Origin of the sequence: Christiangramia qingdaonensis, from assembly GCF_048381525.1 — a bacterium.
Taxonomy (GTDB): domain Bacteria; phylum Bacteroidota; class Bacteroidia; order Flavobacteriales; family Flavobacteriaceae; genus Christiangramia.
In genome coordinates this window covers 131566-189236 of sequence record NZ_JBLWIM010000018.1, presented here as the reverse complement: position 1 = coordinate 189236, position 57671 = coordinate 131566, and the positions used below count along the sequence as shown (strand labels likewise).

Below are 57671 nucleotides of genomic sequence, written 5' to 3'. Positions count from 1 at the left end.
TTCTATCATAGATTTATATTTTCTCATATACAGAAAGTCAAATGCTATGCTCAGAATAAATAAACAATAAAGCCTTAGTTGTAATAACCAGGTAGTAAGGGTGTTACGCGTGTATTATATTTGGAATCGAATTTTATAAGCGGGGAGAAACGCCCCGGTGGGGGAGAAAAGTACCGTTTGGAGTATGGTCTTTATTTAAGTTTTTTTCGGAGAGTTTTCCTGTCAATTTGAAGAATTTCTGCAGCTTTTGTTTTGTTGTTATCTACGCTAGCCATGATTTTTAAAATATGCTCTTTTTCAACCTGCTGCAATGATTTTGAATTAGATTCGAAGTTTGGGGTAGGATACTTGAGATAATCAGGAAGCTGTTTTATATCTATACTTTTTTCACTCATTATAAGCGCCCTTTGAATAACATTTTCTAGTTCTCTTACATTTCCTGGCCAATTATGACGTTCAAGTATTTCCATTGCTTTTTCTGTAATTTCAGTCCCAGGTTTGGCATATTCTGTAGCGTATTTTTTTAGGAAATTTTTTGCAAGCAAAGGAATATCTATTTTATGATCTCTTAATGGAGGCGTTTCAATTTGCATTACATTCATGCGGTAATAGAGATCTTCCCTAAAAGTACCCTTTTTTATCATTTGCTTAAGATCGCTGTTAGTAGCGGCAATAACTCTGACTTCAATCTTCTGTGCTTTTTGCTCACCAATACGTCGTACTTCTTTTTCCTGAAGCACCCTTAATAATCTGGTTTGTACCGAAAGGGGAGCGGTACCAATTTCATCTAGAAAGATAGTGCCACCAGCAGCGGCCTGAAAAAATCCTTGTCGGTTATCATTAGCTCCTGTAAAGGCCCCTTTTTTATATCCGAAAAGTTCAGATTCTAATAGTTCTTCCGGAATAGCTCCACAATTAACCGCGATAAATGGATTAGCGGCAAATGAACCCTTATAATGTATAGCTCGAGCCACCAATTCTTTTCCCGTTCCACTTTCCCCCTGTATAAGTACAGTAGCACGGTTATTTTTCACTCGTTCTATAAGATCAATTAATTGTTCAATTTTTTTAGATTGTCCTACAATCCCAGCATATATATGGGGTTTATTAATAGGCAAAGGATTCTTTTCAGAACTTAGCGATCTCTTAGGAAGTGAATTTTCAACAGCCTTTAGAAGTTCTTCTTTAGTAAATGGCTTTACTAAATAATCAAGTGCGCCAGATTTAATCGAATTCAAAGCACCGTCTATAGAAGGATAACCCGTTATTACCAATTTAGGTACCTTGGGAAAATGTTCTTCTACATATTTAATAAGTTCCATGCCACCAATTCCTGGCATTTGTAAATCTGTAATGAGAAGATCTACTGCGTTAAATTTTAAAATATCTATAGCTTCAACTACAGATGCTGCCTGGTATGAGTGAAAATTCTGCTCATGAAGTTGGCGCTGCACTAATTCTAGCATATCATAATCATCATCTACAATGAGAATATTCGCTTTTTTTAGTGCCATAAGTTATAGCTTTAAGGGTAGTTTTATTTGAAACACCGTCCCATTAGGTTTATTGTCAAAAGTAATGATTTCCCCTCGATGACTTTTAATTATTCCGTGAACTACACTCAAGCCAAGTCCAGAACCTTCGCCTACAGGTTTAGTGCTAAAAAAAGGTTGGAATATTTTCGATTTTAAGTTTTCCGGGATTCCTGGCCCTTCATCCTTTATTTCTAAAATAAAATGATCGGAATAACTTGAAACTTCTATATTTATTATGCTGCCTACGGGTGAAACATAGATTGCATTGATCAAAATATTGAATAAAACCTGAGTTAGTTGGATAGTATCTATTTGTGCTTCTAGAACCGGGTTGTCAATTTTGAAGTTATAGGAGATTCTTGCTTTCTCTAAATTAGGAGTTAATAATTTTAAAGCCTGATCTATGATCGGTTTTATTTGAATTACTTCTTTATGTTGAGGCATCTCGCAAGCGAAAAACATCAGTTTTTTTACAATATCTCTGGAATATATCGCTGCTTTTATAATTTTTTCAGAGTCCTTCTGAGTTTGATTTTCTTTTGAATTGGATTCTATCAATTCGGCAAAACCAAGAATATTTCCCAATGGAGTATTGAGTTCATGAGCTATTCCGGCAGTAATTTCGCCTAATATTGATAGACGGTCATTTCGTTCCGCACTTCTTTTTAATAGTTCTTCCTTTTTTACATTTTCTCGACGCTCAAAGAATTCACTTATCTCGATTGCAATCTTATTTAAAAGTTTCTGTTCTTCTTCTAAAAAATGGGCATTGCTTAATTTATCGGTGTTATAATAAACTTTTATAAAGCCTTTTCTCTCATTGAAGAGTAGAATATTACTTTGTTGAAAAACTGAATTTACTGGAATGGTAGAAGTGAATATATTATAGTCTTCAAATTCTAATTGAACAATGGCATATTCTGGAAATAACCACGCCCTTTTTGTGATGCTGCAAATTTCTTCTAGGGTTTCCGAGACTGAATCAGAATGTTTACGGATCGCAGAAGATACCTCGTAAAGACAGGAAAGTTCTTTAACCCGCTCTTTCAGTTTTTTGGAGATGGAGATTTCATTTGGCATGCAATAATGTTTATAATGTTAAAGGTCTGGAATTTATATCATCTTTCCATTTTCAGATTTACCCAAAACTACCACTTCCTTTGATACTTTATATTCTTCAATTGCGAGTATTAGTTGGCCTAAGATCAGACGCCGAAACTGAAATTTCATTTTCTTTTGGATCAATTTGTGTTTTTTAATCGGCCAAACACTGGCATTTAAGAGTAAACTTTAGTATTAATGGCTGTATTATAATTTTGGATTCCAGCCTAATCCAACAAACATCAGTATTGTCACTTGTTTCTTGCGGTTTAATGTATCTATCGAAATGATCTCGAATTTAAACTTTAGAACTAAAAGAAGATGGCGAAGAATAACAAAGTATTTTGTCCAAACAACTATCAGCATTATAGTACCATTATATAAGTATTTTTAAGAGATAAATGCCGCTAATTGCTTGAATATTTGCATATAATCTTAAAAATGAATTATGGAAATTACATGGAAAGGGGTCATGCCCGCTGTTACCACCAAATTTACGGCAGATGATAATCTAGACTTGGATATGTTCAAAAAGAACATTCACGCCCAGCTGAATGCAGGGGTAAATGGAATTATCCTCGGTGGAACCTTAGGCGAGGCAAGTACACTACTGGCTGAAGAAAAACGGGAGTTAACCAGATTTACAAAAGAAATTGTTGGCGATCGCATTCCTGTAATTATGAATATTGCTGAACAATCTACAAAAGGAGCCATCCAGGCTGCAGAAACTGCTGAACAAGACGGAGCTTCAGGCCTAATGATGCTTCCCCCAATGCGCTATTTAGCAGATGATAGGGAAACTGTAGAATATTACAAGGAAACTGCTAAGAGTACCTCTCTTCCAATTATGGTTTACAATAATCCTGTAGATTATAAAATCGAGGTTAGTCTTGATATGTTCGAAGAACTACTCAAACAAGACAATATTCAGGCTGTAAAAGAATCTACACGAGATACTTCGAATATCAGCAGGATAATTAATCGATTTGGAGATAGGCTTAAGATTTTAAGTGGGGTAGATACTATAGCCTTGGAAAGTTTAGTGATGGGAGCTGATGGTTGGGTGGCTGGATTGGTATGTGCCTTTCCAAAAGAAACGGTCGCTATTTATAATCTCGTTAAAGCTGGTAGGATTGAAGAAGCATTAAAAATATATCGTTGGTTTCTGCCAGTTTTAGAGCTGGATATCAATGCAAAATTGGTTCAGAATATTAAGATGGCTGAAGTAGCCACGGGAATTGGAACCGAGAACGTGCGAGCACCGCGTTTATCTTTAAATGGTAAAGAGCGTGAAAACGTTCAGAATATCATAGATACAGCCATGGCATCTCGGCCAAATGTTGAAGAATATTTATCTGTTTAATAGAAATTATAAGATATGTTAACAGGAAAAAATTATGTGGGCTATGAGCTCTCTGCGGAAAACACTTCCGTATTTGAATCAATTAATCCGGCAACTGAAGAAAAAAATGAAAAATTTCATATTGCTACAAATCAAGAGGTAAATCAGGCGGTTAAAAAAGCCCAAATTTCTTTCTTAGAATATTCAGCTAAAACTGTAGAAGAAAGAGCCGGATTTTTGGAAGCAATTGGTCACGAGATTTTAGAATTAGGTGATGAATTGATTATAACTTATTGCCGGGAAACTGGTTTACCCGAAGCAAGGGCAAAAGGAGAAATGGGCAGGACTATAGGACAATTAAACGCATTTGCTTCTTATATTAAAAATGAGAATTGGAAAAACAGTTTTGAAGATAAGGCAGATCCTAAAAGAATTCCAATGCCAAAACCAGCCTTGCTTCTTACTAGCATTCCAATTGGCCCAATAGCGGTTTTTGGTGCCAGCAATTTCCCACTGGCTTTTTCCACAGCTGGAGGTGATACTGCCAGTGCATTAGCAGCGGGTTGTCCGGTAGTGGTGAAGGGGCATCCTTCGCACCCGGCTACTGGAGAACTGGTAGCTTCAGCAATTATCCGAGCTGCGAAGAAAACTGGAATGCCAGATGGTGTTTTTTCACATTTAAATAGCAATAACATAGAAGTAGGGACATTTTTGGTAAAGCATCCCAAAATTAAAGGGGTTGGTTTTACCGGAAGTTTGAAAGCGGGACGTGCCTTGTATGATCTTGCTGCAAAAAGGGAAGAGCCAATCCCGGTATTTGCTGAAATGGGTAGTGTAAACCCTGTAATAGTTAGTGCAGCAGCGATGGAGAAAAGAGGTAAGGAGATTGCACAGCAACTTGCCGGCTCTTTTAATCTTGGAGCAGGTCAATTTTGTACGAGTCCGGGGATAATTTTTACTGTGGAAAATGATAAGCTAGCCGATTTTGAGAAAGAACTGGTGTCGGCCAATTCCCAGATCGATGAGCAATGTATGTTAAACCAAGGAATTAAACAGGCTTTTATCAAGGTAAAGAATGATTTTATATCTAATTCTAATATTACTGTATTAAGCGAAGCTGGAGATAAGGATGGAAATATGGTAGCAGGAATTATCGTAAAAATAAATGCTAAAAATTTCTTTGAAAACAATAGACTGCAGGAAGAGGTATTTGGCCCGTTCACCATGTTGGTTACATGTGATAATCTGGAAGAATTAAATAAAGCGGTAGAAAGTTTACAGGGGCAACTTACAGCCAGTCTGATCGCTGAGGAAGAAGAATTTAGTGATCTTAAAAAGACGGTACAGTTAATTCAGCATAAAGCAGGTAGGATAATTTTCAATAGTATGCCCACTGGAGTTGAAGTTTCACCGGCAATGACACATGGTGGGCCTTATCCTGCCTCTACCGATAGCAGGTTTACTTCCGTAGGAATTTCAGCGATCAATAGATGGCTGAGACCAATAAGTTTTCAGGACTTTCCAGAAGCATTACTTCCTTAGTTCATTAAATAAGTATTTAGATGATCTATCAAAGTTTTGAATGTATAGATGCCCACACCTGTGGAAATCCTGTACGTCTTATAAAATCAGGTATTCCTCTTTTAGAAGGATCAAATATGAGTGAGAAACGCCAGCATTTTATAAAGGAATATGACTGGATTCGAAAAGGTTTGATGTTCGAACCACGCGGTCATGATATGATGAGTGGTAGTATGATTTATCCGCCTCATGATTCTGATAACGATTTTGCCATTCTTTTTATCGAGACTAGCGGCTGTCTTCCCATGTGTGGGCATGGCACCATTGGAACCATTACTATTGCCATAGAAGAAGGGCTCATTAGCCCAAAGGTTCCTGGTAAAATCAGGATGGAAGCACCCGCCGGTCTGGTAGAGATTGATTATCAGCAAACAGGGAATAAAGTAGATTGGGTAAAATTAACGAATGTAAAAAGTTATTTAGCTTTTAAAGATCTAACGATTAATTGCCCCGGATTGGGCGAATTAAAGTTTGACGTCGCCTATGGAGGGAATTACTATGCAATAGTAGATCCCCAAAAGAACTATCACGGACTTCAGAACTATTCCGCTTCTGAAATAGTGCGTTACAGTCAATATCTGAGACAGAAAATCAACGAGAAATATCCAGATCATTTTATTCATCCTGAGAATGACACCATACGAAATGTAAGTCACCTGTTATGGACGGGAAATGTTATAGACTCTAAATCCCATGGTAGAAACGCGGTATTTTACGGGGATAAAGCTATAGATCGCTCTCCCTGCGGAACCGGAACTTCAGCAAGAATGGCGCAATTATATATGCGTGGTAAATTAAAAGCCGGAGAAGACTTTATTCATGAAAGTTTTATAGGTTCAAAATTTACAGGAAAGATTGAGAAGGAAACAAGCATAGGGAATCATCCCGCAATTATCCCGAGCATAAAGGGTTGGGCAAAGGTCTTCGGACGTAATACTATTACGATTGACGAAAAAGATCCATATGCTTTCGGATTTCAGGTAATCTAAGAAATAAGTATTAATCATGAATAAACAATGCCTAATTATTGGAGGAGGTATAATCGGCCTAAATATCGCTTATTATCTGTATAAGGAGGGCCACGAGGTGACGATTATAGATCGCAATGACTTTTCTTCGGGGGCCAGTTTCATAAATGCCGGCTATATAACCCCTAGCCATTTTATTCCGCTTAGTTCTCCTGGGATAATCACCAAAGGTTTAAAATGGATGCTGAATAAAAACAGTCCTTTTTATGTAAAACCCAGATCGGATATGGATTTTATAAAATGGGCCTGGTCTTTTAAAAGGTCTGCGACTCAGAAAAGAGTAGATCAATCCATTCCTGCAATTTTGAAAATTAATCTTATGAGCAGGGATTTATATCAGGCAATGAAAGAATCTTCAGATTTTGATTTCGAATTTAATCAAAAGGGGCTTTTAATGTGTTATAAACTGGCTGAAACAGGCGATGAGGAATGGGAAGTAGCTGAAATAGCCTTAAAGCGGGGATTAAAGGTGAAGCACCTAAATAAAGAAGAACTTAAATTGTTGGAGCCGAATGTAGATTTTAATGTAAACGGAGCTTATTTTTATGACTCAGATGCGCATATGACTCCTAATGATTTTATGAGGGATATGAAAGCTTTTCTAAAAAAGCAAGGGGTGAATTTTATATTGAATGAGGAAGTGGTGGATTTCAAAATAAATAGTGGTAGAATTAATACTGTAAAAACTGGTCTTAGAGAAATTCCGGCCGATGAGGTAATTATTGCCGCGGGAACCTGGACTTCGAAACTTGCAAAAAAGTTAAAGATTCCACTTTCACTAGAAGCCGGAAAAGGATATAGTTTTAATGTAGAGAAATCCACTGGAATCAGTATTCCCACTATTTTGATAGAGGCTAGGGTAGCAGTAACCCCTATGAACGGTTTCACAAGATTTGCCGGCACTATGGAACTTTCGGGACTTAATGAAAGAATTTCAAAAAATCGTGTAGAAACTATCGCAAATGCTGCGGAAGGATATTATAAAGGTTTAAAAATTGATGAAGAGGATATAAGCAATGCTAAATCTGGATTGAGACCATGTTCTCCAGATGGTTTACCCTATATTGGTAGGAGCAAGGCTGTTAAAAACCTGATTTTTGCTACCGGACACGCCATGATGGGCTGGAGTTTGGGGCCAGCCACAGGCAAATTGGTTTCGGAAATCATTTCAGAGAAAAAATTATCAATGGATATCAATCCTTTTAGCCCAGATCGAAAAATTTAAAATATCAATATGTTGAAAAACGGAATTGGCGGAAGTACAATAGAAAAGGAACTTAATAAGTTAAAACCTATACCTGGCGCGCCAAATCCTGTTGCGCAGGATGGCTTCAACGAACGGCTACAGAAACTTTGCAAACTGATGCAAAAAGAATCAGTAGACATGATTTATATTAATGCCGGGCCAAATCTTTATTATTTTACAGGAACCAGGTGGTCTCCTTCTGAACGTCTGGTTGGCGCCCTGCTTCTTCCAGATGAAACCCTGATATATATAGTTCCAGATTTTGAGATCGGAACTATTAAAGATTTTATGGGAGTACAAGGTGAAATTTTAGCCTGGGAAGAACATGAAAATGTGTTCGAGGTAATTTCCGAAAAGATTGCTATAAAAAATGAATTTAGGTTGGGTATAGACGACACAACTGCTTTCAGGATAAGTGATGGTTTTACCCGGCATATTCAGAATGCCAGACAGTTTTCGGCAGAACAACTATTCATGGAATGCCGAATGTATAAATCTAAAGCTGAAATCAAGAATATCCAATATGCCATGAATATAACCATGGAGGTGCAAAAAGCTGCCGCCCGTATTTTGAGAATTGGCATTTCTACGGCAGAAGTAGTGGATTTTATAGATAAAGCACATAAAAAAATGGGAGCTAAAAATGGCTCTTACTTTTGCATTGTTCTTTTTGGAAAAGATACCAGTTTTCCACACGGAGTAAAGAATCCCAAGGATCTGGAAATGGACGATATTGTTCTAGTGGATACCGGTTGTGAATTTAACGGCTATATTTCAGATATTACACGCACCTATTTTTTTGGGAAACCGAATGACAAACAGCGAAAGATCTGGCAGGTAGAGAGAGATGCACAATTTGCAGCTTTTTCAGCGATACAGGAAAATAGTGCCTGTGGAATAATAGATGATCAAACCAGGAAATTTTTAGAGAAAAACAATTTAGGGCCGCAATACCAATTGCCGGGACTTCCGCATAGAGTTGGGCATGGGATTGGTATAGAGATCCATGAGCATCCGTATATTGTAAAAGATAATTCTATTAAGCTCAAAGAAAGTATGTGTTTTAGTATAGAGCCAATGATTTGTGTTGAAAATGAATTTGGCGTTCGTCTTGAAGACCATGTTTATATTGATGAAAATGGCCCGGTTTGGTTCACCGAGCCAGCCAAAAGTATAGAAGATCCTTTTGGTTATAATGATTGATATTCGGGTATGAAGCCTATTTATTTCAAAATACCAAAAACTGAGAATAAAGCGATCCGTGTCCAGGAAGAAGCCGGAAAGTATTTTTATGGTAAACTGCATTACCACCCGGAATATCAGATTACACTTATTGAAAAGGGAACCGGTTTATTTTATGGAGGAACGAATGTTGTCAAGTTTGAAGAAGGAGATTTATATTTTATAGGTCAGGATGTACCACATTTAATAAAGAGTTCAGCAAAATATTATGAATCCGATTCCCCTGGAATAAAAGGTCTTTCAATTTTCTTTAGTTATAATAGCTTTGGAGAATCTTTTTTTGAAGTCCCTGAATTGAGGAAAATACGAAACCTATTGCTAAATGCAAAAAGAGTAATAAAGCTACGTCGAAATTCTGAATTTAATCTGGAACAAATGATGCTCGATATGCGCTCAGCAACAAATGAGGGAAGAGTGATTCAATTGTTGAAAATATTGAGTCAGTTTAATGATGAAAATTACGAATTCTTAAATGCTACTGGCCTATCACCAACCTTGAATGAAAAAGGATATGATCGTCTCAATAAAGTGATCAATTATACCTTTTCAAACTATGCAACGAATATTTTGGTTGAAAATGTAGCCGAAAAGGCAAATCTGAGTAAATCCCAGTTTAGCCGATATTTTAAGGAAAGGACCGGGAAAACGTATGTTCAGTTTCTAAATGAGGTACGAATTGAAAATGCCTGTGTTTTACTGATAAAGGAAGATTTGAACATTGAACAAATTGGTTACGATGTAGGATTTCAGAATTTATCTAATTTTAACCGGCAGTTTAAAAAAGTTAAAAACAGCACCCCTTCGCAATTTCGTACACAGTTTCAAAATGAGAGAACTATTTTATAATAGATAAATTGGTTATCAGCGGGTTGTTTTTAGGCTCTTAACCTGAGTTTTTCCTTCAAAGGAATTTAATAGTAACCTAGATAGTTTTTCTTACAAAAAAACGTTGTAATCCAATCGTCTGTGAATTATTTATGGTGGTAATAATGCATTTAATTAGTCAATTATATCTAAAGCTAAAGAGCATTCGCCTTTGTTTCTTTAATTTTTTTTCTCAGCTACTTCTTATAATTTATATGGATAATTATATATCCTTAATGTATGTCAAAGTAATAGAAGAATAGATCCTATTTCTCCAATAAGCGTTTATTAAATTCTTATAAAAGCCCGTAAACACTATGTTTCCGGGCTTTTTAATTTATCATCCTATCTATTAAAATCAATAGAAAGGAGTTAAATTCTTAGCTGCTTTGAAAAATAAAAACGGTATAGAAGTATTATAAAGTTCTATTTTGGATGCTTGAGATCTGGGATTTCAATCATTTTTCCATTCTTGAATCTCCCTAGAATTAACACATCTTTTATTTTTTTATATTCTTCAATGGCCAGCTGGAGTTGCTCTTTGGTGTCTCTTCTAATCTTGACGCCATTTTTTTTATTTTTATTTCGAACCTCAATGTAATATCCGTCCCTTAAATCTTTCGGTTTTGTCGATGGTCGGCCCATAATTAATTTTTGTTTTAAATATCGCAAGGCTAATTCCTATTAAAGTTTAAAAAGAATAATATAATTCTAAACATCAATAAAATTGTAGCCCATCAAATATGCGTAATGAGTATTTTTATTATTTCAGGTTTGGTTGAATAATAAAACTATATGAATAGGGATTCGGCTTAATAGTATACTCCGGATGAACTAGTCTCCCCCAGGAAGTATCACCTCCCACACCCATTTGCAAATAATCTATATTCCATTGTAAAGTTTCCCCCAATTTTATATCAGCTCCATGTTTTTTAGTTACAGGTACTAGTCCGGAAGCAGATGCGGCTTTTTCATTTTCTTCTAAATCAATTTCTGCCATTTTAAATGGCCATATACTTGAATTTAATAAAGAGTTCGTCGCATATACTGAAAGAGAAAGGTTCTCAGATTCCAGCCTTATCCATCTAACATCGGTTTTGTTTCCGGTTTCCTGAGGTCTTAGGTACCTATGAAATTGATCTTCAATTCTACCTGAATAAATACCGGTTTGTTGACCCGTTTTGCGATCCCAATAAGATTCTTCTGGTCCTTTTCCATACCAACTTAGGTCTTTAAAATCGTTTGGTAAAATCATATACATTCCAATTCTTGGAATATTTGGTAGCTCTTTTTTGAGCGGTTCAAATTTATAGTTGATTTTAAGATCACCATCTGAATTTACTTCGTAAGCTACATTTACCTTCGCAATATTTTCAGGAAGCGCATAAGCCACCTCAAAAGCAACTCTTTTATCGTTAAGCACTGGTTGTTTAATTAGTTTTGAAGTGTAATTATACGTAGCCGTTTTCCATATTTTAGCCCATTTATCCATTCCGTTTCCTAGGTCATTATCTGTTGGGGCACGCCAAAAATTTAATTGTATGGGCTCATTGGTAATCAATTGATTATTATATTTCCATTCCTTGATTTCCCCGGAAACTTTATCCAAATTCAGTTGGAAATTTTTTCCTTTAATTATAAAGTTGTCTGATTGGGAAATAATATTTACTCCATCGTTGTTTACAAGTTTGAAACCTGATCCTTTAAATGCTGATATTACAAATTCCTCAAAAGCCAATAGGTGATTTGCCGGTAATAGTTCTTCGTCTGAACTTGTTTTTAGGAATACCTGTAATATAAGTTCAATTTTTGAAGAGGTTTTATCGAATTTTAATTGAAAATCCTGCTTTGTTCTAGGCTTAAGGTTATTTATAGAAATCTTTCCTGAATCTATACTTTTTCCATTTTCAAGAAGTTTCCATGTAATTTTTTCATCATTTAATGTTTTAAAGAAATTTTTATTAAAAACCTTTATTGTAGTAGAAGCTTTATCAAATTTAAATTCAACCGGCTGGTAAACCTTTTTTACTTCAGATAAATGAGGGTGTGGATTACGATAAGGATCAACTAAACCGTTATTTAAAAAATTTCCATCTGTAGGTAAATCGGGATGATAATCATAACCGTACGCCAAATAAGGTTTACCTTCAGGATATTTATATTCCAGGGCTTGATCTACCCAATCCCAGATAAATCCTCCCTGTAGAACTTCATAATTCTCAATGAGGTCCCAGTAATCCTGTAAATTCCCTACAGAATTTCCCATCGCATGGGCATATTCTATCATTATTGCCGGTTTTTGAGGATTGTTTTTAGCGTAGTCTTCCAAATGCTCCGGTGAAGGATACATTGGGCAGTAGATGTCAGTATAATCCGCTGTTTTTGCTGGTTCATATTGAACAGGTCTGGAATCGTGATCTTTCAACCATTTATAGGTTGTCTCAAATACCTTTCCGTGGCCAGCCTCGTTGCCCAATGACCAGATGATAATAGAAGGATGGTTCCTATCTCTGTAGAACATTCTTTTTGTCCTCTCCAAATGTGCTGGGATCCAATTTTCCTCGTTTCCTATTTGTGTTTTTTCATCAATCGCCAGCGGATGACTTTCTATATTGGCTTCATCTAATACATAGAGTCCGTATTTATCGGTAAGATCATACCAATAAGGATCGTTGGGGTAGTGGCTGCTCCGTACAGCATTAATGTTATTTTGTTTCATCAAGCGAATATCCTTTTCCATACTTTCACGGCTTACCACATGCCCGGTGAAGGGATCGGTTTCGTGACGGTCCACGCCTTTAATGTAAATAGCCTTTCCGTTTACCAATAATTGGTTTTCTTTTATTTCCACGGATCGAAATCCAATCTTTTTTAATATAAAGGAAGGAGAAACATTTTTGTTTGGTTGCAATCTAATTTCCAATGTATATAGGTTTGGAATTTCAGCCGACCATTTTTCTATATTTTCAATTTCTTCTGAAAAAATTCTCTCTACAGAATCATTTTTTCTAACAAGGATTTCTTCCGAAGCTGAATAAACAATTTCTCCTTTTGGATCTTTGAGTTTTATCCAAAGTTTTGCTTTTTGGTTTTTTTTCGAAGAATTTTTGATGAAAAAGCTGCCCTCAAAAGCACCATCCTCAAAATTGTTTGCCAGATTTGCTTTAATTCCAAAATCCTGAACATGGACTTTAGGAGTATTATAAAGGTAAACTTCCCGTTCTATGCCGCTCATCCTAAGCATATCCTGACTTTCCAAATAACTGGCGTCACTCCACCGAACCATTTGCAAGGCAAGCAGGTTTCTGCCATTTTTCACAAAATGGGTGACATCAAATTCTGCAGGGGTTTTTGAACCTTCAGAATACCCCACGAATTCACCATTCAAATACACTTCAATGGCTTTTGCAGCGGCAAAATGTAGGGTAACTCTATTGTTTTCAATAAAATCTTCTGAAATTTCAATGGTTTTTCGATAAGTGCCAACGGGATTATATTCGTAAGGAATATCTGGCCAGGTTTCATCAAAGGGATATCGTTCGTCCAGGTAAATAGGATGTCCGTAACCCTGAGTTTCCCAATTCCCCGGTACCTTTATCTTACCCCATCCTTCTGAATTAACTTCAGGATTATAATAATTTTCAGGACGGTCATTTAAGGATTTTACCCACTTAAAATCCCATTCACCGTTCAGAGAAATAAATCTATTAGAAAGTTCCTTTTCATTTTTTTTGGCTAAATCTTCGGTTTCGAAGGCGAAAAAGTCGGCTCTTGGATCAAGTTTGTTAATTTGAAAAACTGTATGATCTTCGTATGGTTTTTTACCCTGAGCGAATAGGTTTGTTCCTATTAATAATATGGATAAAAAGAAATATAATTGATTTTTCATTAATGGAGGTATATTAAATTTAAGAAGCATTTAAATTACTTGTTTGAAGTACGATACTAAGATGATGGAGAAAGTAGTCTATCTGATCTCGGTTTATTATTATAGGAGGTTTCAATTTCAGTACATTATTATCTGGTCCATCTGTGCTCATTAATACTCCTCTTTCCTTCATTCTGTTGACCAGTGAGTCGGCAGCATGGGGTAGGGGATTCTTTTTCTTGTCATTAAGTTCAAAGCCAAGAAATAATCCTTTACCCCTAACATCACCGATAATTGGGAATTGTTTTTGAAGTACTTTCAGTTGTGCTTTCAGATAACTTCCCATTTCGCTTGCATTTTGCTGTAGGTTCTCGTTTTCAATTACCTCAAGTACTTTTTTTCCTATTGCACATGAAACGGGATTCCCTCCAAACGTGTTAAAATATTCCATTCCATTGGCAAATGCATTAGCGATTTCCGCGGTACAAACCACGGCTGCTAGGGGATGGCCGTTGCCCAATGGCTTTCCTATGGTTACAATATCGGGTACTACGTTATGTTCTTGAAAACCCCAAAAATGTGTGCCTATTCTTCCGCAACCTACCTGTACTTCATCTGCAATACATACACCTCCAGCATCACGGGTATATTTATAAGCCAATTTTAGATAACCTTTGGGTAACTCTATCTGCCCTCCACAGCTAATGATACTTTCACAAATAAATGCTGCGGGTTTTCTATTTTTTTCATGGATGTTTTCAATAGCTTCTTTAATATGGGCAGCATATTGCGAACCAGTATGCTCCCCACGGTATTTTCCTCTGAATAAATCAGGTAATGGAACTATTTGGGTATGTTCAGGTGCGCCTTTTCCTCCTTTGCCATCAAATTTATATGAGCTAATATCTATACAGGCATTAGTATTTCCATGATACCCGACTTCTACAGCAATAAAATCTTTTTGGGCAGTATAAGATTTTGCCATTCTAATGGCCAGTTCATTGGCTTCACTCCCTGAATTTACAAAATGAACTACCGAGAGTTCTTTAGGAAAAGTTTCTAAAAGCTTTTTCGCAAAAGTGACAATATTCTCATGAAGATAACGGGAATTAGTATTGAGCATTTCCATTTGCTTTTTTCCCGCTTTTACAATTTCTGGATGCTCGTGCCCTACATGAGCCACATTATTAACCATATCCAAATATTTGCGCCCCTTATCATCTATAAGATAGGCTCCATCTCCTCTAACAATCTTTAAGGGTTCTTCATAACTTAGACTAAGACTTTTGCCTAAATATGCTTTTCGTTCTGAGAAAAGGGCTTCGTTATCTAATCCTGGGTCCTGGATTTTATGCTGTTTAAATAAAAATATAGGATCAGGAAAAATTTGATTAAATACTCTTTTTTCCCGGTCTAAACAATGTGTAATCGGATGTACTTCGTTAGGATGATGAAGACTTAGCTGAAGTATAAATGCCTCTTTCTCTTTGGATTTATGCTTTCCGATAATATCTCCCTTCTCAATTTCCCCATGAATAACTAAGGAAGGTTCAAACATAAGATTCCGGTAAATGGTATAAAATTTACCATTCTTACCAAAGGAATGTTCTATTATGCAAATTTTCCTGGTTTCATTCAGCTCTACAATTTTCCCAGGAATTAATGCACAAACGTTGAATTTTCTAAAGTACCAAAATTGCACCCCTAGTAATAGATTAGACCAAAAGTCACCCCTTAAAGTTTTAATTCGATTTTCCTCTCTTATCAATTCAGGCCGAACCTCATTATAACCTCCATAAATTATATTCTCAGCATTTTCTTTCCAGTGCTCCTTAAGTCTTTTAACTATTTTTCTTTTATCCTTTGCATCTTGGAGACTGCTAATTGAATCTGTTGAAATATCTATATTCAAGTACTTAAATGAAGTGCTTCTTTTATTCTCAAAAAGATCTGAAAGCTCCAAATTCGTTGAATTACAGAATTTTTGAAATCGTAAATATTTTTTACTTGTCCTATAGCCACATGCGTCTTTAAATAGTTCACCTGCCAGATAGGGTTTTATATGGTACCAATTTTCAATTAATTCCCAGGCAGCTGCAGTACTTACCTGGTGATATTTGTTTTCAGGTTCAGATTTAGCGTTAATTTCAGATTTAGTAAGGCTAATGACCAATCTTGCACCTACCAGCCAGTAAAGCAATTCTAACTCATTTTCTTTTAAGGGGAAGGAAGCGTGATAGCCTTTTATTACTTCTAAAGCGGCTTCAAGCAGCTGCTCTTTTTGCATTATGGCATATGTCACACAAATTGCCAGATCATTAATAGTCGCAGTATAAGTAGCGTCTCCAAAATCTATAAAACCAATTACCTTTTCGTTGTTGGGTTGGATTATAATATTGTTATCATTAATATCATTATGTACTATACTTTTGCGACAATTGGCTAATTGAGATTCTATAGATTTAAAGCCCTTGTAAAAGTGATCTATATAATTTTTCTTTTGTGATTTAAAAAGGTTTTGATGCGGTTTAGTCCAGGAAGTTTGTGAAACATCCCAGTCGAATTTTCTCTTTATTGGAAATGGATCTTCAAAATTATTTAAAAGGCCTGTAAGATAACCGGCTTTTTTTCCAAGGTCCTTCAAGAGTCCCGGGGTATGTACTTTAGCATCACTCCAAAGTTCACCGGGAAGCCAGGTTAATAACCTTACATAATAATTGTTTCCTTCGATTTTCAGTTCATTTATTTGTTTACCATCGATGCCTAGAATTATTTCGGGTAACAAAAGGGTAGGATCACCACCTTCTAAATGATTGAGAATATTATTCTGAAAATTCAGGAATTCGATTGCACATTTTTCTTTTGAAGCTATTTTGAGAATATAATCCCTAGAATCTGTCTTAATTAAAAAATTAAGGTCTAATTCCCCTGGAAGTGATTTCACAGCTCCAGTTTTATTATAAAGCTTTCTTGCAATTTCGTTGATGGTATCCTGGTCAAAGTCCAGCTTCAGATTACTCATAATTGTTCATTTAAAAGTAGAAGTAAATAATGTGCCGCAGACCAGCTAAAATTGTATGCCTCAAGGCCTTTGCCGGATATTGGATTATAGTTTTCGCGAATAGCCTTTCCTTTTTGGGTTACCCCTTCAGCATTGTGTATTAATTTTCTGGTCAATTCATTCGCTTCACTCTCATAGCCATATTTTTTTAATCCTTTTATTCCGAAATACGATTGATCTATCCAGGTTGGCCCGCGCCAATATCCTCCATCCGGCTTGAATTTTTCTGAACTGGCATCCAAGGTTTGTAAAGGAACGGATGTATTGAATTGTGTGCTATCCATCATTATTTTCAAAAGATTATTGGCTTTAGATTTAGAAGCAATGCCTGCCCAAAGTGGAATCCATCCTTCGCTACCCTTTATTTTAATAAATGAATTACCATCCAAGGACGTATCATAGTACCAGCCATCCTCCTCGTTATAGAATTGGTGGTTAATTTGTTCTCTTAAGATATCCGCCTGATTTTCAAAAAGGTCTTCATCCTTTTTAATTTTCAGGATTTTCGCCAGTTTCTTTAAATAAAGCTTTTCCGCATACAAGAAAGAGTTTAGGTCCACACTTTCCTGATCCATAGAGAAGGCATTTTTGGAGTTTGGCAATAGTTTGGTATCGTCAAATCGCACTGCATTGTCCATACCACTCTCCCATTTTGCTGCGATTAAAGTTCCATCTGTAGATCCATATTCGCAAATTCCATCTTTATCATGATCACGATACAGGTACCACCATTCATGTTGTTTTTTAATTTTTGGGTAAATTTTTTTAATGAAATCTCTATCGCCATCCTGTTTGAAAATGGTCCAAGCGGCCCAGGCAGAAAGTGGAGGTTTAGTGTTACGGTAATTGTTTTCTTCAATTACATTATCACGGTATACACAATCTGGTATAAAACCGTTTTCGGTTTGGTAATCATACATTGCCAGCACTTGAGATTTGGCTAGATCTGGATCGTAATAGGCTACCGCCACTGCATGCTTCCAGCTATCCCAAGCCCAAAAGCCATAAAACCATTTATAATGATAACTAGGAAAAAATCCATCATATTTTAATCCGCCAGAGGCTGCTCGCCAATTGTTTTGAAGGGTAAGCAAGGATTTTTGTGCTAATTGGTAATAAGTAGAATCCTTCCATTGATCTTGCATTAGGTTTTGGATGGATCCTATTAAGGCAAGCTTTTCTTGTTGGATTTTTTTGTGTTCCTGGTAAAAATTGCCTTGGATAGTATTTATTAAGTCAAGTTCATTTTTATCAAATTCAGTCGCAAATGTGAAAGAATAAATGAATTCGTGGGTTGCTCCCGAGGCAACTTCAATTGGATTTAGATCGGCAGAGTAAGATGTGTCAGAAATAACAATAGAAGACAGCTTAACTTCTGTGGGTAGGTTAAGCAATCCGTAAAAATTATTGGTTTTACTTTTTACTTTAATTAGCTTTTTTTCTTGTTCTAGACTAAAACCGGCTTCAAATATCTTCCCTTCTATAACGGGCTGGATAGAAATTAGTTTATCATCAAAATTTTTAATTTGAAATTTAAATACAGCAGTTTTTGCTGAAGCAAAAAACATCGAATGTGATATCTGCCAGTTTTTAGTTTCTTTCTTAAAATTTAATCCAGAAAGTCTTCCTTCGTATGAGTTTCTAATTAAAGTTTTCTGGTTGGCTTCCATTAAACTTTTTATACGAATATTAACTAATGAAGGACTTAACCAAGTACCATTATTTTGTGACATGATAAAAGGACCTGAAAAGCCATCTTGATAAATAGCACTAGGTGTAGAAAATCCAAACCACGAACCTTTATCTGAGAAGATGAGAAAAGATTTATCTTCTGGAGAATCTGGGGTTCCTCTGTAGTCTAATAAGTTATAAATTTCTTTTTTAGCCGAACGATTATGGTTTTTTTGAGCAACCATAAAAAAAGTGCTAATAAAGAGGTAAAAGCATAGCAATAGATATCTATTCATTTTTATAAAAGCTTTAATCTGAAAAACTCAGAAAAGGTTACTTAAATAGAAATGAATTAAATGGAAATAAAATCTTGTTTTGAAAAATGAGAATGTGTGGACGCATGCAAATTACAAAAAATTAGTAAATGCCAAATAAATAGCTTAAAATTTTTCAAGATTTGATAAATCAGTGTTTAAATGAAATAAGATTAACAAAATGTTAAAACTTCAATTCAAAATATTGTGTAGCTCGGTTAAAATATCTTGTTTTGTTTAAACCTTACTAACGAGTGGAATTAAATCTTATTCTGGAGAGATTAAAGAAAAAGGATAGGAAAGCTTTTCAAAAAGTTTTTGAGGCTTTCTATGCTCGTTTAGTATCTTACTCTTATAAATTCACACTCGATCAGGTGGCCAGTGAAGACTTGGTTCAGGAATCCTTTATTTACTTATGGGAAAATATCTCTAACCTGAATATTGAAAAGTCCTTTCAGGCGTATTTATTTACTATGGTAAGGAACCGTAGTTTAAATCATCTAAAAAAAATTAAGGTCTCCGATTCATATTATTTTATAGATATCTCAATATCCCTAACAGAAGAACTTCAAGTAGAGGTTTTTAATGAGAAAGAAATGTTGGAACTAGTTAAGAAGGCTGAAGGGATCCTGGAAAATTTACCAACGAAAATGCAGCAAATCTTTAAGCTAAAAGTAATGTATGGCTTAAGTTATAACGAAATTTCGGAAGAAATGGGGATCTCCGTAAATACCGTAAAAACCCAGTTAAAACGTGCTAAATTTAAAATTGAATCAGCTCTCATAGTCGTTTCTATATTCTGTTTTTTTAACTGATTTAGAAAAAAAATCCAAAAATTGTCACCCAAATCATAAAATAATTTGTCTCTAATATAAAGGGGGCATCATACCTAATTTATAATGGAGTATAGTTTATTAATAAAAAGAATTAAAAGGGGATTAACTCCAGAGGAAGAAAAACAATTTCAGGATTGGTATTCTTCTTCAGAGGAGCATCGCCAGTATTATTTTAAACTAAAAAATTATAATCAAAAAAATACAACGATTCAGGTTAATACTTCTTTCGCATGGAAAAAGTTTGAATCTAAAATTGTAAAAAGCGATACTTCTTCTTGGAAATATACCGTTGCAGCGATTTTGGTTATTAGTTTAATAAGTTTTCCACTTTATTTTTTCCTGAATAGTCCTTTTGATCAGGAAAATCAGGTGGTGAATATTCAGGAAACAGAAAACAAATCTGACGAAATAATTTTTAAAGATCAGAATGGTAACACCATAAGCTTTGGAAAAAAAGATTCTTTTGTTGCAGGAGGGTATTACCAAGCGAATAAGGATAAACTTAAAATCGATAAAACTCAAGGAAGGTCTGGTACTAATACTATCATCGTTCCTGCAGGTAAGCAATTCACTGTTGAATTGAGTGACGGTACTAGAGTAACTTTAAATGCAAAATCTAAACTTGAATTTCCTACCAGTTTTGAGCAAAGTAAAAAGCGAGAAGTGGTTTTGGTCTATGGAGAAGCCTATTTTCAGGTTACATCAGCTCTAGAAAATAATGGTAAGAAGTTCATTGTTAAAAATTCGAATCAGAATATTGAGGTAATTGGAACCTCGTTCAATATAGAGAATTATAGCGAGCAAAAAATTGTGACTACGCTGGTTGAAGGTAAAGTAAACCTATTATATGGTAAAAATGTTATTGCCTTAATTCCTGGTCAGCAATCGATTATTGAAGGCAATGCCTTAAAAGAAATAAAAGAAGTAGACGTATACGATTATATAGCCTGGAAGGACGGAATGTTTTTATTTAAGGATGAATCTTTAAAAGGCATTTTCGAGGTTTTATCAAGATGGTATAATATAGTAGCAGATTTTCAGGAGAAGGAATTAGAAGAAATGAAATTTAATGGCAGGTTCAAGAAAGATCAAAATCTTGAAAGTATCCTTCGCATTATTGAAAATACTAAACGAGCACGATTTGAATTAAATGGAAATAAAATCAAAGTAATGCAATACCAAGAATGAAAAGGAATGGGGTTTATATCTGGACAATCTAAACCCTCATTCCAATTAATCAAGTAATTAACTAACTACAAATTTATGAAAACTAAATTGAATGGTAAACTATTGCCTTTGCCGAAGGGAATAATAATCTTTATTATGAGAGTCTTTATCTTATTCTTTTGCATTAGCAGCTTTGGATTTAACTCTGATAAGCTGTTTTCCCAGAATGCTAAAATAAAAATTGATAAGTCTGCCAATATTAGTGTCGAAGATGCTTTTCAACTAATTAAAGAGCAGACAGATTACACTTTTATTTACCCAAGTAACCTTTTCCATGAAGCGCCTAGTCTTAGATTGAATGCTGGTATTATTTCAGCAGAAGATTTATTAAATCGCTGTCTATCCTTAGTAGATTATACCTATGAGTTTACTGAAGAACATGTAATTCTATTAAAAGAAAAAGAAGTTTTTTATGATACGGATACGCAAACGATTTCGGAACAATCAACAATAACAGGAACAGTTACAGATTCCAAAGGAATGCCTTTACTATCAGTAAATATTTCTGTGAAGGGAACAAATAGAGGAACTCAAACCGATTTTGATGGAAAATATTCCATTGAGGTTTCCCAAGGTGAAGAATTAAGCTTTCAATATATAGGATTTAAAACGAAAACTATTGAAGTAGGGAATCAGCAAATAATTGACGTTACTTTAGAAGATGACCTTGAAAGTCTAAATGAAGTAGTTGTCGTAGGTTATGGTACTCAAAAAAGGAGTGATGTAACTGGAGCGATTAGCTCAGTTAAAAGTGAAGAACTTAATAAAGTTATAACTACAAATCCACTTGATGCTTTACAAGGTCGAGTTTCGGGAGTTACAGTTACAAATTCAACCGGAAGTCCGGGATCTGCACCTGAGATTTCGATTCGTGGAATTGGAACTTTCGGAAACAATGAGCCTCTTTATATTGTGGACGGAGTTCAGGCCGATCCTTATTTTATCAATACCAACAATATTGAAAGTATCGAAATTCTTAAAGATGCAGCCTCTGGGGCAATTTATGGAACCAGAGCAGCAAATGGGGTTGTAATCATTACGACCAAAAAAGGAGAGGAAGGAAAACCTAGAATTGAGATTGAATCTTCTTTAAGTATAAATACACCTAGGGAAGAAATGGAGCTATTAAATGCTCAAGAATATATTGCCGTTCACCGTCAAATGTATGAGAATGCAGGCGCAGAACTTCCACAATATGTGGTAAATCCATCCACATATGATACAGACTGGATTAATGAAACCCACAGGACAGGATATCTTTCTAATCATAATATTAGAATTAGTGGCGGTAGTAAAAATATAAATTATAGTGTTGGAGGTAATTACGCTGAGGAAACGGGCTTATTAATTGGTTCCGGATTCACTAAAAAAGGTGTCAATTCTCAGATTAATTTAGAAAAAGGGAAATTAAATGTTTCCACGAATTTAAATTATAGTGAAACCTATAGAGAAGAACATAAATTTTCTATCAGGGAGACCTATTTTATTTCGCCTTTAATTCCGGTATTAGATGAAGACCGTGAATCAGGATTTGGATATAGGTCAGGGGATCTTCCAGATCATAGAAATCCAGTAGGAGAAGATCATTTTCTAGAATCCTATACTAAACAGAAATATTTTCTTGGTAATGTAAATTTTGATTTTGAAGCATTTGAGAATTTCCATATTGGAGCAGGTTTTAGCCTTGCTGACCGCCAAAATTACACATACAATTTTCACCAGCCATTTCGAGTAAGAGATGTACAAGATATTGCTGAACGTGAATTTTCTTTTTTATCTGAATACCATTCAGAATTCAGAAGATTAAATGAAGAATATACACTAAGGTATAACTTTGATTTAAGTAAACATAGAGTGGGACTATTGGCAGGATACCAAAGAATTAGGGAACCATTTAAAAGTACCTATGCTCAGGCTGAGGGTTATAAGATCGATGATGACGGGAATAAGGTGCCAGCTACTATATTAGATCCCGATTTCAATACACTGGATGCGTTTAGCGATGGCACCTATTCAGCTAGTGGAACGAACGCTGAATATGCTTTAGTTTCCCAGTTTGGAAGAATAAATTATGCTTTTGATGAGAAATACCTCGTTCAGGCTAGTTTAAGACGTGATGGGAGTTCCAAATTTGGAAAAAATAACCAGTATGGTGTTTTTCCCTCTTTTGCTTTAGGGTGGAAAATTACCGAAGAAAACTTCATGGAAAATCAGGAAGTGCTCAATTTTCTAAAATTACGATATAGTTGGGGACAGGCGGGAAATGATAGTGCCTTAGGTTATTATGATTATGTTGCATTGATATCACAAGGTAAAAGTCAAAATGATGGGGGCTACGTTTATGGTAATCCGCAGAACTCATATTTAGGTAGTATAGCGCGCGACCTCCAAAATGATGATTTACAGTGGGAAACTAATACTTCCGCTAACTTCGGATTGGATTTTGGAATATTTGATAATAAACTCCAAGGTTCAATAAACTATTATAATAGTAAAACCGAAGATTTATTAATAACAAGAGAAGTGTCCCCTTCCGCAGGAATTAACAATCCTATTGTAAATGTTGGCGCATTCGAAAATAAAGGATTCGAATTTGAAGCTAATTATCGCAACAGGGATAATGATTTTAAATATTCTGTCGGAGGAACTTTTACGACTATTAATAGTGAAGTCACTAAATTAAGTAATGAAGACCAGGTATTGTATGGTATCGGTTTATTATTTGGATCTGACCATTTTGTAAATCAGACAAAGATTGGTTATGAACCGGGAGCCTTTTTTCTCCCTGTTGCAGATGGAATTTTCCAGAATGAGCAAGAAGTACAGTCTCATAGTGTGAATGGAAATCTTATTCAACCCAACGCAGAGCCCGGCGATATAAGGTTTAAAGATCAAAATGGTGATGGGGTGATAAATGAAGATGATGAAGTATATGCAGGAACCGCAATACCAAAGTATGAATATAGTTTAAACCTGACTGGAGAATACAAGAATTTTGATCTTACCATATTCTTCCAGGGTGTAGGAGGAAATAAAATTTATAATGGAAATGATTTCAGGCTTTTAAGTTTGGATACCGGAAGAAATTATCGAACAGCTGCCCTTGATGCATGGACACCGGCTAATACTAATACAGAGGTGCCTCGAGCAGTTTTAAATGATCCAAATCGCAATAACCGTGCTTCCACTAGATTTCTAGAGGATGGAGATTACCTAAGGTTGAGAACTTTACAACTAGGATATACTTTTTCTCCAGATGTGATCAAAAAGACATTTGTAGATCGTGCAAGAATATTTATAACAGGTCAGAACCTCTTTACGGTAACGAATTATTCAGGCCTTGATCCAGAAGTTGGTGGAAGTGTACTTTCCAGAGGGATCGATGTAAACCTTTACCCAAAATATAAATCACTAATAACTGGAGTTCAACTTAGTTTCTAAAGAAGTATTAAAATGAAAAAATATATAATAAAATCCGTTTTTCTATTAAGTATTTTACTGACTATAGGATGTTCTGATGATGAATATCTAGATAAGCAACCCCCGGATCAGCTTACTTCGGAAAATTTTTGGCGTAATGCCGAAGATGCAAGATCTGGTTTAACGGCAGCTTATTCAGAATTAGAAGCCAGAAGTAATTTCTGGGATGGCTGGCAAGAAGGTCGTTCTGTGGTGGAATATTTTCGATCAGATTATGTTTTACCTGGCCCTGATGCCACGAATTATTCGCACTGGATGTCGATTTATAATTTCAATTATACTAATGGACATATTTTCCTGGATGTGCTTTGGAGTACTAATTATAAAGGAATTAATTTTTCGAATCAGGTTATAAAAAATGTTTCTGAAATGACCGAAGATCAAATCTCTGATAGTGAAAAGGAACAAATTTTAGGGGAAGCCTATTTCCTTAGGGGATATTATCATTTCAAGTTACTCACTTTATTTGAACAAATTATCATAAGGGACGATATCGTAACTTCAAGTACTTTAGATAAAGCTTTGGCAACGAGAACTGAAGTATGGGATTTTGTTTTGCAGGATTTTAAAACAGCGGCAGATAAGTTGAGTTTTGAAATACAGCCTCAGAACTATGGTCGTGCAAATAAAGGTGCTGCCCTGGGGTATTTAGGAAAAGCATATATGTACAAAGCAGGAGATGCTTCTTCTAGTACCGGGAATGACTATCAGAATGCAGCTGAAGCCTTTTTTAAAGTTATTGAAAGCGGGCAGTATGCTTTAGTTGATGACTTCAAGAGCTTGTTTAATGGTGAAAACGAGAATAATAAGGAATCTATATTTGAATTGCAGTTTAAAAGTGGTGATGCGACTTCCTGGAATACGACACGTTTACATTCGTTTGTAGCCGATTGGGCCATAGGGGGATGGGGCGGTATTTTAGCTGATGATCGCTTAGTAGCCGAAATGAAAGAAGAGGGAATGATTGCAGAGAACGGTCTTTATGACAATAGATTATATGCAACCCTTTACTTTGATGATCCATATTTCAATGACGAATCTGCCAGAAGGATGGAAGGGAGTACCTGGAATGATTTAATTGAATCTACCTACGGTGATCCCGATGCGAAAGATGATGTGGCATTTTTCAGAAAATGGCTGCCCGAACCTGTAGAAGGAAATGGATATATAGGCCTTAATGTAACTCTACTTAGATATGCCGATGTGCTATTGATGCATGCAGAAGCTTTGAATGAAACCGGAAATACTGAAAAGGCTGCGGAATTAATCAATGAAGTGAGAGAAGCGCATGGAAATGTTCCTGCCGTTACTTTAAATTCCAAAGAGGCTGTATTTGAACAAATTGTACATGAAAGAGTGATGGAACTAACACTCGAAAGTACTAGATTTTTTGACCTAAGAAGATGGGGAATGCTTGATGCGGCAATGAATGCTGCCGGTAGAGTTGATTTTGACGCGCAGCAACATTCATATCTGCCTGTACCTTTATCAGAGATACAGACCAATACTGAAATTAATTAAAAAGAAATTTGAGTTAGCCATTAGTGAATTCGACCTATCTAGGTCGAATTCACTTTTTAAAATAATTAGAGAATTATGAAATTCAGTACAGAAAATGATTTGAATGAATTATTAAACTCTTTAATAATTCCATATAAAGAAAGGGTTCCAGACGTATATAGAATAATAAATGGAATGCTTGAAAAAGGAATGATTTCCAAGGAAGAAGATATAATTAATGACCATATAGCCTTTCGTACACTGGGGTTACCGTACCTAGGAATAACTTCACTTGAAAAAATTTTCCTTCATTATGGCTATGAAAAACGAGACTATTATTTTTTTCCCGAGAAAAAATTAAACGCTTTTTGGTATTCGCATCCAGAAAATAAATATCCACGGATCTTTATCAGTGAGTTAAGGGTTTCAGATTTAAGTCAGAATGCCCAGAAAATTATCCAGAAATACACTAAAAATATAAATTCAGACCCAGTGGATTACATAGATTTTAAAAATGTAAGCGAGGTTTCTGACTTTTTTACTTCCGCATTATGGGAATTACCAACTTTGGATGATTATCAAAGCCTACTTGAAGAAAGTGAATATGCGGCCTGGGTAATTTATAATCGCTATTATTTAAATCATTTTACTATAAGTATCCATGATTTACCTGAAGACTATAACCGACTTGAAAAATTTAATGACTTTTTAAAATCCATAGAAATAAAATTAAATAATTCAGGAGGAGAAATAAAGGAAAGTCGAGATGGACTTTTAAAGCAAAGCAGTTCGGTAGCCGGTAAAGTGAGAGCTAATTTTCTAGGTTCAGAAGTTATCGAAATACCAGGCAGTTATGTTGAATTTGCTCAACGACTGGTATTGCCGGAATTTTCCGATTTACCCCTATCCAAAATAAAGAAGGATCACCGTCGTGATGGTTTTGAAACCGGAAATGCAGATAAAATTTTTGAATCTACCTATGAATCACAACAGTTGAAATAATGAGAAAATCACCCATAGAAATATTAAATAAACTAAAAATTGAAAGTCCTTTTTATAGTTACAGTACAGGATTGGAAAATAGGTATTGTGAAGAAACTAAAGGTAGAAGAATAATTTCTCCAGTAGATAACAGGCAGATAGGTGAAATAAGTTTTCTTTCCAGTGAAGGATATGAAAATGTAATAAATACAGCTGAGCATGCATTCCTAGAATGGAGAAAAATACCAGCGCCAGGACGCGGAAATATTGTAAGACAATTAGGTGAGGAGTTAAGAAAAGAAAAGGAGGCCTTAGGAACTTTGATTAGTTATGAAATGGGTAAATCTCTGCAGGAAGGGTATGGCGAGGTTCAGGAAATGATCGATATCTGCGAATTCGCAACGGGTTTGTCACGACAATTATATGGTCTTCAAATACAATCTGAAAGACCTGCTCACCGGTTATTTGAACAATGGCATCCCTTAGGAATTGTAGGTGTTATTTCGGCTTTTAATTTTCCTGTAGCGGTTTGGGCCTGGAATACAGCTATTGCATTAGTTTGCGGAAATGTTTGTATATGGAAACCTTCAGAAAAAACACCGTTTTCCTCGATTGCTTGTCAGGAGATTTTTTCCAGGGTTTTAAAAAGTAATAATTTACCGGAGGGTATTTCTTCTTTAATAATGGGAGATTTAGAAATAGGAAAGAAAATGGCTGAGGATAGTCGTATTTCCTTAATTTCAGCCACAGGTAGTACTGCTATGGGAAGAGATGTTGCTCAGCGAGTAGGAAAAAGATTAGGTAAATCTATTCTCGAACTTGGAGGGAATAACGCAATAATACTTTCCGAACATGCAGATATTGAAAAAGCATTGCCAGCATTGGTTTTTGGGGCTATAGGTACAGCAGGTCAACGTTGTACTTCTACACGACGATTAATAGTGCACGAAAATATTTACAATAAATTTCTAAGACAATTAAAAAATGCATTTGAACAAATAAAAATTGGCGATCCATTGAATGAAGAGAATCATATGGGGCCATTAATAGATGAAGATGCGGTGAATAATTACTATTTAACTATTGAATTAGCTAAAAAACAAGGGGCAAAGATAATTTCGGGTGGAAAAATGGTTTTAGTTGGAGATAACTGTTCACAATGTTACGTAGCTCCTACGATTATAGAAGCAGATCTAAATCTGGAGATTATGAAAACAGAAACCTTTGCCCCAATAGTATATATTGTTAAGTATAAATCAATAGAAGAGGCTATTAAATTAAATAATAATGTTCCTCAAGGGTTGTCTTCTGCACTGTTTAGTTTGAATCTACGAGAAGTTGAAGAATTTCTTTCTTTTGAGGGTTCAGATTGTGGGATCGCCAATATTAATATAGGAACGTCTGGAGCCGAAATCGGAGGAGCATTTGGTGGTGAAAAAGAAACAGGTGGAGGAAGAGAAAGTGGTTCTGATGCCTGGAAATCCTACATGAGGAGGCAAACCTGCACTGTAAATTATGGTACTGATTTACCTTTAGCTCAGGGTATTAAATTTAACTTATAGAATTGATAAAGTATTCTTTTAATAAATTTAATAGGCCTGGATTAATAAAGTCCAGGCCTTTTTTTAGATTTTTACAAACACCCTAGACTATTAACTAATGCTTTACAATAATTTATATTATTGAATTAGCGTGAAAGACCTCTGTTAAATCTCTTTTCTTGTTCTTTGTATGATAACAAGTTCTTAATACCTGGTAATGACAGTTTTCGATCTATTGCTGAACCCTTAAAATAAGCACCTTTTTTATCTGTAAATGATATTCCTCTACCAATACTGGTTTTGATTCCTTGATTTTCCAATTCATGGATCACATCATCTAATGAATCTGAAATATCGATTGCCTTAAAAATAAGTTCTTTTAGATTATTACTCCTGGAATTATTAGAAATGAATTCCTCGTTATTTTTAAATTTTTCAAGTTTCCGATCAATTTTCTGAAGTTTATATTCTTCCTCGATCGTCCTGCAAAAATCTAAACTTTTAATATGAGTAAATTTATTGTGGACAGCCTTATTATCGATTATTCTATTACAAACTATATGGACGTGGTTTTTTTCATGAAAATAAACGGCATATTGATTTTTTGAAAAGCCAATTTTATCTGCATATTTTTTAGATATATCAATCCAATCCTGGTTTGATAATTTTCCTTTATCAGAAGGAGCTGACCGAATTTTTATATGAAATGATTTTTTTTTGCAGCGGTCATTTAATCTTTGCTGATACTGCATCTGCTTAAAGATTTGATTTGAATTTCCAAAGCATTCGTTAGAGTATAATAATTCACCACCTCTTTCACAATAAGCAAGAGCGTTGGCTGTGTAGGAAATTGTCTGAAGTTTTGCGATCATCAATCAAGGGTTTTGAGTTCTGATTCAAGTTCTTTTTTTCTTAATCTTTTTTGTAAAACCAAGGTCATTGAGTCAATGTATTTGATCATTACAGTGTCTCTAGCTTTTAAACTTGAAAAGATTGATATGATCTTCTCAGGATTCTTATCAGAGTCCTCAAAAGCCTTTAAAAGACTATAATCATAATATAGTTTGTAATTATCTCTTTGGTTTTTCAACTCACTCTTTTCAATCAATAAAGGTGTTCCATATTCAAACAGCAGAAAGCTGAATAAAATTAATGTTATAAGCCCTAGCAATAATTTAGATGAAAAAGGAGTGTCCTTTCCAAATAAGATATATTCAACTCTAGAATTTTGATTTTGTTCAGCCTTATTGTTTTTAAATTCATCAATATATTCAGCTTTTAAACTTTTCAAATATTCTAATAAGTTCGTATAACTTGTACCATTAGATTCGCAAATTATTTTATAGGCCTGAGCTTGAGTTTCTAAGAGTGTTTTTAATTCTTCCTTTTGTTCTTTAAGAGATTCCATATCATCAACTAATGTTTGCATTAGTTTTGTTACATGCCTTTCTTGCTTTTCAATTTCCGAAGGCTTTTCTATCAAATCTGAATCTTCAAACTTTTCTATTTCTTCTTTCATGATTGTAATTTTTCTATTATCTCACTAAGATGTTTTTTTAATTCTTCAATTTCATCTTCCAGGGTCCGCTCGTCTATAATTCTGAGTTTAACATCGGAATTCAACTTCCTAGCAATTTGATTTAAATTGTTGCCGATTTTCGAAAGATTTGAGGTGTATTTGTTCAAACTTAAATCAATAGGTTTCATTTCCATTTTTTCCTTAAGTCCCAACTTTTCTAGAACGCAGTATCGCACATAAATGGAAGCATTTATTTGAAGCAATTCTGCCTGTTCAAATAGAAATTTTTTGTCTTCAGGTTTTAAATAGAAAAATACTTTTACTTTATTATTTTTTTTGATCATTTTTAAGGTTTATTGTTGATATCTATGAGCAGTTATTACTGCGAATAGCAAGTTAGAGCTCAGGTACCTGAAAGGTAGTTGAGCTCACAACTTGCAACAGAGCCTAAAAGCTCTCATTGCTTATAGCAATTAAATACTCGTTTAGATCATTAAAATTTCTGTAATGAATTCTGCAATCCATCACTTCAATATTAGCATTATCAATGACGAAATTTGTTGCTTTATTTCCTGCATTATCATTATCCAGGAAAAGCTTAATTGTACGGTAGTTTTTAAATTTAGGCTTGATTTTATCGACTAGGGTAGTGCTGTTTAAAATGATAAAATCATCATCTGGATCTGGAATATTTATTTTCAAAGTTTGATAGGAAAGAAAGTCCATAAAACCTTCAAAAACGATAAGAGTTTCAGATGCATTGGTAATTGTTGTAATCCCTTTTTTGTTGAAACATCTTTTAAACTCTTCATTTCGAGTTTCGAAACCTCCTAGGTCATTTTTGAATCCAATCGTATTGTATAGTTTAGAAAAACTATTTTTAGCACAAGAAGTAACGACCTTATATTTTATTTCTTTGCAATAAAACTTTGCAATGGAAGGTTCAATCTTTCTTTTTGCTAAATAATTAATCAGTAGAGGATTCTTCAAGCTCTCTATGTTCAAGATTGTTGATTTAGTTTCATATTGAACCTTTCGGCTAATATCATTATGAGATGATATATTCCTTGATTGCAATTTATCAAGAGCCTCTCCTTTATTACAGTTCTCAAGTAAGCTGACAAGTTTTAAGATAGGGCCGCCATCTCCATAAGAAAAGCAATGCCATAAATTTAATTTTTGATCTACCTTAAATGAGGGAGTCTTCTCGTTTGTTAAGGGTGATAAGTACCAATAGCTATTACCTACAATCTTCTTTGGTTCGATACCGATTGAAGATAGATATGATATTATGTCTTGGTTTTTTATTTTAAAATGTTTCATTATCATTAATAATTAGTTATAGAATGTCCAGTTACGCCGAACCGATAAAATAGTTTTATGGCTCATAACTAACAGTCAATCAATAGGTTAAAATTGTAAAGTCGGTAATTATCGGCTCGACAATAAGTGTCTTTACAAGTTCGGCATCAGTGTCCTAACTGCTTGAGAAGAAAAATGCCGAGCCGATTTCAGATTAAACTCGATTTAAAAAATGATTATCAATATTTTAAACAAGTTTTAAATTCGGCGCTTTCTAAGAAATGTGCCATTTTTTCCTCCACCTTCTGATAGTCCTTTCATCGACATCAAAAAAATTCCCAATTACTTTGTTAGTTTTTCCAGCCTGAACTAGCTCTTCGAGTTTCTGCTTTTTCTCATCATCATCCTGAGATTGGAGATGATCTTTCTCGGAACCATAACCTGTAGAGTTAAACTGTAGAAAACAATCTTTCTTAACTAATTCACAGTTGATTACGTTTTCTGCACCATACTCAATTGGGTAATTTCTGTTTTTCAGTTGCTTTATATATCTAACGTTATCCCCCTGGGTAGACTCACCAATACAAAAGCAAAAATCTACAAAATTAGATAGCGCTTTAGAGCCTGCTAGATCTTCGAGTTGGATTGGACTGTAAATATCACGCTTAGGGGTATGGGCTACCAAAAGAATTGAAATATTCCTGCCTCTTGCAAGGTCTAGGATTAATTTCATCAAAGCCATGGCTTCATGACTTTTCTCATTGGTTGCAGATAGATACGTAATATTATCAATTATTAGAACATCAGCTTGATGTAGGTTAACGTTTTCTTTTACTGAACTCATCACTAATTCTTCAAAGGTCAAATTCTTGTCTTCTAGACTTTGATTTCTGTCTATTTCAGCTCTAATGCACATATCACTAAAACTATAACTATCTTCAGCAGTAGAGTATCTCCTTTGAAATGCCTTAGTGGATAATTCGAAATCACAATAAACTACCTTTTGAGCTGGTATATATACATCAGAAACAGTCCTTTCTCTTGAAATTGAATCTGCCAATTGCATAGCTAAGACTGATTTTCCTTTCCCTGTATTTGCGAATAAAATTCCTACTTCTCCCTGATGCCAAATAGTTCTATATAAAGGTTTGGGATCTGGCATTCTCATTCCTATTTTAATCCATTCATTTATAAGTTTAGATTCTAAAACATTTCTAGTTCTATCGGTATTATTTGTTTTTTTTCTTGAATTGTTATTTTTCATTTTAATAAGATTTCTAGTCAACAGAATTCTTATTTTTGTAATAGATCGAAAACGTTGACTAACGGTTAATGTTAAAAAGGATCGTGTTGGAGTACGATCCTTTTTTTATTTTGATTTTTTGATAAGTTCTAAGGCAAGTTCAGAATCCACGATTATTTTTCGTCCATCCTGAATAATGGCATCTTTTATTACACCAGATTTTTTAAGTCTACTAGCTTTAGATATACTTCCTCCTATTAGATTAGCAATGCCGCGTAATCCGTAAACGTATTTCGTGGGTGTAATTTTAGCTTCAGAATCTTTCTGATCACTGTTTGTTTTTTCAACATTTTTTTGGAGAAAAAGAAATTCTTTTGCTGTTAACTGAAATAAAGCCTTCTCTTTAATTGCTTCTAAATTCATAATGTCTTGTTTAAAATTAATAATGAACCGTATACATCGGTTTTAATGTTCGAACAAGGGTAAATCTAGAAACAATTCGACGTCTAATTTTGTCTAAATCAGTTGAATTGTTAAGCTTATAAAGTTTAAAATCAGGTATTTAAAATATTTATAAAGCTAATTTATGTCGTTTTATGTTATAGGCTGTTGTAGAACGCATTTTTTATCAAAATGACCTCATTAGATTGTTTATTATACTCAATGACTTTATAAATATATCTCTTTAAGTTTCAAAAATTCACTTTGAATTTCATTACGATACTTCTCATTATTTTGAAGTAAGTTTCCCTTGGTCTCGAAGGAACTTAGTGAGACATCTGCAAATTGACTTATTAGATGAGCGCTCCAGATCGTTTTCTCATCTTCAGTGCCTTCTATAAAATCTGCAAAATGTCTTATTGTAAAATAAAATTTTTCTTTTACTGAAGATCGTAGCTTTATTTTGTTGAACATGGAGTCTTTTTTCTGAAATATTTTCGTTAGTTCTTCTTCACTTAAAGGTTTAGCACAAAAAGTATTAATTAATCTGTGACATGTACCAAATACTTCAGGTTTGAAAATTGGATCCTTTTGATATTGAGGCTTTTCTTTATGATTTAATAAATAATTTTTTTCTAAATATTTGTAAACTTCATTCAATTCTCGAGTGATTTTTCCAAAATCTACCTCACAATATATCACTCTATTCTTCTCTTCTTTTTTATATAGCGTGTATGCATCGTTTACCCTAATTCTTAAAGCATTTAGTTCCTTGTTTAATAAAATTTCTTCTGAACGAAGGCTTTTCATTTTTGTGTGAGTCTCTTCATATTGATAACATAGACTTTCTAAGGATTCTCTTATATCCTGCAATTCACGTCTGCATCTGGTCGCCTTTTGATTTAGGATTTCATAGGCTTTTTCATGGGTTCTTAAACTGGATCTCACACACTCATAGGTGTCAAAACTTACTAATTGGTCTATAAACATTTCATGGAAGAATTGAACACGTTCAATCTTAGTTAAAATATTTTGCTTGATTTCTCCAATCTTTCTTTCATCTCTATTTAAAAAATCATCATCAAGTAGGGTGATTATGGAGTTAGCGCTATATTTTGACATTGCATAGCAATCTTTCAAATCAGAAAAATTTATTATTAGACTTTCTTGACTATTTACTTCAATCTTTTTAACAATATAAACAAGAGAGTTTAAAGCCTTTAAAAAACCACTAAAATTACTCATAATAAATTAAATTTTTCCATAGCGTTCTTCTTAGTTTTATCTGCAATATCTATATAGGGCTTCATTGCTTTATAGTCACTGTGTCCTGTCCACTTCATTACTACCTGGACTGGTATCCCAATAGACAATGCACTGCAAATGAAAGATCTACGACCAACATGTGTGCTTAAGAGCTCGTGTTTAGGTATAACTTCATCAATTCTTTTATTACCTGAATAATGCGTTAGAGTAACTGGAGTGTCAATTTCGGCCAAAGCTCCTAATTCTTTTATGTACTCATTTAGTTTTTGATTTGATATGACCGGTAGCGCTTTGTCATCTTTAAATGGAATATCTTGATACTTCTCAAGTATAGCGCTACTGTGCTTGTTCAATTCTATATTCAAACTATCAGAAGTTTTAACCGTTACTATTTCTATATGATTGTCTTTGATATTGCTTCTTCTCAAATTGTAGGCATCCGAATATCGTAAGCCGGTATAGCATAAGAATTTAAGTAAATCCCTAGTCTTTTCCAGATATAGTTTTGTTGAAGGAATTTTATAGTTGAAAATTTTAGCTTTTTCCTCCTCAGTTAAGAAAATTACGGGCTTACTTGAGTCTTTAATCTTCGGTCGAAAGCTTTTAAAAGAATCATTATTATGAAAATTTTTTTCAAAGCTCCATCTGAGAAACCATTTAAGAAAACCGAGTTGCTTTTTGACCGTACTATTCTTCATTTCTTTATCCTTCTGCAGATAGTAGATATAGTCACTCATTCCTTCTTCATCCAAGTCTTTGAAAGATAAATTTTGTTTAAACCCAAGAAGATGTTTTTTTACTGCTGAAAACTTGGTGAATGTAGCATTAGTCCAATTATTCAACCTCCCATTCTGACGAACAAATTCATCAAATACATCTTCAAATGAATTTTTAGATATTGGATTGCTTTCCGATTTACCCTTAGATTTAATCTTCTTAACAGCTTCTCGTATATCTTCTTTATTGGGAAATTTTTCTAATCTCTCATATTCGCTGAAAAGATCCTGGATAGAAACTTTCAATTCTAATAATCGAGAATTGATAGAGGAGGAGCTCTGACCTAATTTATTGAATGCTCCATTTTTCACTAGCTCCTTATCTGAATCCCATTTTTTTAAATCTATTCGGTAGCCTGTTTGGATATCTAAACGATCACCATCAAAATTAACTCTAAGTCGGATAGGAACATTTTCTGTAATAAGAATTCCTTCTCTCTTTCTCCTTTCAAGAGAAAAAATTAGGTTTCGTTTTATATGGATCATAATTGGAGTGTATAGTGACACCCAATATTACACCCAAAAATAGTGACATCAAAAGATATTTTATAAAACTTTATAACAGTGTAAATTTATAGACCCCATGAAATATGGGCTTTTGGCATTTTAGGAAATTCTATGATATGATAGGTGATAGAGCCTCTTTCTCCGCATAAAACCCCGTTATCTTTAAGATAATGGGGTTTTTCTTTTATGTAGTATTACCATTGAAATTTCAGCATCATTGATTTAGAAGTTAACCCTTAAGTAATTTTACAATTGAGGATTATTTCTTGAATTTCTATTCTTGTGATTTAGAAATGGTGATTGTTTTTAGCTTGAGTGTTCGATTTCGCTAAAATATACGAGTGAATAAGCTTGTTGCCTTAAACTACAACTCCAAACTTGCGAATGCTCATTACATATATACTTTGTATAGATAATTCTTCCAGTGTTTAGTTTATTTAATCAATTCGATTTGGCTCCTGGAATTTATAGCAGTAAGACTTAATCAACATAGCGCTCCTTGAAGAAACTAGAATATGAATGACATTTTGGGGTAGACGCTAGTTAGGGATCAAGTGAATGAAGACACTTGAATTAAGGCTTTTTGACAGAATTGCTCCTGGTCAATTTAGGTAGAATCGTACTTTAATGACTTGAAGGTGAATTGTAGCTTCTGTATAATAAAAAAAAACCTCCTTTAAAGGAGGTTTTAGTTTACTTTTTTTGATTCTGCAACAGATACTTTACGAAATTCTTTTAGAAGTTTTTCTAATTCTAAAGATGCTTTTCTGGCTCTGGTTCCAGCACTTTTATTACCACTCTCTAATTGAGTATTGGCTTCTGTCTGGAATGTTTCAAATGTTGATTGAATGTTTTCAACTAGATCTTTCATTTTTGAAATTTTTAGGTTAATGTGCGAAAATAGAAGATTTTTCCGGGATGCGGACTTCTTCCTGTATTTTTCGTAGCATCAATTGGCGATGAATATGATTCGGTTAAACCTGATTATTCCGAAGGCGCTTTTTTAATTAAGTGAACATTGGATATTTAATTTGATATAATTATAAATATTTACCGATAATTCTTCAGCTTCAGGTATACACGCGACAATATATTTTCAAGTGCTGATGATAATTTAGTATGATATTAACAAGGGAGTTGATGGGACATTTTATTTTTATTTAAAAAATAGGCATGCCCAATTTTGCAGATATTAATTCATGTTGTCGAAAGATCCCAGAAGATTCACGACATTTTCCAGCGATTGCAATGCAATTACTCCATGAACAATCATTGCTTCAAATCAATCTTCCGGATAGATTTCGTGAACAAGCTCAACGCATCCCTGTTTACGAAACTCTATTTAAGATTGGCAAATGCAATCTATCTGTAGGGCGAATTTATGAAGGTCATTTAAACGCCATCAAGCTTATCAAGGATCATGGGTCTGAGTCGCAAAAAGAGTATTTTTTCCAAAAGGCTAAAATTGGAAAATTATTTAGCGTATGGAATACAGAAATAAGTTCTGAAGCCCTTAGGGCACAAGTAATTGCAGATAAGCTTGAGCTTAATGGAGCAAAAACCTTTTGTTCAGGAGGACTACAAATTGATCATGCAATTATAACCGCTGAAGTTGAAGGAGCTAAACAGATGTTGATTCTTCCGCTTAAGGAATACCCGAAACTAACCGAAGATTGGTCCTTGTGGAATCCCACGGGAATGAAAAACTCGGTAAGTTGTCGAATCGATTTTTCGGGGATAGTAGTGTCAAGCGAACTTAAGCTAGGCAAATTAAATGCTTACCAGGAACAGCCGTGGTTTTCGGGTGGCGCCATGCGTTTTGCAGCGGTTCAACTCGGCGGGGCAGAGGCTTTGCTGCATTCCGCGATCAATCACCTGAATACACAAAACAAATCTAACGATCCGTACCAACAACAGCGTATGGGTACTATGGCAATACTGGTCGAAACTGGGAAATTCTGGTTAAAAAAAGCACAGGAAATAGATGATAATCAGCAAGATTATACTTCAGCTGAAATTGTGAATTTTGCAGATATGATGCGCAGCGCAATTTTAAATATTGTCGAAGAAATCTTACAGCTAACCGAACGTTCAATTGGTGTCCAGGGTTTTATGGAAAATCATCCTATGGAGCAGGTGTACAGGGATCTCAAAGTATATCTTAAACAACCAGGACCAGATCTTGCACTCAAAAATGTAGGAGCCTATACTTTTGATCATTATAAGAGATGAAAAACACCAGGGATCACATAGAACAAGCCCCATATTTAAATGTAGAAGGACTCCATAGAGACCTGGGAAAAGTGATCATTGTGGCTCCACATCCCGATGATGAAAGTCTCGGATGCGGAGGATTAATCGCTTATTTAACTGCTCAGAATGAAGAGGTATATGTGCTTTTTCTTACCAATGGAGATGCTTCACATCCCAATTCCACTAAATTTTCACCAGAAGACTTGGGGAAATTGCGAAAGTCTGAAGCGATCAATGCTTGTAAAATTTTAGGGGTAAAAGAGGAAAATCTCATATTCCTTGATGCTGGTGATGGGAAATTAGCTGAAAAGTTTAAAAATCATGATTCGGTCATAAATGAATTGAAAGAACTTTTTCAGCAGAAGGAACCGGACACTATTTTTGCACCCTGGCGTAGAGACCATCATATTGATCATGTTGCTGCTTACAGCCTGGTAGACAAAGCAGCAGAGAAAATGGCAATCACTATTGCTGAATATCCTGTCTGGCTCTGGAAAAAGGGAGAACCTGCCGACTGGCCCGCTGAAGATGAAGTTCTGGCTTTCAGATTACAGATAGATTCCGTAAAAGAAATTAAGAAAGCAGCGATCCTGGCTCATATAAGTCAGACGACAAATTTGATCGATGATGATCCGGAAGGTTTTATTCTTACTGAAGATCTTATGCAGCCTTTTATAGGGAATTATGAATATTTCTTTTTTCCAGCCGAATCTAAACCTGCAGTTAGTGAAACCTACTTCGAGAAATTGTACGCAAACAATGACGATCCATGGGATTTTGAAACTAGTAGTTACGAGCAGGAAAAATACCATAAAACTATTGCTTCGGTCTCAGTAAAGTCATTCGAGAATGCTCTGGAAATTGGATGTTCCAACGGAGTTTTCACCAAATTACTAGCTCCAAAATGCAAGAATCTACTTGCTGTTGATCTTAGTCAGGAAGCCTTAAAGTCGGCTATAAAAAGGTGTGCTTCGTTTTCGCAATGTAAGTTCATGCATTGGGATATTAGTAATGGTCTGCCAGGAAGTAATTATGACGCTATCTTTTTTTCTGAAGTAGGTTATTATTTTGATCTGAATAGTTTAGGTAAAATATTTAATGATATTACGAACTCTTTGCAGCCAGGTGGAATGTTGGTCATGGTGCACTGGACGGCATATGTGAGATCATATCCACTTACGGGACAACAGGTTCATGATAATTTCAGAAAAAATTACTCGAATCGTTTTAAACTGCTTAATTCTGAGCGAGCTGAGCTGTATATTTTGGAAGTCTGGGAAAAGACTGAAAAGTGATTTTCTAGCTCCTCAATAGCTTCAGTAATACTAATATCAGGATGGGCGGCATTCCATGGAGAATGAACCTTCAAAAATTTTTCCAGGTAAATGACCAGGGAATTACTACTATCGTGGTTTTCAATTAGCGATAGCAGCGTTTGTTTCTGAATTTTCAGTCGGTGTCCGATGGAATTCCGAAGTTCTTCAGAAGTCTGAGAGTAATATTGTTCTATTTCAGCAAAAGCAGTGAAGCGTTCTCTAAGTTTATCGTAGCCTTCAACATTTTCAGTTTTAGAAGCCGACCAGTTCTGGATCTGGGAACCAAAACCTCCCTGAACTCTGGATGAGCTACGGCAGGAAGTTGTAACCTTAGGCTCCATCGCATGTTTAATTGCATAACCAGAGCTTATAACTTTTTGATACAATGCGATATCTTCCAGACAGGCGATAGGAGGAATACCTCCTATATTCTTATAAACTGAATTTCGAATCGCCATGTTAGGTCCTGAATTATGTGAGTGCCTCGGCCAGGGATCAGATTGCTGCGGGTATATTTCACTCTCCAGTCTGCTTACCAGGTCAAGGTAATGCCTGTTTTCAAATAGATTCTTCTTTGCTTCAGCATTTAAACCTTTCATGTCTGGTGTGATCTGTCCGCATACCAGGTCTATTGGTTCGCTTTGAAGTTTCAAAAATGATTCAAGCCAGTTCTTATCAGCAATGGTATCAGCATCTGTCATGATGATAAAACCAGTATCATTAAGTCTTTCGCTGGCAAGATCCATTAAAACTCTCCTTGCAGCACCAACATTATTGATCACTGGATTAGTTGTTACATAATAATAAAACGGAAATGCTGGATTGAGTTCCTGAAAAAGTTTGCAAAGCTCTACAGTATGATCATCGCAATGATTGCATAAAACCAGAACTTCATATAGCTGGGTAGAAACGGCTTTATCCCCAGAAAGCTGATTTGCCAATGCCGTTAAGGTCTTCCAGATAGTCTGGGCTTCGTTCCTGGCAGGTATACAAGCACTTAACTTAATTTCTGGCGATACCGATGGAATTTGGTGGTTAAAAGCTTTTAGCTCCGTAACAATTTTAGAGATAGATTCAATTCTCACTGAAGGTTTTTATCCGAAAAATACTCATTTGTTCCGCTGAAATAATACAGCTTATAATGAAATTAACAAATGCAAGGGTTATGCTCTGATATAACATCCAGTTATTATGTATTGCTTTAATCTACACATCTTAAAAGCAAAAACCCTGATTTCTAAATCAGGGTTTTTGCTTTTTATATTGGTCAAATTAGATAATTCAAGATCATTTATTCCAGAAATCTACTAAGGCCTTTGCCGTAGGTTCTGCAGACAATGGATTTTGTCCGGTAATCAATAATCCATCAACTTCTACATGTGAAAGGAAAGGAGCGCTAGCAGTATGATATTCTCCTCCCAGTTCTTTTAGTCGGTTTTCGAGTGTATAAGGGATATTGTCCATTTTAAGAGACATTTTTTCTTCGAGATTCGAATAGCCGGTCACTCTCTTTCCTTTCAGTAAGTCAGGTTCAATTTCAGCAGCTTTGATTAGTGCCGCGGGTCCATGACAAACTGAAGCTACCGGTTTGTTACTTTCAATAAACTCCAGGATCAATTTCCCACTATCATGATTTGAGGCAAGATCGAACATGGGTCCATGCCCGCCAGGAAAGAATAAAGCATCATAAGTTTCTGCTGAAACTTCTGAGAGAAGTTTTGTATTATTTAATGCTTTTTGAGCCACTTCGTCGTCTTGAAATCTTCGATTCGAACTAGTGATATGTTCGGTTAGCTCGCTCATTGGATCAATAGGTGGCTTGCCACCCATAGGACTGGCGATCTCTATCGAGTAACCTTCATCTTTAAAAACATAATATGGATCTGTAAATTCTCCAATCCATAAACCAGTGGTGCTGTCGGTATTTTCCAATGCCTTGTGAGATGTCACCACCATTAATATCTTTTTCATAACGAGATTTTTTTGATTTAATTGAAATTACCAAAAGCCCCCGAAATTGAAGTTTTCAGTATCATAAATCATTTATAAATTTTCACAAACCTGAATTTTAAATCAGCCAAACGGTAGATATTTTTTTTACAGCAGAAATATTATTTAGCAACAATTCTCTGATTTGACAGCCCGAAGCTAGTTTGAACTATCCTTAAGTAGAAGATTAATATTCTCAAGTATATCTTCGAATCTGGAAATATCTTTATCCAGCACTGTCCTTATCTTTTCTTTCATCCTTAGGATATTTCCAGAATTATCATCAGCTCTTTCCAGGTATACAGTTCTAAAATATTTGATCTGGTTAGTGATATAGTCGCGATAATCTCCAAAGAAATTTGAATCAACCAGCAGCTGATTGAAATGTTCGAGATTCGCCGATTCATTTTTTGCATAATACCGGTTTAAAGCGACCAGATTCACTTTCTCCAGGAATTTATCATTCAGGGAAACTGATAGGACGGGGTCGACCACTTTGTCCAGATCCAGTGATTCTCGAAACTCCCGTAGATCTGCGCTAGCATGATGTATAGAAGATTTTAATCCGGGTAAGGATGATTTGAAGAAACGATGTGCATCTGTGGCCTTATCTGCTCGTTGAACCTTGTAGAGCCAGAATGCGATGATAAAGCCAAACAAGGTCAATAAAACTGCCGTGCCATCCATAAGCATCGACCATTGATTTGGATCCAGGCTCCATTTTTTGGATAGGATATAATACTGTTCTTTCTGTTGGATCACTACTGAATTTTAAATGTTTCAGCTTTTAAGATATGCAATATTCAGAATTAATTGATATTCCCATGTCCAGGATTATTTCTGAAGCTAAATTCTTCCGAAGTAGAAAAGGTAATGTGAATGGGCACTAGCTGAAGTACAAGTTAATGTAATGATAATTAACGTTTTGTAATAAGATCTGAAGTTACTTTTACCTCTTGTTTAAAGAACTTCAATTAAGGATCTAATTTTCAATAACTAATATGGAAACTATCATAAAACGCTCGTCGGGAATGGGCTGTATCATAAATGAAGGGCTTACCACCTTTCGTGTTTGGGCACCAAATGCCGAGAAAATATTCGTCACGGGAACTTTCAATGAATGGAACGACCATGACCTCGAACTTGTACATGAAGAAAACGGTTACTGGGCTGGTACGACCGATAAAGCAAAGCAAGGTGATGAATACAAATATGTCATCCACAATTATGGTGAAGCCTTCTACCGTAACGACCCTTATGCTTTTGAACTCACTAATAGCGATGGTAATTCTGTAATTCGTGATCTTAACTTTGATTTTGGTGATGCTCAATACCAGTTGCCCTCTTTCAATCAATTAGTAATCTATGAACTGCACGTAGGTACTTTCAACAGGAAATCGGCAGATATGGTAGGGACCTTTGAAGATGTTATTGAGAAGCTGGATTATTTAAAAGATCTGGGGATCAATTGTATAGAACTGCTTCCGGTAGCTGAGTTCCCTGGTGGGGAATCCTGGGGTTACAACCCGGCGCATCCATTCGCCATAGAACAGGATTATGGTGGTCCAAACGGACTGGCAAATCTGGTAAAAGCTGCTCACCAACGTGGAATTGGAGTGATCATGGATGTTGTCTACAACCATTTTGGCCCTTCAGATATGGATCTCTGGCAGTTTGATGGCTGGTCGCAGAATGATAAAGGTGGTATTTATTTCTATAACGACCATCGAAGCAAAACTCCTTGGGGTGACACCCGTCCTGACTATGGTAGGGAAGAGGTTAGACAGTATTTAAGAGACAATGCCCTCATGTGGATAGAGAAATATCGTTGTGATGGATTGCGCATGGATGCAACCTCTTATATTCGTTTTGAAGGTGGGGGACTGGGTGAGGACACTGCTATTGAAGAAGGAAACCAAATGATGCGTGAAATCAATGTTGAAATTCAGGAAAAATATCCTCATATTATTACTATTGCTGAAGATCTTAAAGGTCATGATATGGTAACCGATACTATTGAAAATGGAGGCATTGGTTATGGTTCCCAATGGGATATGAATTTCGTGCATCCCGTTCGTGAAGTCCTCACAGATACGCATGATGATAGCAGGGATCTGGAAAAGATCGCTGGTGCATTGCAGTTCGTGCAAAGCAATGATGCTTTTAAGAGGGTCATATATACTGAATCTCATGATGAAGTCGCTAATGGAAAAGCAAGGGTGCCTGAAGAGGTTCAGCCCGGTGATGCCGAAAGTACTTACGCTAAAAAACGAGCGCTGCTAGGGATTGTACTTACGCTTACTGCTCCAGGAATTCCCATGCTTTTTCAGGGTCAGGAATTTATGGAAGATTCTTATTTTCAGGATACCGTAGAACTTAACTGGGAGAAATTAGAAAAGCATCAGGGGATTTCCAGATTGGTTAGTGACCTTATTAAAATAAGAACAGGTGAAATCGCGGGCTATGAAGGTCTAAGACAACAAGCTATTGAAATCATACACTTAAATAACGATTCTAAAGTTCTGGCATATCTTCGAGGCGAAGAGAACTCCAAAGTTTTAATAGTTATAAACTTCAGTAATACAGATTATACTGAGTACAACCTGAGTCTAGCGGAACAATCTAACTGGAAACTGCGTTTAAACACAGTGGCTATAGAGTATGATGATGATTTTTCAGAAATGAAAGTCCATGACCCGGAAATTCATGCAGAGAATTTAGAAGAAGCGAACATGGGAACTTTTGAGATCCCAGGATACTCCGCACTCATCTTTACTCAGGGTTAATCATAAGTTAAATATTCCCCCCTTTCAGGGGGGATTTAATTGATAGGTAATGTTTTAGCGCTTTCTCTTAATAGGTATTTAAATTTCTGACTCCTACGTCTTAAACTGTATTTTCATATAGAATCCTGAACAATTTCGTATACAGGCATGTACTAAAAATTAAGCTTTAGATTATATCTTAATACAATCCACAACTTAGGATATAGCAAATCAAAGCATCTATCTTCATATGACTTCGAGCTTTTTGAGATCCGGTTTGAGAGTTAAAATGGAATTATAGGATATTATTATATTGCATGTAATATTTACCATAAACCAATTATAGAATGTTCAACAGATCTTTTCTCGTCTTATACCTGATTTTAGGAGTACAGCTTAGCCTCGCTCAAGAGGTGAAAATACTAACAAATAGTAATGGAATGACCCTGGGATATAGTCAAAGCTCAGGAATAAAGATTCTTGAAGTAAATGGAGAATTTTTTAAGGATCTTAACAGGAACGGTAAATTAGATCCTTATGAAGATTGGCGAAATTCGGTAGATGAAAGAGCGAAAGATCTTGCTTCAAGAATGTCTGTAGAACAAATCGCCGGTCTTATGCTTTATAGTGATCATCAAAGTATACCCGCAAGACCTTATGGTTTTGGAGCCGGTACTTATAATGGAAAACCAATTTCTGAAAGCGGAATGAAGGCTTCAGATATTTCCGATCAGCAACTAAAATTTTTAAAGGAGGATAATCTAAGGCATATTTTGATTACCTCGGTACAATCTCCGGAAGTCTCTGCTAAATGGAATAATAATGTTCAGGCACTTGTAGAAGGAATTGGACTTGGAATACCCGTAAATAATAGCTCAGATCCGCGCAATACGGCTAATGTAACTTCAGAATTCAATGCCGGAGCTGGAGGACAAATATCTTTATGGCCAGATGGTTTGGCGATGGGAGCAACATTTGATCCAGATATCGTAAAACAATTTGGGACTATCGCTTCTCAGGAATACCGGGCACTGGGTATTACTACAGCTTTGTCGCCTCAAGTAGATCTTGGCACAGAGCCCCGATGGTATCGAACCACTTATGTCTTTAGTGAATCTCCGGAGCTGGTAAAGGATATGGGTAAAGCATATATTGAAGGTTTCCAAACTTCCAGTGAAGCTTCTGTCATCAGTAATGGTTGGGGCTTTGAAAGTGTAAATGCAATGGTAAAACACTGGCCTGGAGGTGGTCCCGAGGAAGGTGGACGTGATGGGCACTGGGCCAATGGAAAATTTGCCGTTTATCCAGGAAATAATATTCAGGATCATCTTAAACCCTTCACGGAAGGTGCGTTTAAACTGGAAGGAGGAACTGGAAAGGCTTCGGCGATCATGCCTTATTACACAATTAGCTATGATATAGACGATGTGTACAATGAAAATGTTGGAAATGGGTTCAGTAAATATCTAATTTCAGACTTGCTACGCGATACATATGGCTATGACGGAGTGGTTTGTACAGATTGGGGAATTACCCATGATGAAGGGCCGATGCCAGATACGTTTGCAGGAAAACCATGGGGCGTGGAAGGTCTTTCTGTTGAAGAAAGGCATTACAAAGCGATCAAGGCAGGAGTTGATCAATTTGGAGGAAATAATGATAAAGCCCCTGTATTGGCCGCATATCGTATGGGAGTCAAAGAATTTGGGGAAGACTATATGCGCAAAAGATTTGAGCGTTCTGCTGTTCGTTTGCTGAAGAATATATTAAGAGTAGGTTTGTTTGAAAATCCATATGTCCAATTGACGCAAACAAAAACTATCGTGGGCAGCCCTGAATTTATGAAGCAAGGATACGATGCACAGTTAAAGTCTATTGTTTTGCTTAAAAATAAAAATCAGATCCTTCCGAGAAAGGAAAAATCTACAGTTTATATTCCGAAGATTTATACGCCATTGGAAACAGGCTGGTTTGGTAATGCCACTCCTGCCAGTTTTGAATATCCTGTTGATACAAGCCTTGTCAAGAAGTACTATAATTTAACTGATGATGCGAGAGAGGCAGATTTTGCTATAGTTTTTGTAAGAAGTCCGCAGACGAAGGAAGCAGGCTACAGTAGAGAGGACAGAAAGCAGGGTGGAAACGGATATGTGCCAATTTCCTTGCAGTACGAAACATATACCGCTACCAATGCTCGAGAGCAAAGTATTGCAGCTGGAGATCCAGTCATAGATCCGGAGGTCAAGAACCGTTCTTATAAAGGAAAGACCAGTACAGCATCTAATATTATGGATCTAAGAACAATTCAGGATACTAGAATGATTATGGGCGACAAGCCAGTAATAGTCTCTGTGACAGCAGATAAACCTATGATATTTTCTGAATTTGAAAAGCAGGTGGAAGGTATCGTTCTAAATTTCGGAGTATCGACACAGGCTGTTTTGGATATAATATCTGGTAAGCATGAACCTTCGGGACTACTTCCAGTGCAGATGCCTGCAAGCATGAAAACCGTAGAGGAACAAAAAGAGGATGTTCCCTACGATATGATTCCATATAAAGATTCTGCTGGTAATATATATGATTTTGGTTACGGTTTAAATTGGAGCGGAAAAATTGAAGATGGAAGAACCTATAAATATGTAAAAGGTAAATAAAGATTTTTGGCTTTGCAAGAATAAGGTATCGTTGAAACATTCATCATTGCCTGGTATAAAAGCAAGTAGGTATCTCATTAAGAAAGCTTAGAACACTAATTGATAGGACGCGAATAGGAAGGCTAAGTTGAAAAGTATAATCTTTCAATCACTAATTGTTTTTTAATTCGCGATTCCACAATCGAAAACGTGTTCTCAGCTTTCGTTCCTTTTCTTCGTTGCTTTCTTTATTCTGAATTAGATGAAGGTAAAACTTAGCTCCTGCTTCCTGATAGGTTTCCTTTTCAGGTAATTGAATTCCGTCATTCGACTTTAAATTTTTCCAGGGTAGGGAAAGCCAGATATCAAAATATTCGTCCAACTTGAATTCTCCTTCCGCATACAATTGCAAAGCTGAAGATTGTATTTGCGTTCTTGGAACTTTTACTACACCGTTTTCAATTCTGAAAGTTTGAGTTATTGGTCTGAACCTTAAGTTTTCAAAACGTTCTTCTTTCATTAGAACTACCGACTCCAGAACGGGTTTAAAATCGTAAAGTTCCAGATCTTGCAGATCAAAATCTATGGTGCCGTTTAGTGAGTTGATATCTATATTTCCGTTGGATAATAACCTGGTTCTGGCATCAATTTTTAGATCAAGTGTGCCTGCAATTTTTTCGGCAGAACGTAATTCTTCTATATTCAAATAATCAAGATCTGCTATTAGCTTCTGAATATCTATAGCTTTGATCTCTGTCTTCAAATGTACTGGAAGCTCTTCCGAAGTATCCACGCTGGCTAACAGATCAACATCAATTGATCCCTGGTGGTAACTAAAATTTGTATTGTTCAGTTTAAAATTGCCTTCAGTATCAAAACTCAATTTGGCATTAAAGTCTGAAACCCCAAGCCCTTCAAGTATAACACTGTCCAGGGCGACAATGGCAGTTGGAAAGTATGAATCATTAATATTTCTTAGAATTTCTTTGAGATTAGTGACCTTAAATTCAGATTTATTCTTCTTTTTTCTCTTTGAGGAATCAGAACCTATAAATTCAGCAATATCCTTACTATCCAGGTATGGCGATCTAATCATGAAATTAGAAGTATGGGCAAGTTCCGACTGTTCATCATTAATAAAATTCGAAAAATGATCGATAGTACCTGTGATATCGATCGAACTTTTACCGGGAAGATCTACATCGAGTCGATCAAGAGTTGCGAGATCATTTTTAATGATTAAATGCAAACTATCTACAGGAATTTCAAGATCTGTTTCATTGATCCTGACCAGTGTCGCACCAAGTTTAAGATCTCCTTCAGCATTAGAATTAAGAATACTAAGATCCTGTGCCCGGCCCTGGTAACTTCCCGTAAACTCAAAATCACCAGAACTTAGTTCAAAGTTTACAGTATTAAGAAGCTCGTTAAGATTTTTCGATTTCCCCTGCATAGCCAGGGAAAACTGGAAGTCAAAAGGATTTTCATTTTCAGTATTAATGACCGGTTCCCTTGCAGTGATAGAGCCCTGAATATTAGCGCGCGTCTCTTTGAATTTCAGATTGAGGTCATCAAGCTTGAGGATTGAGTCATTCTCGAAATTCACGATAGCTTTAAGATTTTCAGAAATAAGATCATTGAATTTTACTGAGTCCAACTCAATCTGGATCTTTGGATGAAATTTATAGATATCCTGAAATATGTTTGAAACATGTGTATTCTTGTTGATATCCTTCAAACTGTCTCGCTCCATTTCAGCAATGGATTCCAGCCACTGGTCAACATCGATATAATCTGCATCCAGCTTTACAGCAATACTTCCGGTATCAGTATCCTCCTCCAATAGAAATGAAGCGAAATCTGTTATCTTACTCTGTAGATAAATGGGGTGATGACCTATAGTTTCCAATGCAAATCGGTCGATCTGAATATTGCTTTTCTCAATTCCTACATGCAAAGTGTCCATGGCAAATTTCAGTTCAGCCTCAGGATAGTAAAATTCTGTACCAGATAACTGGAGATCCCCTTCAGCGTTTCTCAACAACTGATCGAAATACTGAACGTTACCCGTAAATTTACCTTGAAAAGCAAAATCACCCTTGCGCAAAGAAACCAATTTGATATTGAAAAGATCCTGAAAAACTCTAATTGAGCCTTTCGAATCTGCGGTTACATCTATGAATATAGGCTCGCGATTATTCTCTTTGACTTCTGGAACTTGAACACTTCCTGAAAGTAAAGTTTCCGCATCCTGGTAATCGAACTGAAGTTGATCGAACTGGATAACTTCAGAACTCTTCAAATGTACTCGGGCATTCAAATTCTGAAATAAGTTATCATGGTAGATCACAGAATTTATATTGAGCTGAAAGCCGGGTCGAAATTTTTTATAGATCGCAGCGAGTGTTTGGTGCAGTGTCTTTAAATTATCCTGATCACCTTTATTTTCTGAAGTAAATTTAGTTGCCGTATTGATGAGGTCATCAAGATTAAGTGCATCGGAGTTCAAAATTAGACTGGCCTCTGCAGGCGCTGAAGGGTTCGAAGCCATTAATGCGGAAACATTCTTTACAGTACCCTGAAAATTCAAACTTTCCCCATTGGGCAGGTCGATCTGTAATTGTTGAAGAGTGGAATTATTATGATCCAGTTTTAGATCAAGTCGCTTGAGTGGTAACTGAACATTATTTTCCTTTAATGCCACCCGAGTATTTTCCATCGTAAATGTGCCATTCGCAGCATTAAGGATCATATATGGATCATCGATATTGCCATCTATTGTAGCATCCAGAGAAAACTGCCCGCCTTTAAAACTGAAATTCTCATGATCAAGAGCCGTGGCCATGGTTTCATTAGAACCCTTGACCTGTACATTGGCCTTAACCTGGTTTCTTAAGTTTGCCGTAGACTGGTAATAACTGTCCTTAGCACTTACCTGTATATCATCCAGGTTCGCTGAAAAATCCTTGAAATAAAGCTTAATATCTCGCTTCCCGGGTTGTTCTGCGAGGGAGTCTACCGAATTTAGATTGTTAGTGAGTGTTCCGTGTGATTCTACATTTTCCAGTTCAAGTTCTTCGAATAGTTGAATTTTGTTATTATTTGTGCTGAAGTCGACATGAATGAATGGAACGTTCCCGTATGCAAATTTTCCTTTTAGTTTCAAATTGGTAGCGATGGGATCCTGAAGCTGGTATGGTTTTACCTTAGCGGCCAGGGAATCTGCCAGGAACTGCTGGATCTTCTTGAAATCTGTTAGTTCATTTTTTAAACTGAATTCGTATTCTGTAAGTTTATTGAAAAAGAATCGAGCTTCCGCTTCAAAATTTTGATCATCCAGCTGAAGTTTAAAAGCTGGTATACTCAGCGTATTACTGGATTTTTTCAGTTCAAATTCAGGACTTCCCGTTGCCAGGGCTCCATTGATAAAACTACCTTTTTGCGTATTGAATCCAAGATCGTTGATTAAAACCTCGTAGTTAATATTTCCACTGATGATTTCGTCACCGGATCTAACCTGGCCGGAGACGTTTTCTGCAACGAGATCAAAATACTTATGAAGGATCTTATTTTCAGCTATAAAGTGAACGTTCTGCAGTTGAAAATTGGTTTTTTCAGGATGAACCCAGGAGGGAAGATCAAATCCGCTGTTCTGTGCGAGCTGCTTTTTTAGCTTTAGTTCTATATATTCCTGTAGATTCTTTTCTGTAAGAACTTGGGTGTGAATACTCGCATTTCTAATCCTTATATTACGAAATTGAATATTCCCCCGCATAAGGTCTTTTGCGGCAATATTCACATCTGCTCGAGCTAACTTAATGATGGTTCTCTTATCCAGAATGGTATCAAAACTACTTTGTTTGACATCTTCTATACTAAAACCAACATTTGGAAAACCGGTGATGAAATTTGCGTTTACTTCTCCAATTTCCAGAGTTCCATTACTATTCGCTTCATACCAAATTTGAAGCTCATCGATCAACAGGTCCCGACTAAACCATCCCAATGTAAATAGAAATATTGGCGCAATAAATAGCAGACCTAATGCTATTAGTATGCGTTTGATCCAATTCGGCTTTTTTCTATTATTTTTCTTGCTGGTATTATCCACAGATTTGGTTGAGCTCTTTCCAGGTTAATCAGGTGAAATCTTAGTGATCCAAAATACATTAAAAATGAATTGGTTCCACATTTTCATATGAAACCAATGTAGGTCGCTATAAATAAAATTCTTAGCGTATTTCCTTCAGAATAAGCACTGGTAATTTTGGATCAAAGTCGATATCCTCAATAGCTGCTTTATTAAAAATCTTTCCGAAGAATCCTTGTTTTCTTTGATACAGCGCAAGAAAATCACTTTCCCGGCTTTCAATAAACAAATGCACTCCGGTTGTAGGACTGGTTTTGGTAAGCATATGATAACTGGTATTTACCTTGGCCAGTTGCTTCAACAGGTCTTCTTTATTTTTCTCCTGTTCAGTTGAGAGCGCTTTCCCTTCCGTATTGATATAGAGTACTCTTATGGAACATTCTGTATTTTGAGCAAGTTCTATGAGATGTTCCAGTTCGCTTGGCTTAAAGGGCTTGCGTAAATTTGTTGGAAACACGATTTCTAAATTAGGATCTACCGCTGTTTCATATTTCTCCGGGATTACCAGTACCGGGCATTCTTTGATCTTTTCAGTGATCTTGGAGATCTTATTGTTCTCTGCAGTATTGATTCCTGCAGTATCGCCGGGCGAACCTACAATGATCATATCTATTCCAAGCTTATTCACCTGCTCCTGTATTCCCTCAACCAAACTGCCATCAAAACTTATCTGTTCAAATTTATGTTTTTGATTCTCCTTTCTAAAATTCAAGCCCTGCATGATTCTGGCAAGTCCTTTTTCAGAAACAGATGCATTGGTTTCCTCATCATCTTCTTTGTGGATGGACATCGCTTCACTTAATGAACCGCGAGAGCTATAAACGTTGATTAAATAGAATGTACATGGAAATTTCTTGAACAGCTTCATGGCAAAGATCAATGCACTCCATGAGTGTTTGGTGAAATTAGTAGGGACTAGGATCTTCTTTTCCATAAATAATGTGTGTAGTGGACAGTTTGAGTAAATATAATTAAACTCCTTGGTATGAAATTCAGCATTGCAGTCACTTTGTGATAAATTCTGCTGAAATGAGAGGGAATCGTGAGATTCGTTGCTTTTGTGTTAATTATTTAACCAATAGAGTCGATTCCCATAAAACCCTGACTTACAAATTGTCGTAAATATATTGAGACTAAAAAGAAGGAGGTATATATGTAGAGATAAAATTTTAAAACTATGGTTCAATTTTTAATTTTTAATCATTGAATTAGCCTAAGACAAAGCCGGAGAATCCGGCTTTTCTCTTTTAACTTATTTCCAGGCTACTATAACCCTGTCCATTTCTTGTCAGTTTTATTTGCGTGGAAATTCTCTCTTTCAGTGAATCCACGTGACTTATAATTCCAATGGTCTTAGAACTTTCGGCCTGTAACCTTTCCAGGGTATCCAGGGTTTGATCCAGTGTTTCAGGATCCAGCGTTCCAAAACCTTCATCGATAAACAGACTATTAATTTCTACATTTTTAGAAGCAAGATCAGACAATGCCAGCGCCATGCTCAGGCTAAGTATAAAAGTTTCTCCGCCAGAAAGGGTTTTGACAGATCTTCGCTGACCACCCATATGCTGATCAATTGCTACGAGTCCGTCGTCTTCTTGTGCTTCCGGTTTATCTATAAGATAGCGATCATTGAGATCTTTTAATCGAACGTTGGCAAGACTTAGTAATCTTGATAAAGTAAGATCCTGGGCGAAATCGTTGAATTTTTTTCCTTTAGAATCTCCTATAAGTTCATTAAGAATACGCCATCTTTTACTCTGTTTTTCCTTTTCTGAGATTTCCTTTTGCAGTTTTGTTTTACGATCTATATTCTCTTCGTAGTTTTTTAAGATTCTATCGATCTCTTTACAAGCAGTATCCATGCTACCCAGTTTAGTTGTCTTGTCTTCCAGCTGTTTTTCGAGTATCGAACGCTCTTGTTCAGGTTCGATCTTTTTCAATTTTGATAGCTGTTCCAATAGTGTTTTAGCAGAAGCATTAACACTGGTCAATCGATCGGTGATCTGCTGTTTTTCTTTTCTATAGTTGCTGGCTTCAGATTCGGTTAACAAAAATTTCCTGGCAGCTTCTATACTTTCAAAATCATTTTCCAAGCAGAAGCTTTTAAGTTCGCTTTCTACTTTCTCCTGGTTTTCTATGTTTCTGGAATGTTGAGAAGTAATAGTTTTCAGTTGCTCTGTAAGGCTATTTCTTTCCTGAAGCAGTCTGATCCAGTTTGTATGCAGTTGCTGTACATCATTTTGAATATTCGATCCTGAATAAAGGCCATCGATCTGTAATTTCAGGTTTTTACCCGCATCGATAATTTCCTGAATTTCATCCACGATAGGCAGCGCATTCTTGTAAGAATTGCTAAGACGCGAAGACCTTTCCATGTTCGCCAGATCCTGAGCTTTCTCTTCCAGGCTGTTCTCGTATTCCTGAAATTCTTCATTGGTCTTTAAATTGCTGAATTCTTCATAATTAGTACTTAAACGCTGAATTTGCTCTTTCTCCAGTTGCTGAAGTGCTTTCAACTTTTCAGAATACTCTCTGAAATTTTTCCTGATATTTTCCAGTTTAGACTCTTCACGGGTTAGTAATTCGCGGGAACTCTCGTAATTCTTTGTCAGGCTGGCAATTTCAGTTTCCAGAACTGAAGCACTACCTGCATTTTCTTCTGCAAGAGGATGATTTGTTGCTCCACAGAGAGGGCATGGTTTTCCATCCACAAGATTCTTTCTGTGTTCCTCCAGGCTCGCACGTAACTTCAAATTTTCAAGGCTAAGCTGCTTGTTTGCCAGATCGGACTTTAATAAAGCAGTGTCTTTTGATAGTTTGTCGATCTTTTCAGGTGCAGATTTAAGTTCAGGTTCCAGAATTTTCAGTTGCTCCATTATTGCGGCAGACTCCTTTCTGCTATCCTGAAGCTCTATGAAATAACGGTAAGCATCCCGCGATCGCTTCTGAAATACTCGTAGTTTTTCCTTTTCTTCTGAAATATCTTCGATTCTCGCAATTTGATGTTTCTGAAGTAGCTTGTCTAAATCCGAAGAAATAGTACTAAAAGCAGTCTTGAGATTCGATTTTAACTCAGCAGGATCATCACTCACTGAAATTTCCGTATCTCGTAATTCTGTCTTCAACTGTTCCTTTCTGGTAGTGTAAAGAGAAAGTTTATCTGCTCTTTTTTGCTGTAGATCTAGCACTCGTTGTCTAAAATCGAATATGCCTTTTTCCAGATTTTCTTCTGAAAGTTTTAATCTTGTAAGCGCTGAAGCGTTTTCCAAGAGCTCATCGATATGTTTTTTTGTAGAAATGAGCTTATTAGAGAGTCTGGACCTTTCAGCTTCCAGTTCCTTTATTCTAGCTATGTTTTGAGACCATTCCCGAAATCCTTCAGCTTTCGGTTCGATCTTCTCATGCAATTTTAAAAGTTTTCCCTGTTCATTTTCGAAATCTTCCAGTTGAGATTTAGCTTTTGCTTCCGAAGATTTTAAATTAGAAAGTTGCGATTCCAGGTCTGAGACAGATTTTTTCAGCTCAATAGCTTTTTTTAAACTTTCTATTTCAGATCTCCAGTTTTCACAGGTCTGTGATTTTTCCTTTAGATCTTGCTTTTTCTCGGCAAACACTTCATCGCTAAGCAAATTTTGATCTATGATTCTTATCTCGTTCTGCTGCTGAATGATCTCCTGGCTGGCTTCCTTATTTTTTTCAAATGCTCTAATTCCAAGTTGTCGATAGATGCCGGTTCCAGTGATCTTCTCCAGTAATTCACCTCGTTCATCTTTTTTTGCTCTCAGGAATTGGGCAAATTCACCCTGCGCCAACAACACAGCTTTTATGAACTGATCATAATTGAGTCCGATCAATTCTTCATTCTTACCTGGAATTAGCGACTTTTTTAAGTCAATTAATTTGCCGGACTGATGATCATGAAGTTCCATTTCATAATCATTTAGATTGTTGTTTCGGTTGATCTCTATCGTCCATTGGGAACTATAGATCCCGGAATTACAGCTATAGGTAATGCGAGCCATCGCGTTTTTCTGATTCCGGGTAAGGATTGCTCCTTTGGTAGCGATCTCGTTCTTGGTGATCTTTCCCAATCTGGGCACATGATTAAACAATGCCAGAGAGATCACATCGAGAATACTGCTTTTCCCGCTACCAGTAGGACCGGTGATGGCAAAAAGCGAATTGGTGGTAAAAGGTTCTTTGGTAAAATCGATACTATGGTATCCCTTGAGGGAATTAATATTCTCGAATTCTATTTTTAGGATCTTCATTTAAATGACGTTGTTTCCAGATTGAACATCTTCCAGTATTTCATCAAAAGCAGCCATCATCTCATTTTGATCATCTTTAGAGTATTGGTGAGTGGCTATTAATTCAGCAAAAACATCTTTAGGCTTTAGGTCTTCCAATTGCTGGTCCTGGTCATACAACTGGGAACTACCTTCAATCTGATTTTTAAACTGAACACGCTGTTTTACGATCTCAAATCCATCGGTTTTAAATTGATCTACTAACTGGTCCAGCGCATAGACTTTTTGTGCGTCATACTGTTCTTCAACCAAGTCTACTTCTATTAAAGATTTTAAACTGGAGTTATCCTCCAGTGAATTAAGTTTTAATTCCAGTTCGCTAAGATTTCCACTCAACTTAATAAGCTTTCTGAAACTCGGAATCGTAATGCTTTCTGGTTCATAATTGGTATCGGTATCCAGTAACAGAATTCTTTTTTCATCAGATCTTTCACTAAAACTAAGCGGAAATGGAGAACCACTGTAGAAAACAGGTTTTTCTGCAGATACTCTTTGAGGTTTGTGAATATGTCCCAATGCGAGATACTCATAATAACTTCCGAATTGTGACGCCCGGAAAGCAGCAAGATTTCCAATTTGTATGTCTCGTTCACTTTCTGAAGATTCGATTCCTGCTGTATATAAGTGTCCCATGGCGATAGCAGGGATTCCCGGGTATTCTTGCTGGCAAAGTGCTGCAGCTTCATTAAATACTCTTTCAATTCCCAATCTTATAGCTTCAATCCTATCTTCATGATTAGAAGCCTGTTCACCACTTCTAAGATCGGCATCGCGTAAGTAGGGAATCGCAGCGACCACCAGTTCTATTTCCCCATTACTATTTTTTACCGGAATGATGACTTCATCCAGATCTTGCGGGAGACCTCCAATAACACTAAGATCTAAGGCTCGCATAATTTCCTGTGGAGCGTCCAGCATTGCCGGAGAATCGTGATTCCCACCGGTGGCAATAATCTTGCAATTAAGTTTTTGTAAGCGAATGAGTGCGCGATAGTATTGTCTGCGAGCTTCAGAAGACGGGTTCGCCAGGTCAAAAATATCCCCGGATATCAAGAGCAGGTCTACCTTTTCAACTTCTATAAATTCTGTAAGCCAGTTGATAAATAGATCGAAGTCTTCACTAAGATCATGTTTAAGTAATTTCTTTCCAATATGCCAGTCGGCAGTATGAACTATTTTCATGCAAAAATTTTATAATGCTAATGTAAGCTGCACCTGTGACAGATCTTGTCGTCGCAAGTGAGGAGTCGTTGAATTTCAGGTAAGAAATTCACGAAATCAAGATAGGGAAATTTGAGTTTCAGGAAAACCGGAAACATTTAAAATAGCAGGTTTTTACCAACAATTTTGACAATAAAGATCTGCTGGCGACCATGAATATTAAAGTAGTAATCTTGAGAATGTTAACAATTCTATAGAACCTTCTGCTGCTTTTTAGTTTTACATTTGGGTTGTTATGGAAAAAGAAGATTACAGTATTAATATTATTGGAGCTGGTTTAAGCGGACTCGTTGCAGCCAGGGTGCTTGAAGATCATGGGTATCAACCAACGATTTTTGAAGCCGAAAGTTACGTAGGAGGAAGGTTGCGAACATTTGAAGTGGAAGGTTACAATCTGGACAGAGGTTTTCAGGTAATGTTGAGTCAGTATCCAAAAATTCAGCAATATCTTGATCTGGAAGCTTTGCAGCTTCAAAAGCTGAAGCCCGGCGCAGTGATTTATAATAAGCGTGAAAGTACCAGAATTGGAGATCCTACCAGAGATATTTCGGCATTAATTCCAACGATTTTCTCTAGTATCGGTTCCATTTCAGATAAATTCAAAGTGCTTAAACTTAACCTTGAACTTAAGAAACTAGGCCTTCAGGAAATTTTCAGTAAAGAAGAAACCACTACGCTGGAATATCTTCAGCATAAAGGGTTTTCAGAAAAAATGATCAGTAATTTCTTCAGACCTTTTTTCTCCGGAATCTTTCTCGAGCCAGACTTGAAAACTTCCAGCAGAATGTTTGAGTTCGTCTATAAAATGTTTGGGGAAGGAGACGCGGTGATCCCGAAAGATGGAATTAATGCGATCCCGATGCAACTTTATAAAAGGCTGAAGACTACTAAAGTGAATTTTAATTCCAGGATCAATCAGGTAACTGATGATGTGCTGACGCTGGAAAATGGTGAGCAGGTGAAATCTCATTTTACCATTATTGCTACGGAAGCAAGTTCTATGGTAGCGAATCTTCGGGGGCAAAAGCAGGACTGGAAATCGTGTCGATGTCTATATTTTACCGTGGAAGAGGATGTCATTGGGGATGCGATCATAGGTTTACAATCTGATAAGGAGAAACTGGTCAATAATATCTTTTACCATTCTTCAATTTCAAACAACAATGCTTCAGAAGGAAAGCTGTTATCGGCAACAATTGTACGTGATGTAGAATACAGCGAAGAAGAATTGGTGGATAAAGTTTCAGAAGAACTAAAGTTTGAATTTGGCATTAAAACGATCAAATTTTTAAAACAGTTCTATATTCCAAAGGCGCTTCCAGACTTGAAAGATATTCAGTATGAACTGCAATCTACGGAGGCCCGTTTGAGTACACAGGTTTTCCTTGCCGGAGATCAACTACTAAATGGTTCCCAGAATGCAGCTATGCTTAGTGGTGAGCGCGCAGCTTTAGGAGTGATCGAAGTACTGGAAGGATAAGAACCTGAGATCGAATTCTTTTCTGAATGATTGAATTAATATCAGGTAAAACCTTAATTCCGCTTTCGCTTTTCAGATT

At 36.0% G+C, this 57671-nt stretch carries 39 protein-coding genes; 17 read left to right on the top strand and 22 right to left on the bottom strand.

What is annotated here, in order from left to right; genetic code table 11:
• Positions 1-191 precede the first annotated feature (191 nt).
• Both ACNI3T_RS14660 and ACNI3T_RS14655 read right to left on the bottom strand, forming a co-directional pair.
• The gene (locus ACNI3T_RS14660; RefSeq protein WP_418228462.1) at positions 192-1514 is read right to left on the bottom strand and encodes a sigma-54-dependent transcriptional regulator; all 1323 of its coding nucleotides are present in this window, start codon (positions 1512-1514) and stop codon (positions 192-194) included.
• 3 nt (positions 1515-1517) lie between these two features.
• Positions 1518-2615, bottom strand: coding sequence for a sensor histidine kinase (locus tag ACNI3T_RS14655; RefSeq protein WP_418228461.1), 1098 nt, complete (start codon positions 2613-2615; stop codon positions 1518-1520).
• A 469-nt stretch (positions 2616-3084) separates the two neighbouring features.
• Between ACNI3T_RS14655 and ACNI3T_RS14650 the strand changes: the two genes are divergently transcribed.
• From ACNI3T_RS14650 to ACNI3T_RS14625, 6 genes are read left to right on the top strand one after another with little or no spacing between them, the layout of a single operon-like run.
• A complete protein-coding gene (locus ACNI3T_RS14650; protein ID WP_026914947.1) occupies positions 3085-3999 on the top strand; it encodes a dihydrodipicolinate synthase family protein in 915 nt (304 codons plus the stop codon).
• 15 nt (positions 4000-4014) lie between these two features.
• Positions 4015-5520: an aldehyde dehydrogenase (NADP(+)) gene (locus ACNI3T_RS14645; RefSeq protein ID WP_418228460.1), complete on the top strand. Its 1506-nt coding sequence runs from the start codon at positions 4015-4017 to the stop codon at positions 5518-5520.
• A gap of 20 nt (positions 5521-5540) precedes the next feature.
• A complete protein-coding gene (locus ACNI3T_RS14640) occupies positions 5541-6548 on the top strand; it encodes a 4-hydroxyproline epimerase (protein WP_108171970.1) in 1008 nt (335 codons plus the stop codon).
• Between the two features lie 16 nt (positions 6549-6564).
• Positions 6565-7812, top strand: a complete 1248-nt coding sequence (locus ACNI3T_RS14635; protein ID WP_418228459.1) for an NAD(P)/FAD-dependent oxidoreductase — start codon at positions 6565-6567, stop codon at positions 7810-7812.
• 9 nt (positions 7813-7821) lie between these two features.
• The gene (locus tag ACNI3T_RS14630) at positions 7822-9036 is read left to right on the top strand and encodes a M24 family metallopeptidase (RefSeq protein ID WP_035695774.1); all 1215 of its coding nucleotides are present in this window, start codon (positions 7822-7824) and stop codon (positions 9034-9036) included.
• Between the two features lie 9 nt (positions 9037-9045).
• On the top strand, positions 9046-9921 hold the full coding sequence (locus tag ACNI3T_RS14625) for an AraC family transcriptional regulator (RefSeq protein WP_418228458.1): 876 nt from the start codon (positions 9046-9048) through the stop codon (positions 9919-9921).
• A gap of 444 nt (positions 9922-10365) precedes the next feature.
• Here the strand turns inward: ACNI3T_RS14625 and ACNI3T_RS14620 are convergent, their stop codons facing one another.
• The 4 genes from ACNI3T_RS14620 to ACNI3T_RS14605 all read right to left on the bottom strand — a co-directional run bounded on the left by ACNI3T_RS14620 (position 10366) and on the right by ACNI3T_RS14605 (position 18835).
• On the bottom strand, positions 10366-10584 hold the full coding sequence (locus ACNI3T_RS14620; protein ID WP_108171967.1) for a hypothetical protein: 219 nt from the start codon (positions 10582-10584) through the stop codon (positions 10366-10368).
• A 118-nt stretch (positions 10585-10702) separates the two neighbouring features.
• The gene (gene lacZ / locus ACNI3T_RS14615) at positions 10703-13828 is read right to left on the bottom strand and encodes a beta-galactosidase, LacZ type (protein WP_418228457.1); all 3126 of its coding nucleotides are present in this window, start codon (positions 13826-13828) and stop codon (positions 10703-10705) included.
• 19 nt (positions 13829-13847) lie between these two features.
• Positions 13848-16829: an aminotransferase class III-fold pyridoxal phosphate-dependent enzyme gene (locus tag ACNI3T_RS14610; RefSeq protein ID WP_418228456.1), complete on the bottom strand. Its 2982-nt coding sequence runs from the start codon at positions 16827-16829 to the stop codon at positions 13848-13850.
• Complete coding sequence (locus ACNI3T_RS14605; RefSeq protein ID WP_418228455.1) at positions 16826-18835, bottom strand: MGH1-like glycoside hydrolase domain-containing protein; 2010 nt, start codon at positions 18833-18835, stop codon at positions 16826-16828. The genes ACNI3T_RS14610 and ACNI3T_RS14605 overlap by 4 nt, the downstream gene beginning before the upstream one ends.
• Before the next feature lie 272 nt (positions 18836-19107).
• Between ACNI3T_RS14605 and ACNI3T_RS14600 the strand changes: the two genes are divergently transcribed.
• The 6 genes from ACNI3T_RS14600 (at position 19108) to amaB (ending at position 28439) form a co-directional block, all read left to right on the top strand.
• The gene (locus tag ACNI3T_RS14600; RefSeq protein WP_418228454.1) at positions 19108-19668 is read left to right on the top strand and encodes an RNA polymerase sigma factor; all 561 of its coding nucleotides are present in this window, start codon (positions 19108-19110) and stop codon (positions 19666-19668) included.
• 84 nt (positions 19669-19752) lie between these two features.
• Positions 19753-20877, top strand: coding sequence for a FecR family protein (locus ACNI3T_RS14595; RefSeq protein ID WP_418228453.1), 1125 nt, complete (start codon positions 19753-19755; stop codon positions 20875-20877).
• Between the two features lie 75 nt (positions 20878-20952).
• Positions 20953-24357, top strand: a complete 3405-nt coding sequence (locus ACNI3T_RS14590; protein ID WP_418228452.1) for a SusC/RagA family TonB-linked outer membrane protein — start codon at positions 20953-20955, stop codon at positions 24355-24357.
• Positions 24358-24369: 12 nt separating this feature from the next.
• Complete coding sequence (locus ACNI3T_RS14585) at positions 24370-25917, top strand: RagB/SusD family nutrient uptake outer membrane protein (RefSeq protein WP_418228451.1); 1548 nt, start codon at positions 24370-24372, stop codon at positions 25915-25917.
• 75 nt (positions 25918-25992) lie between these two features.
• Complete coding sequence (locus ACNI3T_RS14580) at positions 25993-26898, top strand: DUF1338 domain-containing protein (protein WP_108171959.1); 906 nt, start codon at positions 25993-25995, stop codon at positions 26896-26898.
• The gene (gene amaB / locus ACNI3T_RS14575; protein ID WP_418228450.1) at positions 26898-28439 is read left to right on the top strand and encodes an L-piperidine-6-carboxylate dehydrogenase; all 1542 of its coding nucleotides are present in this window, start codon (positions 26898-26900) and stop codon (positions 28437-28439) included. The genes ACNI3T_RS14580 and amaB overlap by 1 nt, the downstream gene beginning before the upstream one ends.
• 125 nt (positions 28440-28564) lie before the next feature.
• Here amaB and ACNI3T_RS14570 read toward each other — a convergent pair whose 3' ends face one another.
• From ACNI3T_RS14570 to ACNI3T_RS14530, 9 genes are all read right to left on the bottom strand, one after another.
• On the bottom strand, positions 28565-29290 hold the full coding sequence (locus tag ACNI3T_RS14570) for a relaxase/mobilization nuclease domain-containing protein (RefSeq protein WP_026914933.1): 726 nt from the start codon (positions 29288-29290) through the stop codon (positions 28565-28567).
• On the bottom strand, positions 29290-29937 hold the full coding sequence (locus tag ACNI3T_RS14565; protein ID WP_026914932.1) for a hypothetical protein: 648 nt from the start codon (positions 29935-29937) through the stop codon (positions 29290-29292). The genes ACNI3T_RS14570 and ACNI3T_RS14565 overlap by 1 nt, the downstream gene beginning before the upstream one ends.
• Positions 29934-30281: a plasmid mobilization relaxosome protein MobC gene (locus ACNI3T_RS14560; protein WP_026914931.1), complete on the bottom strand. Its 348-nt coding sequence runs from the start codon at positions 30279-30281 to the stop codon at positions 29934-29936. The genes ACNI3T_RS14565 and ACNI3T_RS14560 overlap by 4 nt, the downstream gene beginning before the upstream one ends.
• Before the next feature lie 103 nt (positions 30282-30384).
• A complete protein-coding gene (locus tag ACNI3T_RS14555) occupies positions 30385-31260 on the bottom strand; it encodes a toprim domain-containing protein (protein WP_418228449.1) in 876 nt (291 codons plus the stop codon).
• Positions 31261-31513: 253 nt separating this feature from the next.
• Positions 31514-32503 (bottom strand): AAA family ATPase, encoded by a 990-nt coding sequence (locus ACNI3T_RS14550; RefSeq protein ID WP_051201381.1) that lies wholly within the window; start codon positions 32501-32503, stop codon positions 31514-31516.
• A gap of 105 nt (positions 32504-32608) precedes the next feature.
• Positions 32609-32905 (bottom strand): DUF3853 family protein, encoded by a 297-nt coding sequence (locus ACNI3T_RS14545; protein ID WP_026914928.1) that lies wholly within the window; start codon positions 32903-32905, stop codon positions 32609-32611.
• Between the two features lie 246 nt (positions 32906-33151).
• Positions 33152-34168: a hypothetical protein gene (locus ACNI3T_RS14540; protein ID WP_418228448.1), complete on the bottom strand. Its 1017-nt coding sequence runs from the start codon at positions 34166-34168 to the stop codon at positions 33152-33154.
• A complete protein-coding gene (locus tag ACNI3T_RS14535; protein ID WP_472272797.1) occupies positions 34165-35451 on the bottom strand; it encodes a site-specific integrase in 1287 nt (428 codons plus the stop codon). Before ACNI3T_RS14535 ends, ACNI3T_RS14540 begins: the two co-directional genes overlap by 4 nt.
• Before the next feature lie 709 nt (positions 35452-36160).
• Positions 36161-36343, bottom strand: a complete 183-nt coding sequence (locus tag ACNI3T_RS14530) for a histone H1 (RefSeq protein WP_418228447.1) — start codon at positions 36341-36343, stop codon at positions 36161-36163.
• Positions 36344-36645: 302 nt separating this feature from the next.
• On the opposite strand from ACNI3T_RS14530, the gene ACNI3T_RS14525 reads away from it, so the two are divergent.
• Positions 36646-37704: an acyl-CoA dehydrogenase family protein gene (locus tag ACNI3T_RS14525; RefSeq protein WP_418228446.1), complete on the top strand. Its 1059-nt coding sequence runs from the start codon at positions 36646-36648 to the stop codon at positions 37702-37704.
• On the top strand, positions 37701-39020 hold the full coding sequence (locus tag ACNI3T_RS14520; RefSeq protein WP_418228445.1) for a PIG-L family deacetylase: 1320 nt from the start codon (positions 37701-37703) through the stop codon (positions 39018-39020). Before ACNI3T_RS14525 ends, ACNI3T_RS14520 begins: the two co-directional genes overlap by 4 nt.
• Here ACNI3T_RS14520 and ACNI3T_RS14515 read toward each other — a convergent pair.
• From ACNI3T_RS14515 to ACNI3T_RS14505, 3 genes are all read right to left on the bottom strand, one after another.
• Entirely contained in the window at positions 38939-40126 is a 1188-nt protein-coding gene (locus ACNI3T_RS14515; protein ID WP_418228444.1) for a glycosyltransferase family 2 protein, read from the bottom strand. The two genes, ACNI3T_RS14520 and ACNI3T_RS14515, sit on opposite strands and share 82 nt — an antisense overlap.
• Before the next feature lie 202 nt (positions 40127-40328).
• Positions 40329-41012, bottom strand: coding sequence for a type 1 glutamine amidotransferase domain-containing protein (locus ACNI3T_RS14510; protein ID WP_418228443.1), 684 nt, complete (start codon positions 41010-41012; stop codon positions 40329-40331).
• A gap of 177 nt (positions 41013-41189) precedes the next feature.
• Positions 41190-41792 carry a hypothetical protein gene (locus tag ACNI3T_RS14505; RefSeq protein WP_418228442.1) on the bottom strand — a complete coding sequence of 201 codons (603 nt, stop codon included), beginning with the start codon at positions 41790-41792 and terminating at the stop codon, positions 41190-41192.
• 239 nt (positions 41793-42031) lie between these two features.
• On the opposite strand from ACNI3T_RS14505, the gene ACNI3T_RS14500 reads away from it, so the two are divergent.
• Together ACNI3T_RS14500 and ACNI3T_RS14495 are read left to right on the top strand one after the other, a co-directional pair.
• The gene (locus ACNI3T_RS14500) at positions 42032-43816 is read left to right on the top strand and encodes an alpha-amylase family glycosyl hydrolase (RefSeq protein ID WP_418228441.1); all 1785 of its coding nucleotides are present in this window, start codon (positions 42032-42034) and stop codon (positions 43814-43816) included.
• A 326-nt stretch (positions 43817-44142) separates the two neighbouring features.
• Positions 44143-46452, top strand: coding sequence for a glycoside hydrolase family 3 protein (locus tag ACNI3T_RS14495; RefSeq protein WP_418228440.1), 2310 nt, complete (start codon positions 44143-44145; stop codon positions 46450-46452).
• Between the two features lie 151 nt (positions 46453-46603).
• Here ACNI3T_RS14495 and ACNI3T_RS14490 read toward each other — a convergent pair whose 3' ends face one another.
• The 4 genes from ACNI3T_RS14490 to ACNI3T_RS14475 form a co-directional block, all read right to left on the bottom strand.
• Entirely contained in the window at positions 46604-50542 is a 3939-nt protein-coding gene (locus tag ACNI3T_RS14490; RefSeq protein WP_418228439.1) for an AsmA family protein, read from the bottom strand.
• Positions 50543-50663: 121 nt separating this feature from the next.
• Entirely contained in the window at positions 50664-51515 is an 852-nt protein-coding gene (locus ACNI3T_RS14485) for a universal stress protein (RefSeq protein WP_418228438.1), read from the bottom strand.
• Between the two features lie 313 nt (positions 51516-51828).
• Positions 51829-54852, bottom strand: coding sequence for an AAA family ATPase (locus tag ACNI3T_RS14480; protein ID WP_418228437.1), 3024 nt, complete (start codon positions 54850-54852; stop codon positions 51829-51831).
• Complete coding sequence (locus tag ACNI3T_RS14475) at positions 54853-56073, bottom strand: exonuclease SbcCD subunit D C-terminal domain-containing protein (RefSeq protein WP_418228436.1); 1221 nt, start codon at positions 56071-56073, stop codon at positions 54853-54855.
• 274 nt (positions 56074-56347) lie between these two features.
• Between ACNI3T_RS14475 and ACNI3T_RS14470 the strand changes: the two genes are divergently transcribed.
• Positions 56348-57592 (top strand): NAD(P)/FAD-dependent oxidoreductase, encoded by a 1245-nt coding sequence (locus ACNI3T_RS14470; protein ID WP_418228435.1) that lies wholly within the window; start codon positions 56348-56350, stop codon positions 57590-57592.
• Positions 57593-57671 lie beyond the last annotated feature (79 nt).

Coding starts and splice junctions, on each gene's coding strand:
- ACNI3T_RS14550 (WP_051201381.1), bottom strand. CDS start 32,503: ATGAAAAATAACAATTCAAGAAAAAAAACAAATAATACCGATAGAACT.
- ACNI3T_RS14580 (WP_108171959.1), top strand. CDS start 25,993: ATGAAATTCAGTACAGAAAATGATTTGAATGAATTATTAAACTCTTTA.
- ACNI3T_RS14545 (WP_026914928.1), bottom strand. CDS start 32,905: ATGAATTTAGAAGCAATTAAAGAGAAGGCTTTATTTCAGTTAACAGCA.
- ACNI3T_RS14470 (WP_418228435.1), top strand. CDS start 56,348: ATGGAAAAAGAAGATTACAGTATTAATATTATTGGAGCTGGTTTAAGC.
- ACNI3T_RS14475 (WP_418228436.1), bottom strand. CDS start 56,073: ATGAAAATAGTTCATACTGCCGACTGGCATATTGGAAAGAAATTACTT.
- ACNI3T_RS14585 (WP_418228451.1), top strand. CDS start 24,370: ATGAAAAAATATATAATAAAATCCGTTTTTCTATTAAGTATTTTACTG.
- lacZ (WP_418228457.1), bottom strand. CDS start 13,828: ATGAAAAATCAATTATATTTCTTTTTATCCATATTATTAATAGGAACA.
- ACNI3T_RS14535 (WP_472272797.1), bottom strand. CDS start 35,451: ATGATCCATATAAAACGAAACCTAATTTTTTCTCTTGAAAGGAGAAAG.
- ACNI3T_RS14590 (WP_418228452.1), top strand. CDS start 20,953: ATGAAAACTAAATTGAATGGTAAACTATTGCCTTTGCCGAAGGGAATA.
- ACNI3T_RS14625 (WP_418228458.1), top strand. CDS start 9,046: ATGAAGCCTATTTATTTCAAAATACCAAAAACTGAGAATAAAGCGATC.
- ACNI3T_RS14635 (WP_418228459.1), top strand. CDS start 6,565: ATGAATAAACAATGCCTAATTATTGGAGGAGGTATAATCGGCCTAAAT.
- ACNI3T_RS14540 (WP_418228448.1), bottom strand. CDS start 34,168: ATGAGTAATTTTAGTGGTTTTTTAAAGGCTTTAAACTCTCTTGTTTAT.
- ACNI3T_RS14640 (WP_108171970.1), top strand. CDS start 5,541: ATGATCTATCAAAGTTTTGAATGTATAGATGCCCACACCTGTGGAAAT.
- ACNI3T_RS14610 (WP_418228456.1), bottom strand. CDS start 16,829: ATGAGTAATCTGAAGCTGGACTTTGACCAGGATACCATCAACGAAATT.
- ACNI3T_RS14570 (WP_026914933.1), bottom strand. CDS start 29,290: ATGATCGCAAAACTTCAGACAATTTCCTACACAGCCAACGCTCTTGCT.
- ACNI3T_RS14530 (WP_418228447.1), bottom strand. CDS start 36,343: ATGAAAGATCTAGTTGAAAACATTCAATCAACATTTGAAACATTCCAG.
- ACNI3T_RS14660 (WP_418228462.1), bottom strand. CDS start 1,514: ATGGCACTAAAAAAAGCGAATATTCTCATTGTAGATGATGATTATGAT.
- ACNI3T_RS14485 (WP_418228438.1), bottom strand. CDS start 51,515: ATGGAAAAGAAGATCCTAGTCCCTACTAATTTCACCAAACACTCATGG.
- ACNI3T_RS14495 (WP_418228440.1), top strand. CDS start 44,143: ATGTTCAACAGATCTTTTCTCGTCTTATACCTGATTTTAGGAGTACAG.
- ACNI3T_RS14500 (WP_418228441.1), top strand. CDS start 42,032: ATGGAAACTATCATAAAACGCTCGTCGGGAATGGGCTGTATCATAAAT.
- ACNI3T_RS14555 (WP_418228449.1), bottom strand. CDS start 31,260: ATGAAACATTTTAAAATAAAAAACCAAGACATAATATCATATCTATCT.
- ACNI3T_RS14510 (WP_418228443.1), bottom strand. CDS start 41,012: ATGAAAAAGATATTAATGGTGGTGACATCTCACAAGGCATTGGAAAAT.
- ACNI3T_RS14650 (WP_026914947.1), top strand. CDS start 3,085: ATGGAAATTACATGGAAAGGGGTCATGCCCGCTGTTACCACCAAATTT.
- ACNI3T_RS14605 (WP_418228455.1), bottom strand. CDS start 18,835: ATGAATAGATATCTATTGCTATGCTTTTACCTCTTTATTAGCACTTTT.
- ACNI3T_RS14595 (WP_418228453.1), top strand. CDS start 19,753: ATGGAGTATAGTTTATTAATAAAAAGAATTAAAAGGGGATTAACTCCA.
- ACNI3T_RS14480 (WP_418228437.1), bottom strand. CDS start 54,852: ATGAAGATCCTAAAAATAGAATTCGAGAATATTAATTCCCTCAAGGGA.
- ACNI3T_RS14525 (WP_418228446.1), top strand. CDS start 36,646: ATGCCCAATTTTGCAGATATTAATTCATGTTGTCGAAAGATCCCAGAA.
- ACNI3T_RS14565 (WP_026914932.1), bottom strand. CDS start 29,937: ATGAAAGAAGAAATAGAAAAGTTTGAAGATTCAGATTTGATAGAAAAG.
- ACNI3T_RS14630 (WP_035695774.1), top strand. CDS start 7,822: ATGTTGAAAAACGGAATTGGCGGAAGTACAATAGAAAAGGAACTTAAT.
- ACNI3T_RS14560 (WP_026914931.1), bottom strand. CDS start 30,281: ATGATCAAAAAAAATAATAAAGTAAAAGTATTTTTCTATTTAAAACCT.
- ACNI3T_RS14620 (WP_108171967.1), bottom strand. CDS start 10,584: ATGGGCCGACCATCGACAAAACCGAAAGATTTAAGGGACGGATATTAC.
- ACNI3T_RS14645 (WP_418228460.1), top strand. CDS start 4,015: ATGTTAACAGGAAAAAATTATGTGGGCTATGAGCTCTCTGCGGAAAAC.
- ACNI3T_RS14655 (WP_418228461.1), bottom strand. CDS start 2,615: ATGCCAAATGAAATCTCCATCTCCAAAAAACTGAAAGAGCGGGTTAAA.
- ACNI3T_RS14520 (WP_418228445.1), top strand. CDS start 37,701: ATGAAAAACACCAGGGATCACATAGAACAAGCCCCATATTTAAATGTA.
- amaB (WP_418228450.1), top strand. CDS start 26,898: ATGAGAAAATCACCCATAGAAATATTAAATAAACTAAAAATTGAAAGT.